The 57,048-nt window shown below is 61.6% G+C and carries 52 protein-coding genes and 2 pseudogenes (1 of these 54 cut by a window edge); 35 read left to right on the forward strand and 19 right to left on the reverse strand.

The window, feature by feature from the left end; all coding sequences use genetic code 11:
- Positions 1-30 precede the first annotated feature (30 nt).
- The gene (locus M2397_RS08695) at positions 31-438 is read left to right on the forward strand and encodes a hypothetical protein (RefSeq protein ID WP_145337741.1); all 408 of its coding nucleotides are present in this window, start codon (positions 31-33) and stop codon (positions 436-438) included.
- Between the two features lie 21 nt (positions 439-459).
- Here M2397_RS08695 and M2397_RS08700 read toward each other — a convergent pair whose 3' ends face one another.
- The gene (locus tag M2397_RS08700; protein ID WP_065925236.1) at positions 460-1,098 is read right to left on the reverse strand and encodes a response regulator transcription factor; all 639 of its coding nucleotides are present in this window, start codon (positions 1,096-1,098) and stop codon (positions 460-462) included.
- 96 nt (positions 1,099-1,194) lie between these two features.
- Between M2397_RS08700 and M2397_RS08705 the strand changes: the two genes are divergently transcribed.
- Positions 1,195-2,811 (forward strand): hybrid sensor histidine kinase/response regulator, encoded by a 1,617-nt coding sequence (locus M2397_RS08705; RefSeq protein ID WP_405046414.1) that lies wholly within the window; start codon positions 1,195-1,197, stop codon positions 2,809-2,811.
- Positions 2,812-3,151: 340 nt separating this feature from the next.
- Positions 3,152-3,334 carry a hypothetical protein gene (locus M2397_RS08710; protein WP_184742402.1) on the forward strand — a complete coding sequence of 61 codons (183 nt, stop codon included), beginning with the start codon at positions 3,152-3,154 and terminating at the stop codon, positions 3,332-3,334.
- Positions 3,335-3,377: 43 nt separating this feature from the next.
- On the opposite strand, the gene M2397_RS08715 is transcribed toward M2397_RS08710, so the two are convergent.
- A complete protein-coding gene (locus tag M2397_RS08715; RefSeq protein ID WP_259242791.1) occupies positions 3,378-4,121 on the reverse strand; it encodes a class I SAM-dependent methyltransferase in 744 nt (247 codons plus the stop codon).
- A gap of 103 nt (positions 4,122-4,224) precedes the next feature.
- Here M2397_RS08715 and M2397_RS08720 point away from each other — a divergent pair, with 103 nt between their 5' ends.
- Entirely contained in the window at positions 4,225-4,581 is a 357-nt protein-coding gene (locus tag M2397_RS08720) for a VOC family protein (RefSeq protein WP_184742403.1), read from the forward strand.
- Between the two features lie 63 nt (positions 4,582-4,644).
- On the opposite strand, the gene M2397_RS08725 is transcribed toward M2397_RS08720, so the two are convergent.
- Together M2397_RS08725 and M2397_RS08730 are read right to left on the reverse strand one after the other, a co-directional pair.
- A complete protein-coding gene (locus M2397_RS08725) occupies positions 4,645-5,514 on the reverse strand; it encodes a GyrI-like domain-containing protein (RefSeq protein WP_259242652.1) in 870 nt (289 codons plus the stop codon).
- Positions 5,515-5,624: 110 nt separating this feature from the next.
- Positions 5,625-6,035 carry a RidA family protein gene (locus M2397_RS08730; RefSeq protein ID WP_145337737.1) on the reverse strand — a complete coding sequence of 137 codons (411 nt, stop codon included), beginning with the start codon at positions 6,033-6,035 and terminating at the stop codon, positions 5,625-5,627.
- Positions 6,036-6,172: 137 nt separating this feature from the next.
- Here M2397_RS08730 and M2397_RS08735 point away from each other — a divergent pair, with 137 nt between their 5' ends.
- From M2397_RS08735 to M2397_RS08760, 6 genes and pseudogenes are all read left to right on the forward strand, one after another.
- The gene (locus M2397_RS08735; protein ID WP_259242653.1) at positions 6,173-7,126 is read left to right on the forward strand and encodes a LysR family transcriptional regulator; all 954 of its coding nucleotides are present in this window, start codon (positions 6,173-6,175) and stop codon (positions 7,124-7,126) included.
- Positions 7,123-7,278 carry a hypothetical protein gene (locus M2397_RS08740; protein WP_259242654.1) on the forward strand — a complete coding sequence of 52 codons (156 nt, stop codon included), beginning with the start codon at positions 7,123-7,125 and terminating at the stop codon, positions 7,276-7,278. The genes M2397_RS08735 and M2397_RS08740 overlap by 4 nt, the downstream gene beginning before the upstream one ends.
- A 74-nt stretch (positions 7,279-7,352) precedes the next feature.
- Entirely contained in the window at positions 7,353-7,937 is a 585-nt protein-coding gene (locus tag M2397_RS08745; RefSeq protein ID WP_259242655.1) for a hypothetical protein, read from the forward strand.
- A gap of 126 nt (positions 7,938-8,063) precedes the next feature.
- Positions 8,064-8,141, forward strand: a pseudogene (locus M2397_RS08750) (hypothetical protein); the annotation flags it as partial.
- Between the two features lie 108 nt (positions 8,142-8,249).
- On the forward strand, positions 8,250-8,687 hold the full coding sequence (locus tag M2397_RS08755) for a DUF3592 domain-containing protein (RefSeq protein WP_167656736.1): 438 nt from the start codon (positions 8,250-8,252) through the stop codon (positions 8,685-8,687).
- Positions 8,688-8,697: 10 nt separating this feature from the next.
- A complete protein-coding gene (locus M2397_RS08760) occupies positions 8,698-9,276 on the forward strand; it encodes a hypothetical protein (RefSeq protein WP_053129475.1) in 579 nt (192 codons plus the stop codon).
- A gap of 208 nt (positions 9,277-9,484) precedes the next feature.
- Here the strand turns inward: M2397_RS08760 and M2397_RS08765 are convergent, their stop codons facing one another.
- The gene (locus M2397_RS08765; RefSeq protein ID WP_259242656.1) at positions 9,485-10,366 is read right to left on the reverse strand and encodes a LysR family transcriptional regulator; all 882 of its coding nucleotides are present in this window, start codon (positions 10,364-10,366) and stop codon (positions 9,485-9,487) included.
- Between the two features lie 110 nt (positions 10,367-10,476).
- Here M2397_RS08765 and M2397_RS08770 point away from each other — a divergent pair, with 110 nt between their 5' ends.
- The 7 genes from M2397_RS08770 to dapA all read left to right on the forward strand — a co-directional run bounded on the left by M2397_RS08770 (position 10,477) and on the right by dapA (position 15,803).
- Complete coding sequence (locus tag M2397_RS08770) at positions 10,477-10,968, forward strand: heme-binding protein (RefSeq protein ID WP_184742416.1); 492 nt, start codon at positions 10,477-10,479, stop codon at positions 10,966-10,968.
- 100 nt (positions 10,969-11,068) lie between these two features.
- Complete coding sequence (locus M2397_RS08775; protein WP_259242657.1) at positions 11,069-11,752, forward strand: HAD hydrolase-like protein; 684 nt, start codon at positions 11,069-11,071, stop codon at positions 11,750-11,752.
- 303 nt (positions 11,753-12,055) lie between these two features.
- Positions 12,056-12,676, forward strand: coding sequence for a LysE family translocator (locus M2397_RS08780; protein ID WP_131696126.1), 621 nt, complete (start codon positions 12,056-12,058; stop codon positions 12,674-12,676).
- A 9-nt stretch (positions 12,677-12,685) separates the two neighbouring features.
- Entirely contained in the window at positions 12,686-13,078 is a 393-nt protein-coding gene (locus M2397_RS08785) for an ester cyclase (protein ID WP_259242658.1), read from the forward strand.
- Between the two features lie 34 nt (positions 13,079-13,112).
- A complete protein-coding gene (locus tag M2397_RS08790) occupies positions 13,113-13,592 on the forward strand; it encodes a VOC family protein (protein ID WP_131696124.1) in 480 nt (159 codons plus the stop codon).
- An 89-nt stretch (positions 13,593-13,681) separates the two neighbouring features.
- Complete coding sequence (locus tag M2397_RS08795) at positions 13,682-14,659, forward strand: alpha/beta hydrolase (protein WP_259242659.1); 978 nt, start codon at positions 13,682-13,684, stop codon at positions 14,657-14,659.
- Positions 14,660-14,939: 280 nt separating this feature from the next.
- A complete protein-coding gene (gene dapA / locus M2397_RS08800) occupies positions 14,940-15,803 on the forward strand; it encodes a 4-hydroxy-tetrahydrodipicolinate synthase (RefSeq protein WP_259242661.1) in 864 nt (287 codons plus the stop codon).
- A 61-nt stretch (positions 15,804-15,864) separates the two neighbouring features.
- Here dapA and M2397_RS08805 read toward each other — a convergent pair whose 3' ends face one another.
- Both M2397_RS08805 and atzF read right to left on the reverse strand, forming a co-directional pair.
- Complete coding sequence (locus tag M2397_RS08805; RefSeq protein ID WP_259242662.1) at positions 15,865-16,557, reverse strand: GntR family transcriptional regulator; 693 nt, start codon at positions 16,555-16,557, stop codon at positions 15,865-15,867.
- A gap of 2 nt (positions 16,558-16,559) precedes the next feature.
- Positions 16,560-18,356, reverse strand: coding sequence for an allophanate hydrolase (gene atzF / locus M2397_RS08810; RefSeq protein ID WP_259242663.1), 1,797 nt, complete (start codon positions 18,354-18,356; stop codon positions 16,560-16,562).
- A gap of 247 nt (positions 18,357-18,603) precedes the next feature.
- Between atzF and M2397_RS08815 the strand changes: the two genes are divergently transcribed.
- Positions 18,604-19,980, forward strand: a complete 1,377-nt coding sequence (locus M2397_RS08815; RefSeq protein ID WP_167656729.1) for a cystathionine beta-synthase — start codon at positions 18,604-18,606, stop codon at positions 19,978-19,980.
- Positions 19,977-21,143, forward strand: coding sequence for a cystathionine gamma-synthase (locus M2397_RS08820; protein ID WP_259242664.1), 1,167 nt, complete (start codon positions 19,977-19,979; stop codon positions 21,141-21,143). Before M2397_RS08815 ends, M2397_RS08820 begins: the two co-directional genes overlap by 4 nt.
- Before the next feature lie 124 nt (positions 21,144-21,267).
- On the opposite strand, the gene M2397_RS08825 is transcribed toward M2397_RS08820, so the two are convergent.
- Complete coding sequence (locus M2397_RS08825) at positions 21,268-23,466, reverse strand: OsmC domain/YcaO domain-containing protein (protein WP_131696117.1); 2,199 nt, start codon at positions 23,464-23,466, stop codon at positions 21,268-21,270.
- 163 nt (positions 23,467-23,629) lie between these two features.
- On the opposite strand from M2397_RS08825, the gene M2397_RS08830 reads away from it, so the two are divergent.
- The 4 genes from M2397_RS08830 to M2397_RS08845 all read left to right on the forward strand — a co-directional run bounded on the left by M2397_RS08830 (position 23,630) and on the right by M2397_RS08845 (position 28,454).
- Positions 23,630-25,195, forward strand: coding sequence for a PAS domain-containing methyl-accepting chemotaxis protein (locus M2397_RS08830; RefSeq protein WP_131696116.1), 1,566 nt, complete (start codon positions 23,630-23,632; stop codon positions 25,193-25,195).
- A 208-nt stretch (positions 25,196-25,403) separates the two neighbouring features.
- Positions 25,404-26,339: an EamA family transporter gene (locus M2397_RS08835; protein ID WP_145337724.1), complete on the forward strand. Its 936-nt coding sequence runs from the start codon at positions 25,404-25,406 to the stop codon at positions 26,337-26,339.
- A gap of 150 nt (positions 26,340-26,489) precedes the next feature.
- Positions 26,490-27,827: an MFS transporter gene (locus M2397_RS08840; RefSeq protein WP_131696114.1), complete on the forward strand. Its 1,338-nt coding sequence runs from the start codon at positions 26,490-26,492 to the stop codon at positions 27,825-27,827.
- Positions 27,828-28,001: 174 nt separating this feature from the next.
- Positions 28,002-28,454 carry a thiol-disulfide oxidoreductase DCC family protein gene (locus tag M2397_RS08845; protein ID WP_259242665.1) on the forward strand — a complete coding sequence of 151 codons (453 nt, stop codon included), beginning with the start codon at positions 28,002-28,004 and terminating at the stop codon, positions 28,452-28,454.
- A gap of 55 nt (positions 28,455-28,509) precedes the next feature.
- Here M2397_RS08845 and M2397_RS08850 read toward each other — a convergent pair whose 3' ends face one another.
- From M2397_RS08850 to M2397_RS08860, 3 genes are all read right to left on the reverse strand, one after another.
- Complete coding sequence (locus tag M2397_RS08850) at positions 28,510-29,007, reverse strand: DUF2269 domain-containing protein (RefSeq protein ID WP_131696112.1); 498 nt, start codon at positions 29,005-29,007, stop codon at positions 28,510-28,512.
- Between the two features lie 3 nt (positions 29,008-29,010).
- Positions 29,011-30,138 carry a saccharopine dehydrogenase NADP-binding domain-containing protein gene (locus M2397_RS08855; protein ID WP_259242666.1) on the reverse strand — a complete coding sequence of 376 codons (1,128 nt, stop codon included), beginning with the start codon at positions 30,136-30,138 and terminating at the stop codon, positions 29,011-29,013.
- Between the two features lie 130 nt (positions 30,139-30,268).
- Entirely contained in the window at positions 30,269-31,675 is a 1,407-nt protein-coding gene (locus M2397_RS08860; protein ID WP_259242667.1) for an XAC2610-related protein, read from the reverse strand.
- 128 nt (positions 31,676-31,803) lie between these two features.
- Between M2397_RS08860 and M2397_RS08865 the strand changes: the two genes are divergently transcribed.
- Positions 31,804-32,367, forward strand: a complete 564-nt coding sequence (locus M2397_RS08865; protein WP_259242668.1) for a cysteine hydrolase family protein — start codon at positions 31,804-31,806, stop codon at positions 32,365-32,367.
- On the opposite strand, the gene M2397_RS08870 is transcribed toward M2397_RS08865, so the two are convergent.
- Positions 32,351-32,812: an NUDIX hydrolase gene (locus M2397_RS08870; protein ID WP_131696108.1), complete on the reverse strand. Its 462-nt coding sequence runs from the start codon at positions 32,810-32,812 to the stop codon at positions 32,351-32,353. The two genes, M2397_RS08865 and M2397_RS08870, sit on opposite strands and share 17 nt — an antisense overlap.
- A 30-nt stretch (positions 32,813-32,842) precedes the next feature.
- Here M2397_RS08870 and M2397_RS08875 point away from each other — a divergent pair, with 30 nt between their 5' ends.
- Positions 32,843-33,037 carry a hypothetical protein gene (locus M2397_RS08875; protein WP_259242797.1) on the forward strand — a complete coding sequence of 65 codons (195 nt, stop codon included), beginning with the start codon at positions 32,843-32,845 and terminating at the stop codon, positions 33,035-33,037.
- Between the two features lie 490 nt (positions 33,038-33,527).
- Here M2397_RS08875 and nirD read toward each other — a convergent pair whose 3' ends face one another.
- Positions 33,528-33,890 carry a nitrite reductase small subunit NirD gene (gene nirD, locus M2397_RS08880; protein WP_259242669.1) on the reverse strand — a complete coding sequence of 121 codons (363 nt, stop codon included), beginning with the start codon at positions 33,888-33,890 and terminating at the stop codon, positions 33,528-33,530.
- Positions 33,890-36,433, reverse strand: a complete 2,544-nt coding sequence (nirB, locus tag M2397_RS08885) for a nitrite reductase large subunit NirB (protein ID WP_259242670.1) — start codon at positions 36,431-36,433, stop codon at positions 33,890-33,892. The genes nirD and nirB overlap by 1 nt, the downstream gene beginning before the upstream one ends.
- Positions 36,434-37,071: 638 nt before the next feature.
- Between nirB and M2397_RS08890 the strand changes: the two genes are divergently transcribed.
- The 3 genes and pseudogenes from M2397_RS08890 to M2397_RS30485 all read left to right on the forward strand — a co-directional run bounded on the left by M2397_RS08890 (position 37,072) and on the right by M2397_RS30485 (position 43,169).
- On the forward strand, positions 37,072-41,079 hold the full coding sequence (locus M2397_RS08890; protein ID WP_259242671.1) for a bifunctional nitrate reductase/sulfite reductase flavoprotein subunit alpha: 4,008 nt from the start codon (positions 37,072-37,074) through the stop codon (positions 41,077-41,079).
- Positions 41,080-41,309: 230 nt separating this feature from the next.
- Positions 41,310-42,314 (forward strand): annotated as a pseudogene (locus M2397_RS30480) (cache domain-containing protein); the annotation flags it as partial.
- A gap of 87 nt (positions 42,315-42,401) precedes the next feature.
- Complete coding sequence (locus M2397_RS30485) at positions 42,402-43,169, forward strand: methyl-accepting chemotaxis protein (RefSeq protein ID WP_370737674.1); 768 nt, start codon at positions 42,402-42,404, stop codon at positions 43,167-43,169.
- A gap of 72 nt (positions 43,170-43,241) precedes the next feature.
- Here M2397_RS30485 and M2397_RS08900 read toward each other — a convergent pair whose 3' ends face one another.
- Positions 43,242-43,721 carry an ATP-binding protein gene (locus tag M2397_RS08900; RefSeq protein WP_259242672.1) on the reverse strand — a complete coding sequence of 160 codons (480 nt, stop codon included), beginning with the start codon at positions 43,719-43,721 and terminating at the stop codon, positions 43,242-43,244.
- 157 nt (positions 43,722-43,878) lie between these two features.
- On the opposite strand from M2397_RS08900, the gene M2397_RS08905 reads away from it, so the two are divergent.
- Positions 43,879-44,292: a DUF2231 domain-containing protein gene (locus M2397_RS08905; protein ID WP_053138898.1), complete on the forward strand. Its 414-nt coding sequence runs from the start codon at positions 43,879-43,881 to the stop codon at positions 44,290-44,292.
- Complete coding sequence (locus M2397_RS08910) at positions 44,289-45,581, forward strand: sorbosone dehydrogenase family protein (protein WP_145337594.1); 1,293 nt, start codon at positions 44,289-44,291, stop codon at positions 45,579-45,581. The genes M2397_RS08905 and M2397_RS08910 overlap by 4 nt, the downstream gene beginning before the upstream one ends.
- A gap of 30 nt (positions 45,582-45,611) precedes the next feature.
- Here the strand turns inward: M2397_RS08910 and M2397_RS08915 are convergent, their stop codons facing one another.
- Positions 45,612-46,520, reverse strand: coding sequence for a LysR substrate-binding domain-containing protein (locus M2397_RS08915; RefSeq protein WP_184742455.1), 909 nt, complete (start codon positions 46,518-46,520; stop codon positions 45,612-45,614).
- 93 nt (positions 46,521-46,613) lie between these two features.
- On the opposite strand from M2397_RS08915, the gene M2397_RS08920 reads away from it, so the two are divergent.
- Positions 46,614-47,591, forward strand: a complete 978-nt coding sequence (locus tag M2397_RS08920; RefSeq protein WP_259242673.1) for a DMT family transporter — start codon at positions 46,614-46,616, stop codon at positions 47,589-47,591.
- 282 nt (positions 47,592-47,873) lie between these two features.
- Here the strand turns inward: M2397_RS08920 and M2397_RS08925 are convergent, their stop codons facing one another.
- Together M2397_RS08925 and M2397_RS08930 are read right to left on the reverse strand one after the other, a co-directional pair.
- A complete protein-coding gene (locus M2397_RS08925) occupies positions 47,874-49,277 on the reverse strand; it encodes an MFS transporter (protein ID WP_145337591.1) in 1,404 nt (467 codons plus the stop codon).
- Between the two features lie 154 nt (positions 49,278-49,431).
- Complete coding sequence (locus M2397_RS08930) at positions 49,432-49,953, reverse strand: GNAT family N-acetyltransferase (protein WP_145337590.1); 522 nt, start codon at positions 49,951-49,953, stop codon at positions 49,432-49,434.
- A 209-nt stretch (positions 49,954-50,162) separates the two neighbouring features.
- Here M2397_RS08930 and proP point away from each other — a divergent pair, with 209 nt between their 5' ends.
- Together proP and M2397_RS08940 are read left to right on the forward strand one after the other, a co-directional pair.
- Positions 50,163-51,665 carry a glycine betaine/L-proline transporter ProP gene (gene proP / locus M2397_RS08935; RefSeq protein WP_131696096.1) on the forward strand — a complete coding sequence of 501 codons (1,503 nt, stop codon included), beginning with the start codon at positions 50,163-50,165 and terminating at the stop codon, positions 51,663-51,665.
- Positions 51,666-51,717: 52 nt separating this feature from the next.
- Positions 51,718-52,224, forward strand: a complete 507-nt coding sequence (locus M2397_RS08940) for a GAF domain-containing protein (protein WP_145337588.1) — start codon at positions 51,718-51,720, stop codon at positions 52,222-52,224.
- Here the strand turns inward: M2397_RS08940 and M2397_RS08945 are convergent.
- Positions 52,199-53,122, reverse strand: a complete 924-nt coding sequence (locus M2397_RS08945) for an AraC family transcriptional regulator (protein WP_259242676.1) — start codon at positions 53,120-53,122, stop codon at positions 52,199-52,201. The genes M2397_RS08940 and M2397_RS08945 overlap by 26 nt on opposite strands.
- Positions 53,123-53,287: 165 nt before the next feature.
- On the opposite strand from M2397_RS08945, the gene M2397_RS08950 reads away from it, so the two are divergent.
- Positions 53,288-54,310 (forward strand): alpha/beta hydrolase, encoded by a 1,023-nt coding sequence (locus M2397_RS08950; RefSeq protein WP_259242677.1) that lies wholly within the window; start codon positions 53,288-53,290, stop codon positions 54,308-54,310.
- 363 nt (positions 54,311-54,673) lie between these two features.
- A protein-coding gene (locus M2397_RS08955; protein WP_259242678.1) for an EAL domain-containing protein crosses the window boundary here: on the forward strand, positions 54,674-57,048 show its 5' portion. The gene runs 235 nt beyond the window's last position; 2,375 of the gene's 2,610 nt are visible here — the first part of the coding sequence; the start codon lies at positions 54,674-54,676; its stop codon lies off the right edge, out of view.

Below are 57,048 nucleotides of genomic sequence, written 5' to 3' on the forward strand. Positions count from 1 at the left end.
TTATTGAATCCGCCTGAATGGAGTCGAAATATGAAATCATGGACCACCGTCTTATCCATTCTGATGCTGTCCGGGTGTGCGGGTTCTCCCTTGAGTAATCTGGTTATGAACCAGCGTTATCAAACGACATCGGACATTACTGCTTCATGGGTAGGTGCATCCGAAGATGAGTTGGTGACGTCATGGGGGGCGCCAAAAAACAGCCACGGCCTCAGTGATGGCAACTCGAGAATCATCGGCTACGACTACGTATGGCTTACAAACGGCAGTCGTTCGATGGAATGGGGTTATGTGCCTGATTACGCCCGTTGCGAACAGCGGTTCATGATTGAAAAGGGCGTGGTGACCCGCTGGTATTCATCTGGCGACTGTCCAAAAAGGCCTAAAGGCGCCAAGTTGATCCCCGGTAACACCCCCGTGCCCCAACCCACGCTCTAATGTTCATTGCACCGTCTTGATTCAAGTATCGAGCTTGCCCGGCCACCCACTGGCACCGGGAAAGTTACTGAATTGAGCCGCCGCCGCCGCACGGGTGGGCACCCCCAGGGACTTAAGCAGAGTGGAAACATGGATGCGTACGGTGAACGGGGAGATACCCAGTTGCTTGGCTATTTCCTTATTGGTCTTGCCCGCTGCAACCAGGCCGAGCACTTGCCGTTGGCGGGCGGTGAGTGAGGCAAGGCTTGGGTCCAGAAGGGGGTTTTCGGGGTTGTACTTCACCACGACTTCCCCTTCCCGAATCGCCAGGATGGCTTCGGCAATGCCTGCCGGATCAACGTTTTTGCCGATAAAGCCATCAGCGCCTTGGGCGATGACCTGGGAAATAATGTCCAGGTCATCGACCATCGACACCACAATGATCGAGGTGCGCTTGAACTCGTTGCGCAGCTGGCCTATGACCTGCATAGACGTGATACCGGGAAAGCGCAGGTCCAGAATCAACGAATCAACTTCTGCGCCCGTACGCGCCAGCGCCAGTACTTCATCCAGATTGCCCGCCTGCTCTATCATCGCTGTCGGCATAAGCCGTTCTATGGTTCTCAGCATACCTTCGCGAAACAGAGGATGGTCATCTGCCACTATGATTCTGTGCGTCATGTCAAGGTCCATCTCACCTCAGGTCCGGCGCATCGTAACGCAAACTGTAACGCCAGGTTTCAACTTTTAAGCGACTTCTTACCCTGGAGAATCGCAATGAACATGACGGAAAAGAACAGTGAACTGGACCAGGCCACGTTGCGGTTGACGGTCAGCACCTGTGCTTCGCTGTACATCCTTGTGGTGGCCCTCCTTCCTTCAAGTGACTTCGCCACCTATGTACCGATCATGTGGTACATGGCGTTTTTCATCAGCGTGGCAGTCCCCCTGCGCATGGCGATCAAGCGCTGGCCAGGGCACTTCTTCTGGCGCCGATTGTTCGCCATGGCCCATGACTATACCGGCATCGCTTTCGCCATGATCGTGGGTGGAGAGGGGGCGTTGCCGGTTTATGCCGCGCTGCTCTGGGTCACATTGGGCAATGGCATGCGCTTTGGCTCGCGCTACTTGACCGCCGCGACACTCATCGCGCTGAGCATGCTGGTCATGATCTTCATGCTTACCCCTTTCTGGCGCGCACAGCCCTACATGTTCCTGATGCTGATCGTGACCACCATCGTCGTGCCGGCCTATGCGCACATTCTGCTCAAACGCACGCGTATCGCATCGGAAGAGGCAATCGCCGCCAATCAGGAAAAATCACGCTTTCTGGCCCAGGCCAGCCACGACCTGCGCCAGCCCATCCACTCCATCGGCCTGTTCACCGCATGCCTGCGTGACGCGAATCTGGGCGGCGAAGAACTGCGACTGGTGGACAACATCGACCGCTCGCTGCATACCGTCTCTCAACTGTTCCGTTCGATCCTGGATATCTACACCCTCGACAACGGAAAGCTGGAACCGCAAGCGGAACCGGTGAACCTGGGGGCGCTGCTGCGGGATGTCGTCAAACAGAACACCGAGGCCGCGCGCTGGGCCGGGGTTCAACTGCGCCTGCGCCCTTGCGAGCACTGGGTGAATGTCAATGCGGGGCTGTTGACCACCATGGTGCAGAATCTGGTGTCAAATACGCTCAAGTATGCGTCCGGCCAACCTGTCTTGATCGGTGTGCGTCCCAGAGGCAAGGGCTTGGCCATTGTCATCTACGACAAGGGACGCGGCATCGCCGCTGAACATTTACCGGACGTATTCAAGGAGTTTTACCGGGTACGCCACGCACGCGACAAGGATGTCGAGGGCCTGGGGTTGGGCTTGTCCATCGTCAAGCGCATCAGCCAGTTGCTCAATCTGGATATCCAGTTGGACTCCCGACTCGGCCAAGGCACCCGCGCCACTATCCAACGCCTGGAAAGCGTCGCGCCAGGCACCGAGACACAACGGCCAGCGGCCACGCAAAGCCGTCTGCAGGGACTGCGGGTATGCCTGGTGGAAGACGATTCCAACGTACTGATGGCGACCACGGCCTTGCTGGAAAAATGGGGATGCGAGGTAGAAAGTCATAGCGATGGACTGAACGTGACCACGGAATGCGACATCATCATTGCCGACTTCGACCTGGGCCCTAGGATTTCAGGCTCCGAGTGTATCGCTGCGATTCGCGAACAGCGTGGTTGGGAAGTACCGGCCATGATCATGACCGGTCATGAAATCGAGCGTATCCGCAGCACATTGATCCACATGAATATCTCCATCCTGTCCAAGCCCGTGCGTCCGCCTGAATTGCGAACGACCTTGCTCGAACTGACCAAGCATTTCGCCAGGGAAATGGGTTAGCTGGAGGATGTCCATGCCCGGACATAACCGGGTGCGACGGTGTGTGGAATGCACGCCTATCATTAGCGCGGCCTGCCATTCGCCTGTCGGTTTGCGGCGAGGTCATAGGTCACTTGTCGTATTGATGTCGCTCGCTACCCGCTATCCAATGCACCTGGGGAACGTGCCTCGCTGAATCAACGTTGTTTCAGCGCTGACCGGTCCTCCGCTGCCTTAATTTGGATGCAGTTCAATTAAGCGTAAGGAGTGTCCCAGCCGAAGGACGGGCGGTTAGTTTTGACAACCGTGCCACCTTGACCGACTCGGGCCACACAGCGACCAAGTGATAGAGGGAGTTTCCATGAAAGACAATATGAAGAAAGTACGTTCGACCATCGCAATAGCATTGGCTCTCTCAGCAGGTCTTGCGTTCAGCGGTACGGCCAGCGCCTTTACTTTTGAACATGGATGGAGTTGCCAGAATAAGTGGTACCAAATGGGGCTTATTGAACTGATTGCTTGCGGAGGAGGAGGCGATGGTTGATCTGCCTGGGTCTTTTTCAGGCATATGAAGGAGCGATAGTTCATTAACGCTTCACACACACAAACAACGCATTCCCGGTCACGCCCTCCCAGGGCGTGATCCGCTCATAGTCATGCTCGAACACCTGCACCTCGAAGTGCGGCTGTAACAGTGCCTGCAACTCAGTAAAACTCAGCGCAACCATGGCATGCTCATCCTGCCAAGCCTCCGCCACCCCCGCCGTGGTCTTCTCGATGCTCAGGCGCAGCGCCTGCTGCTGCCCTTCTCCGCTGTAATACCAGCCGGACCCGAAGGTGAAGTGGCTGCCTTCAAACTCGACGCTATGGCGTACGAGCAAGCGGTTGTCGATATGCAGCTTGTCCACCGCGTTGAAGCAGAACACGCCGTTGTCTGCGAGTGCGCCGTGCACGCTGGCGAAGCAGGCGCGCAGTTGGGCCAGCCCGGGGTTGTAATGGGTCGAGTACAGGAAGCAGGTGATCAGGTCTTGCGGTTCGTCCACCTGGAAACCGGCCATGTCCTGGCGGCTGAACTGTGCTTCGGGGCAGCGCAGTTGGGCGAGGTCCAGCATCGGTTGGCTGATGTCCAGGCCGGCGCTGCGGTAGCCGAAGTCGAGGAAGTGGCGCACATGGGGCCCGGTGCCACAGGCAAGGTCCAGATGGCGGCGCCCGTCATTGCCGAACAATTGGTGCAGGCGGCGCACGCTGTGGCTTTGCGCGCGGTAGTCAATGTCGGCGCACATCAGGTCGTAGTAGATGGACAGGTCGGTGTACAGCGCGTTGGAGGACATAAGTAGCCAGAGGGTTCGGCGGGAATTTCGCGGCGGCATGGTAACCCAGTCCTGGGCGTAAACCGCTACACTCGCACCTCAACCATCCGCCAAGGAGGCAACCATGAGCGTTCGCGGTCAAGACCGACAGATCGACAATATCGAGTTCAACGTGGGTGACATCGCCCGCAGCAAAGCCTTTTACGGCGCGGTTTTCGGCTGGGAATTCGTCGATTACGGCCCCACCTACACCGAGTTCAGCGATGGGCGACTGACCGGCGGCTTCACTACCGGGGAGCCCGTTCGACCGGGTGGCCCGTTGGTGATCCTGTACGCGGATGATCTTGAAGGCACGCAGCAGCGGCTCAAATCCATCGGCGCCGTGATCAGCCGGGAAACCTTTTCGTTCCCTGGCGGGAGCAGGTTTCACTTCATTGATCCGGATGGTTATGAACTGGCGGTGTGGACCGCTCAACCGTAGCGGCGCTGGCTGCAACGCCAGGCGTGGAAGCGCAATTGCGCTCCCGCAGGCTGGCGAGCGCCGCTACTGCAACGGCACATAAATATCGGTCTGCCATTGATCCTGCGGTGTCTCGGGGGAGATGCTCAGGTACTCGAAAAACAAGGGCTGGTCTCGAAGTTCCTCGCCGCTGCCAGGGAGCCAGTCGCGATAGATCGGATAGATCGACTCTGCGATGTGATCCGGCGAACCCACATGACGCACCACTACACAGCGCCCGCCCGGGATGACGCGTTCAGTGATGCCGAACTCATTCGCTGCCAGCACCTCGTCAATCTCGCCGCAAATGGCAAACCGGAACTCGTCGGCCGGGGTCGTATCAGGATTGCCGAAAGGAATACCAAAGCTGCGACTCGAAGCCACCGGCGACTGTCCGCTCTGCATGCGCCACGCGATGAATGTCTGCACGCTTTCATCCACGAGCCCCGGGTCGCCGCGGTGCTCGAAGGCTGCAACCCTGACTGAATGAAACTCCACAATTCGTACCTGCATGATGATGCTCCTGGAAAAATGAGGGACGCTGAACACCGCACGCCAGACCTGCCAATTCGGTCGTTTTCTGAATGCACTCGGCGCCATGCCGAACGCCCGCCTGAACGCCCTGGAAAAGGCCTCGGGACTTTCGAAACCCGCACCCAACGCCGCCTCCAGCACCGAATAATCAGCGCCGGAAGACAAGCCATGCGCCGCACGTCGCAGACGCATCAGTTGCACATAGCGTGCAACCGGCATGCCCACGAACGCGGTGAATTGCCGATGGAAGTGAAACTCCGAAAAGTGCGCCACCTGGCTCAGCGTTTTCACCGACAAGTCACCTTCAAGATTCGCGTCGATATAGGCGAGTACAGCGTCGAAGCGCTTTGTGTAGGCGGCGTTGCCTGGCAAGTCAGACACTGTTGGTAGCTCCGGGATATGCGCTGGACCATAGGATCAACTATACCGACATGCCTGCGCCTAGCCGTACTTGCTGAGGTGTGTGTGCCAGTGCGGACCTCGTCGGCCCCTTAAGTGCTCGCGGGGCCCGGGTCTGGAAGCTTGGCAATCACCTTGATCTCAAACTGGTACCCATACAGCCACGTAACCCCTACGCCAGTCAGCGTCGGGTGTGGCGCTTCGCCCCAGAACTCCGGCACCACCTTCCAGATCGTCTCAAACCTGGATTCGGGATCGACGATAAACACCGTCACGTCAATCACATCGTCAAAGGTGCAACCGGCAGCGCCCAGGATCGCATTCAGGTTGTTGAACGCCAGACGGACCTGATCCTCCAGGTCGGGTTCGGGCGAGCCGTCCTCATGGCTGCCGACCTGGCCCGAGACGAATAAAAAGCCATTGGACTTGATGGCCGGTGAATAGCGATTGCGCTCATACAGCGCCTGGCGTCCAGGCGGAAAAACCACATTACGCTGCGTCATGGATGCCTCCATCAAAGGGTCGAAATTGACCCGCAATTAACGATGGGCAGACTCTAGGGGCTTGTGCCAGGGCGATAAACCAGCAACCTTAGCCAGCACTGTTTGTGAAACCCAAACAATCGATCGCCGAGGCCGTTATGGACCGTTTTGATGCAATGCAGGCATTTGCTCGCGTGGTGGAAGCCGGCAGCTTCACCAAGGCCGCCGAGACCCTGCACATGAGCAAGACTACCGTGACGCAACTGGTGCAGCAGTTGGAGGCGCGCCTGCGGGTCAAATTGCTTAACCGCACCACGCGCAAAGTCAACGTCACGGCCGACGGCGCCGTGTACTACGAACGCGTGCTGCAACTGCTGGCTGACATGGACGACGCCGAGACCAGCCTGTCCGGCGCGGCGACCCTACCCAGGGGCCGCCTGCGCGTGGATGTGCCAAGCCCGCTGGCGAGCATGATCCTCGTGCCCGCATTGCCTGCATTTTACGCCCGGTACCCGGATATCCAGATCGATATGGGCGTCAGCGACCGCATCGTCGACATGATCGATGAGAACGTCGATTGTGTGGTGCGCGGCGGCGAACTCACCGATCAATCCCTGATGGCGCGCCGGGTAGGCGACCTTCCCCTCGGCGTTTTTGCGGCGCCGAGCTACCTGGCACGCGTAGGTACGCCCGCTCACCCACAGGAACTGGAAGACTCCAACCACCGTATCGTCGGTTTCCTGTGGGCCCGCACCGGCAAGCCCTTGCCCTATGCGATGCGCAAGCACCTTGAAACTCTCCAGATCAAGGGCCGCTACGCCCTGGCGGTCGACGACGGCAACGCCTACCTCGCCGCCGGCCTGGCCGGTCTTGGGGTGTTGTGGCTGCCCACGTACATGTCAAAAGCCTTCGCGGACCGGGGTGAATTAGTGCCCTTGTTCGAAGACTGGACCCTCGATCCGATGCCGCTTTACGTGGCCTTTCCGCCAAACCGGCATATCAGCCTCAAGCTGCGCGTGTTTATCGAATGGGTGGCTGAGTTGATGGCCGTGCATGCGCCTGTCAGTGGGCGAGTACATCCCCTTCATAGTATGGTTGCGGCCACCAAATGAAGCTTCAAGTGATAAAACTCAGTACGTTCAAGGCCGGCTGCGTGATTGCCGTCCGCCAACTTTCCACCCAGGCCGACATCACCGTTGAAACGCCGCTGTGTGCCAAAACCCCACCGGGCTGGTACACCGTGACCCCAGCGCCCTTGACTTGATCGTCCCTGGACAGTTGTTGAACGACAGTTGCACGTAACTCAATGGTTTTCCTCACACTCATACAGGGACAGACATGGGCATTTTGGATCGGTTGTTTGGTGGACGCTTTACCATGCCTCCTCCCGAGGAAACCAACCTCAGCGCTTCAGCAATCATGAAAGAGCTGCGACCCGAGCGCAGCGACCCTAACCAGAAAAAAGCCCTCGAAGCCTTCGCCCAGGCGCTGGTGGCGACCACTGCGGAAAAAGAAGGCGCCAGACTTGTCCGCCGCGTTATGCGCAGATACGCGATGGGAGATGACCCCTGCAGTGCCCTCACGGAAGGCTTCCTGAATGACTCAAGGGGACAAAAACTTGAAAACCTCGTTCTCCTTAGCCTGGATTGGAAGGGCTATGACGTGTTTGAGTATCAAGCCCCCTTTTTGGTCAGCGCCAGTGGCTTGAAGGCGCCCTACGCCTATGTAAGGGAAGACGCTTCATCCATGCCACAGGTTCTAGATAACTTTGATCAGTGGCTGGCCCAGTTCGGTAAACGGTTTCTTCACCTGGACTCCGGAGGTGAAAATTACGACGGCTTCATTGTTGACGCGGATCGGCTCGAAGACGTTATCGAGCTGGCTGGACGAGCGGGAATCCACGTGCGTCTTGAGAGCTTCTGACTCTGCGGCGGGGTGAGGGGCTTCTGCAAAACCTGTCCAATCAACCCCTCCCCCGATTAATGTCCCTGCCCCGGCCGCTATCCGATCAGATTTTTCCTTTCCCGGTTTTGGAGGCATACCTTGAAAATTGCCCACAACAATCGGGTTACTGCCAACGGCAAGATCGGCTATCTGTTTGTAGAGCCCGGTGCAGCGGCTTTACCGCACATGAACGCTGGACGGGGTCAGGCGCAGTTCTTGCCCGGCCGATTGACAGCGTCCCACCGGTTGATTGTAATAGCCGCCGTTTATGCATGACGCAAGGGACCTGCCATGACCAAGAGACCCTCTCCCGGGCGCGGCGATCTGCCCCGCGCACTGATATTCATCCCGCTGGGCCTGTGCCTGCTCTACCTCACCCTATGGCTGGTCGAAGACCGGCTGAGCTTTCTGGCCCAGGCGCAACGCGCCGAAGGGCATGTCAGCGCCCTGAACGCGGGCGGCAGCCACCCACAAATTGATTTTACCGACGCCGTAGGCAAGGCGGTCAGCTACCCCGAGAGCGGGTTTATATTCGGCTACGCGGTGGGCGACTCAGTGACGGTGTTTTACCGCGCCGATGCCCCCTCCAGTACCGCAATCATTGAAGACCGTGGTGCGCTATGGGGCGCGAGCCTACTGACGGGTCTGTTCGCAATCGTGTTTATCGCAGGCGGCGGCTACCATGTGGCCGCGTGGATTCGTCGGCGCCAGATAGCGCGGCACCTATAAGGATATTCAAATGCAAATCCCATTACCCGTCACTGTCAGTGACTGGCGCTACAAGACAGCCAGCAGCGGCGGCTTGACCGTAGTATTCGCGGCCGCCGCTGGCGGTGCATTGACACTGACCGACCCCAAGGGAGTCGACCAGCAGTTTCGTTATGGCTCGGTCGGGGTCGGCATGGGCATCGGCGCGCGCCTGCCACGTTTCGGCAAGGTCAACTTGCACGTGCGCGGCAAGAGCGTCGGGGCCGCTGGCGCAAGCGAAGACTTTCCGGCGTTTGGCCAAGTGCTGGTTGCAGACTCGATCGCTGCCCGCGGTCTGACCCGGGAGGACTTCCAAGGCGCTTGTGTGTTCATTGAAGCGGGCGTGGGCCTGGTCGGCGGGGCCAGCGGCTCGGCCATGCTGTTCGGTCTGGACCCCAAGCTGCTGGCCATGGCCGCCGCCACACTGACGCCTATGGGCAACCTGCTCCTGCCCCACGACAGCACGACGCGCCTGCTGCGCTCAGCCAAAGGCGTGATCGTCGCCGCGGGCCTTAACGTTGGACTGCAGGCTGGGGGCGGCGCGACGATTTCCTTGGGCGGGCTGTTCTGATCATCAGCCCTCGCGGGCGTGCGACTCGCCAGGTTAGAGCAAGGCTGCGGATGGGCAGTAAACGGCCCGAAACTGCCGCAGCATTCGCTGATGTCAGTCACCATCTCGTGGTCGGAGCACTGAAAAGGTCTATTGCTCGCCATACAGGTCACGGTGAAACTTCCCTCACAGCATTTCTTTGCGTGCAGTCCGCAGATGGATCGCCTATTTACAAGCGTTCATCGGTCTCAAGTATCTGGCTAATGAGGTTGCACACAATCGGCAGCCTCTCATGGCGGCGAAACAAAGCCCCCACCTCTGAAAAAATGGGAGGCCCAGCTATCGCCCTAAAGACAACATTCGGCAGTTGGATAGTTTGAATCAGAACGTTGGGAATGACCGCTATACCCACGCCCAGTCCCACCTGTGTCAGTACTGCGACCAGACTTCCGGGAACCGAACCAATATATGGATCGAATCTCCCGCGCTTGGCCACCTCACGCAACCCTGACGCTTGTTCAGGTAGCACAAACAACTCGCTCGCAAGCGCGCTCGGGCGAATGTCATCATCTGTCTTTGCCAGGATATGGTCAGCTGGCAACGCCAGGCAGAAGCGGTCTCGCGCCAAAATACGGCTGGAGATTGCATCAGGTAGCTGTACGGGCATGCGGACAAAGGCTACATCAATCCGCCCATCCTCAAGAAGTGCCGTGAGCTGTTCGGTAGGGAGTTCCTTGGTGTTCACCATGACGTCTGGCCACTGACTGCGAAAGCGCTGGACTTGGTCTTGGAGTACCCCGAAAAAGGCGGCTGAACCCACGTAGCCGATTTCCACTCGACCAACCTGGCCTCGGCCTGCACGTTGGCCCACATTAATAGCCCTCTCAAATTGTTCAAGGGTTGAGCGGGCTTCTGTCAGAAACGCTTCCCCAGCCGGCGTCAAAGCGACAGACCTCTTTGTTCTATTAAAAAGCCTGGCTTCTAACAAGCTCTCGACTTCCTGGATCTGCGCAGTGAGCGTTGGGGCAGACACGCCCAGTTGCTCAGCTGAGCGTGAAAAATGTAGATTTTCCGCAACTGTGACGAAGGAGCGAAGATGACGAATGTCCATGTCACTTGACTCCCATATTCAGTTTTTCTGAATTATATGACTAATAGGCTTTATTGTTCTGAATTGTCTCCCCTGTTTCAATCATGGACTCACTTTCCTAGGAGTTCACCATGTTCCGTCTCCCCCACATCGCAGTCGCTGTTGGCCTTGCTGGATCCCTCACACTTGTTTCCTTGCCAGCAGCCGCAGCATTAGATTTGCCCAACCAGCCAGTTCTGACGCTTGCCGCCGCTCAACAGATCCTCACGGCAGCGCAAACGAAGGCGCAAACGGCTGGGTGGCCATGCGTGATCTCAGTTGTCGATAGTGCTGGTCTGCCCATTCTCCTGGCTCGCATGGACAACGCCGCTGTGCCAGCAGGCGTTGAACTGGCCCCCGGGAAAGCACGCACAGCCGCTCTATTCCGCCGTCCCAGCGGTGCGTTAGAAGACGCTATCAACGGCACCCGACCTGCCGCCATCACCGCCCAGGGCTTTGTGCTGATGCGTGGCGGTTTTCCGATCGTCGTCAACGGGCACACCGTTGGGGCCGTAGGCGTATCCGCGGACACACCCCAGCACGATGAAGAGATCGCTCAGGCCGGGCTAGCTGCATTCAAATAAACGCTTTCTGATCTCGCTACTCGCATCCGCTGCGGTGTATGTGCTGATGCGTAGCAAAAAAAGCCATAGCCAGAGCCCTGCAAAACATGAGTAAAAATATATGTCGATAAATGACCTGAAAATTACTCAGCCGATTGGGACTGACGCAATCATTTTTGACCTTGATGGCACTCTCGTCGACTCTGCGGGCGACATGACAGCGCAACTGAACACTATTCTTATCGAGCGGAATCTTGAGCCAGTTTTAGTCGCAACAACTTCATTATTCCTCGGCGACGGAATGCGTTCATTTGCCAGGCGGGCGTTCTGCTTGCGGGGCGTGAATGATATGGAAGAAGCGATCGATACCTTCATCTCGCGCTACGAACATACTGACCACCTCATGACAAAACCCTATGAGGGGGTAATTGAAACCCTCAGCGCGTTGCGAGACGCGGGATGGAAAATATCGGTTTGTACGAATAAAAACGAATTGATTGCCATCGATATTCTCAAGCAAACCGACCTGTTGAGATTTATGGATGTGGTTTGTGGTGGGGATAGCGTGTCCTTTAAGAAGCCTGACCCTAGACACCTAAGTACAGTGGTGGCGTTGGCCGATTATGAAAAGCTTTCCAAGATAATGATCGGAGACAACTGGAACGATTTTGAAGCTGCCCGTGCGTATGGAATTCCGTTTGCCTTTGCCAGTTGGGGCTATGGATCTCTGCCCGACGATTGCAAAGCCGTTAACCTCATAAAATTCAGTGACATTCTCGTCGTCGTTGGCTTGCCTGTGCATTGAACGTCGCCTGCTAATTGCAGGCAGCGCAGTCAAAACTCTTTAAAGGTTCGTAGTGAGGTCCTCTACGTTGGGGACGGTGCAGTCGCGCCACAGAACGTATAAAAATCCAAGGCCTTTGGGTCGAAGTGTGTTTTTAACGGTCCCAGTGATGATCTGGCTGGGGATTCCACTTCAGTCGTCGATCGCCACAGCGCGCCTGGCCTCGGTAGGCACCATGGTTGCCGGACTGCGGACGCGCATTGTCCAGCCACCCCCACTCCCCTTATCCTCGACGCTCCCCGTCCGTCCAAAATCGGAGTCGCCATGGACCTCGCCACCCTAGCCCTCTTCCTCCCCGCCTGCTTCGCCCTGAACATGGCGCCCGGCCCCAACAACCTGCTATCCGTGAGCAACTCCACCCGCTATGGCTATCGCACTTCATGCCTGGCCGGCATCGGCCGCCTGCTGGCCTTCGCCGGCATGATCGCCCTCGCCTCTGCGGGGTTGGCGGTGGTGTTGCAAACCTCGGAACTGCTGTTCTACGCGATCAAGATCCTGGGCGCGGCGTATCTGTTGTATCTGGCGTTTCAGCTGTGGCGCGCGAATCCCCAGGCGGAAGCGGAATCGGTAACCGCCAAGGTAAGCCTGTGGGCACTGGCGCGGCAGGAGTTTCTGGTGGCGGCAGGCAACCCGAAGGCGATTCTAATCTTCACCGCGTTCCTTCCGCAGTTCGTGGTGCCAGGCCAACCCATCACCCCGCAATTCGCCCTGCTGGGCGCGATGTTCCTGGTGTTGGAATGGATCGCCATCAGCGCCTATGCCTATATGGGTCTGCACATGCGTCGCTGGTTTGCCGAGCCGCGTGGCAAACGCCTATTCAATCGCTGCTGCGCGGGATTGTTGTCGGCGGCGGCGACGGTGTTGTTGACCGCGCGCAGGGCTTGAGGAAAAAACATGACCCGCAACGAACTCTCCGACCTGTACCTCGGCTACATCGACTGCCTCAACCAACAGGATTGGAACCGACTAGGCGACTTCGTCCACCCGGACGTGAGCTACAACGCCAAGGTGGTCGGCCTGGAGGGCTATCGCGCCATGCTGGAGCGCGACTTTCGCGAGATCCCCGACCTGCGGTTCCACATCCAGTTGCTGATCGCCGACCCGCCCACCGTCGCCAGCCGGCTGAACTTCAATGTCACGCCCAGGGGCGAGTTTTTCGGGTTGCCTATCAATGGTCGCCAGGTGGCGTTCTCGGAGAACATTTTCTACACGTTCGTCGACGGGAAAATCGCGCAGGTCTGGTCGGTCATCGACAAGGCGGCGATCGAACAGCAGTTGGCCGTCTAGACTCCACGCACCCATTCTCACGTGGAGCCCGATCATGAAAAGCAAAACCACCCTCTGCCTCTGGTACAACGGCACCGCCGAGGAGGCTGCCAACTTCTACGCCAAGACCTTCCCCGACAGTGCGGTGAACGCCGTGCACCTGGCACCGGGGGATTATCCTTCGGGTAAAAAGGGCGACGTATTGACCGTCGAGTTCAGCGTCTTGGGCATCCCGTGTATCGGCCTCAATGGCGGCCCGATATTCCCCCACAGCGAAGCGTTTTCCTTCCAGGTGGCCACCGACGACCAGGCCGAAACCGATCGCTACTGGAACGCCATTATCGACAACGGCGGCCAGGCCAGTGCCTGCGGTTGGTGCAAGGATAAGTGGGGGTTATCGTGGCAGATCACGCCTCGGGTGTTGACGGATGCGGTGGCACACGCTGATCCGGCCATTGCCAAGCGTGCATTCGACGCGATGATGACCATGACCAAAATCGACATTGCGGCGATAGAAGCCGCGATAAAGGGCTGACCGCCTACGCCTACGTCTACGAAGCGAGCACAGACAAGAATGACGTTTTCCACTTCGATACACACATCGACACCCTCGAGTAACCGACCATGAGCGACGGCGTGCGTATCAGCCCACGGACCATTCCGGTGCCCTCTTCGATCAGCCCCGAAGCCCAGGCGATGCTCAAGCGCATGGTGGGTGAGGATGGCGTACCGTTGAACGCTCTGCACGTCATGCCGGCGCCCGACGACCACGACGGCTGGCGCCGCATGCAGGCCACCGTTGCCGAGCACTTCGCCGCAACCACCGCCGGCCAGGCGGCCTCACTGCACGCGAGCCTGCATACCCTGCGCGTAGAAAACGCGACCGTGCACGTGGCGACGCCGTCGGATCACACGGGCGGCGCCTACATCGACCTGCATGGCGGTGCCCTGGTATTCGGCGGTGGCGAAAACTGCCGCGTCGCGGCCGGGAGGCAGGCCGACCTGCACAACATGGTCTGCTACGGCGTGGACTACCGCATGCCACCCGATCATCCCTACCCGGCGGCACTGGATGACTGCATGGCCACCTACCGCCATGTGCTCAAGCATCACGCCCCGGACCGTATCGTGATCGGTGGCCGCTCGGCCGGCGGCAACCTCGCAGCGGCCCTGGTATTGCGTGCCCGCGACGAAGGGTTGCCCCTGCCGGCGGCGCTGGTGTTGTTGTCGCCGGAGGTGGACCTGACCGAATCGGGCGACAGTTTTCATGTCAACCGCACGGTAGACGTGGTGCTGCCCAACCCGCTGATGGGCACCAACCTGCTGTATGCCGCCGACGCGGACCTGGCCCACCCGTACCTGTCGCCGCTGTTCGGCGATTTCAGCCGGGGCTTCCCGCCCACCTTCCTGCAAAGCGGCACGCGGGATCTGTTCCTGTCCAACACCGTGCGCCTGCACCGGGCCTTGCGCCAGGCACGGGTGCCGGCGCAGTTGCACGTGTTCGAAGCGATGCCCCATGGCGGTTTCATGGGCGCGCCGGAAGATGCAGAGCTTGCACAGGAAATCCGCGCATTTGTGCGTGAACACCTGCAACGCCCTTGACACATTTACTGACCCCCCCTGAAGATGGAGGCCTCATTCAGGGTGTGTCAGTTTATGTCCGCAACCTCAGTCGTTAACCTTTCCGTCATTGGCTTGATTGCCAAGGCGCAAGGTTGCGTTGCGCACGCCCTCAAATCGAAGAAACAGTCGCTCATGTGACCGGGGCGCGCTGTCCCGTCAGATGAGCTGACAGGACATTGAGCGCGGACTCCCTCCCCCTTGCACAATTGCCCATGCCCTTCTGACGGTGACTCAAGCGGTCAATCATCAGGAGAAGTGCATGTCATCGTTTCAAGGTATCTGGGTTCCCGTGGTCACGCCGTTCCAGGATGGCGCCATCGACTTTGTCGGTCTGCACCGCCTGGTCAGCCACCTGCTGGACAAGCGCGTGGCCGGGATCATGGTGTGCACCACCACCGGCGAAGCCGCATCGCTCAGCCGCCAGGAACAGCTGGCTGTGCTGGATGCGGTATTGCAACAAGTGCCGTCCCACCGTGTGGTGATGGGCCTGGCGGGCAACAACCAGATTGAGCTGCTGCAATTCCAGGCCGAGATCCTCAAGCGCCCGCTGGCGGGTTTGCTGGTGCCGGCGCCGAGTTACATCCGCCCTTCCCAGGCCGGTCTTGAAGCGTTCTTTCGCACGGTGGCCGATGCGTCCAGCGTGCCGATCATTCTCTACGACATTCCCTACCGCACCGGCGTGACCTTCGAGCAGGCCACCTTGCTGAACATCGTTGCGCACCCGCGGATCGTGGCGATCAAGGACTGCGGCGGCAACCTGGGCAATACCCTGGCGCTGTTGGCCAGCGGTGAGGCGGATGTGTTGTGTGGCGAGGATCTGCAGATCTTCAATGCGCTGTGCCTGGGCGCCAGCGGCGCGATTGCCGCGTCGGCCCATGTGTGCACCGAACAGTTTGTGGCGCTGTGGCAACAGGTACGGGATAACCAGTTGGCTGAGGCGCGGGCGACGTTCCTTGGCCTGGCGCCGTTGATCAACACGCTGTTCATGCAGCCCAACCCCGCGCCAGTGAAAGCCGCGCTGGCGCTGGAGGGGTTGATCGACAGTGAGTTGCGGGCGCCGATGCAGCGGGCAACCGAGGCGGTCATCGCAAAACTGCAACGGCTTTCACGCCACGCCCAGTAACCTGTGGTGAGCGAGCTTGCCTCGCGCGGGGCAAGCCCGCTCACCACAGAAGCTCAGGGCATCAGGAAGTCTGCCCCCCCACTTGCCGGGCCATATGCAACCTGTGCAACGTGATCTCGCGCACCGCCTGCTTGCTCAGTTCGATATGCCGCTTCAGCAGGTGCTGCGCCTGTTCACCCTGCCGTTGCACGATGGCCGCGAGTATTTGCCCATGCTCTTCGTACGTCGCCGCAATACGGGGCGCCTGGGTAAAGTCGAGCCGCCGGATGATGCGGATCTGCTCCGTGAGCGCGTAGTGCATGCGCGCCATTTCACGGTTACCGGTGGCTTCCACCAACGCGCAATGAAAACGCTCATCCAGCGCCGATACGACCTGGGCGTCCCGCAGGCGCTCGTCCTCCTGCACATGCCAGGTGGCCTGCAACGCGTGCAGCATCGGGTTCGGTTCGTCCATCGCACATAACCGGCTGACGGCGGCCAGTTCCAACACGATGCGCACGTCGTAGAGTTCTTCGAAGTAGGCGAAATCGAACGGTTTCACCTGCCAGCCACTGCGGAAATACACCTCCAGATACCCTTCCCGCTCCAAGCGATACAGTGCCTGACGCACCGGCGTGCGGCTGGCGTGCATGCGTTCGGCCACCTCGCCTTCGCTGAAGCGATCACCTGGCAGCAGGCGGAAGTCGAAGATATCCGCCTTGAGCTGTGCGTAGATCTGCTCGGCCAGGCTGTCGGGGCGTGTCTTGGCCCGCATCCTTAACCGCGACTCGCAATAAAGGCGCGCCAGCCACCGAACTCGGTGATATCGAGGGCATCGGCCAGCGCCCATGGCTCGCAGATGAAGCCTTTGACGCTGCGCCCATCCGCCAGCAGCAGGTTGCCGATTCCCAGCGGCGCGGGGATCTCGGCGACGAACTCGCCGAAGCGTGCGAGGGGTATGTCCCACAGCTCGACGATGATCGCCCGACCGCTGTCCGCCTTGGCCAGCCCGGGCTTGGGCGGCACGGTGCCCGGCAGCGCGTACAGACGGTATGTGTCGGCCGTCAGGGTTTGCTCCACCAGCACCGCGTTGCGGCGGGTGAGCTGCACGTTGAGCGGCATGCCGGTGAGGTGCGCGCCCACCACCGCCACGCGCACGCAGCCGGGCGATTGGGCGGGTGCGGACGGTGCCGGCAGAGAGCGCTGGGTGGCGCCCAAAGGCAGCTCCAGGCTGGCTTGCCAGCGCTTGCCCAAGTGCGCCAGCGCCGTGTCATGCCAGGCCGGTGCGAGCAGGGTGATGCCGCTGGGCAAGCCATCGGCGCGCAAACCGGCCGGCAGCGCCAGGGCCGAGAGGTCGGCCAGGTTGGTGAAGTTGGTGTAGTAGCCGAACTGCGAGTTGTAGCGCACCGGTTCTTCAGCCATCTCGGCCAGGGTGCGCAGGGTTGGCGAAGTCGGCACCAGCAAGGCATCGAAACCAGCCAGGCTGTCATTGATGCGCCGGCTCAGTTCGGCCCGCAGGTATTCGGCTTTGTAGGCATCGCAGGCGCTGTACTGGCGGCCATTTTCGACAATGCCGCGCACCACCGGGTTGATTGCCTCGGGCTGGTTTTCCAGCATGCTTTCCAGGGCCACGGTACGTTCAGCGACCCAAGGGCCAAAGTACAACTGGTCCGCCAGTTCCTTGAACGCAGTGAAATCCACCGGGGTGATCACCGCGCCCAGCGCCTTGAAGTGTTCGACCGCGTGTTCGAACACGGCCTGGTTCTGGGTATCGCCGAAAAACTCCAGGGCCTGCGGGATGGCCAGCTTGATCGAAGCGCCCACCGCCACCGGCGCCGTGTTGGGATTGGCGCGGGAATAGGCATCGCTGGGGTCATATCCCGCCGCGACGTGCGCCACGGTCTCGGCGTCTTCCACGGTCAGCGCAAACACCGAGACACAATCCACCGTACGGCAAGCCGGCACCAGGCCGGTATTGGACAACCGTCCCTTGGTCGGTTTCAAGCCGACGATATTGTTGAACCCCGCCGGTACACGCCCGGAGCCCGCCGTGTCGGTGCCCAGGGAAAACGCCACCAGCCCACGGGCGACCACCGACGCAGAGCCGGAGCTGGAGCCGCCGCTGACGTAATCCCCATCAAAACTGTTGCCCACCGCACCATACGGGGAGCGCGTGCCCACCAGGCCGGTGGCGAACTGATCGAGGTTGGTCTTGCCCATCAGGATCGCGCCGGCTGCGCGCAGCTTCTGCACGACCGAGGCATCCTGCGTCGCCCGGTAGGCAAATTCGGGGCAGGCGGCAGTGGTGTCCCAGCCGGCCGCATCGATGTTGTCCTTGATCGCAAACGGCACGCCATACAACGGCAGCTTGGTCATATCGCCGCCCAGCGCTGCCAGCCGTTCGCTCAACTGTGCCAGTTGCCCGGCCAATGCCTGCGGTTGAGCGCGGGCGATCCAGGCGGTGTCCTCGGCGGGGTATTGGGTGGCCACCGTGAGCAGAATATCCGGGGTGATCGCGCCGCTGCGGTAAGCGGCCTGCCATTCACCGAGGGTCCAGCCAAAAACGTTGTGCATGGGAAACTCCATCTTGTATCCAAGTTTGGATTTCTCTAAAGCAAAGCCCACGCCAGGTCACTCTGCCAATGATTACGCGGGTATCGCCGCAAAACGTGCGCGTAGATGGCGCACCCGGGCATCGCCCATGCGCCAAAAAAAGACATTCAATGGCCCCCTCGGTTGCGACCGACCCGATACCGACCTACTGTTCCAGACCATGCTGTGCCATTTGCTGTCCCCCCACCCTAAGCCCCCAGGTGACGACATGCCCACACTACCCCGCCCTGCCGTACTCGAACTGATCGGCAACACGCCGCTGGTGCGGGTCAGCCGTTTCGATACCGGCCCCTGCACGCTGTTCCTCAAGCTTGAATCCCAGAACCCCGGCGGCTCCATCAAGGATCGCATCGGCCTGGCCATGATCGACGCCGCCGAACGCGACGGCCGCCTGCGCCCCGGCGGCACTATCATTGAAGCCACCGCCGGCAACACCGGCCTGGGCCTGGCGCTGGTGGGCCGGGCGAAAGGTTATCGGGTGGTGCTGGTGGTGCCCGACAAGATGTCCACGGAAAAAGTGCTGCACCTCAAGGCCATGGGCGCCGAGGTGCATATCACCCGCTCCGATGTCGGCAAGGGCCATCCCGAGTATTACCAGGACATGGCCGCGCGGCTGGCAAAGGATATTGACGGTTCGTTCTTCGCCGACCAATTCAACAACCCGGCCAACCCCCTGGCCCACGAAACCAGCACCGCGCCGGAAATCTGGGCGCAAACCCAACACGATGTGGACGCAATCGTGGTGGGCGTCGGCTCGGCCGGCACCCTCACCGGCCTGACGCGCTTCTTCAAACGGGTGCAGCCCGAGCTGGAAATGGTCCTCGCCGACCCGGTGGGTTCGGTGATGGCCGAATACAGCCGCAGCGGCAAACTGGAAACACCCGGTTCCTGGGCGGTGGAAGGCATCGGCGAAGACTTCATCCCGTCGATTGCCGACCTGTCCAGCGTGCGCCACGCCTACTCCATCAGCGATGAAGACAGCTTCGACCACGCCCGCCAACTGCTCAAGGCCGAGGGCATTCTCGGCGGTTCATCCACCGGCACCCTGTTCGCGGCGGCGCTGCGTTATTGCCGCGAACAGAGCGTGCCCAAGCGCGTGGTCACCTTTGTCTGCGACACCGGCACCCGCTACCTGTCGAAGGTCTACAACGACCAATGGATGACCGATGCCGGCTTGCTGCACTACAAGCACTACGGCGACCTGCGCGACCTGATCGCGCGGCGCTTCGAAGATGGCCGCGTGATCAGCGTGAGCCCCGACGACACCCTGCTCACCGCCTTCCAGCGCATGCGCCTGGCGGACGTGTCGCAACTGCCGGTGCTGGTGGGCGGCCGCGAACTGGTAGGGGTGATCGATGAGTCCGACATCCTGCTGGGTCTGCATCATGATGCGGCGGACTTTTCCATGATTGTCGCCAGCGCCATGAGCGACAAATTGCAAACCCTGGACCCCGGCGCCAGCCTGGCCGAACTGCAGGCCGAACTGGACCGTGGCCTGGTCGCCATCATTGCCGACGCGACGGGCTTTCACGGCCTGATCACCCGCGTCGACCTGCTCAACCACCTGCGGAGATCCCTTGCATGAGCCAGCCCGATAAAAGCGCGTTTGCCACCCGTGTGATCCACGCCGGGCAATCACCCGACCCGACCACGGGCGCGCTGATGCCGCCGATCTACGCCAACTCCACCTACCTGCAGGACAGCCCCGGCGTGCACAAGGGCTTCGACTACGGCCGCTCCCACAACCCCACGCGGTTTGCCCTGGAGCGCTGCGTGGCCGACCTCGAAGGCGGCAGCCAGGCGTTTGCCTTCGCTTCCGGGCTGGCGGCGATCTCAACGGTGCTGGAGTTGCTGGATGCCGGCGCCCATATCGTGTCCGGCAACGACCTGTACGGCGGCACCTTCCGCCTGTTCGACAAGGTGCGCCAGCGCAGCGCCGGGCACCGTTTCAGCTTTGTCGACCTGAGTGATGTGGCGGCGTTCGAAGCGTCCTTGCAGGACGACACACGCATGGTCTGGGTCGAGACCCCGAGCAACCCGCTGCTGAGCCTTACCGACCTCAGTGCCATCGCCCGGATCTGCCGCAGCCGCGGCATTCTCTGCGTGGCCGACAATACCTTCGCCAGCCCGTGGATCCAGCGTCCGCTGGAATTGGGTGTCGACATCGTGGTGCATTCCACCACCAAGTACCTCAATGGCCACTCCGATGTGATCGGCGGCATCGCCATCGTCGGCGACAACCCCGAACTGGCAGAGCGCGTAGGCTTTTTGCAAAACTCGGTCGGCGCCATCGCCGGCCCGTTCGACGCCTTTCTCACCCTGCGCGGCTTGAAAACCCTGGCCCTGCGCATGGAGCGCCATTGCAGCAACGCCCTCGACCTGGCCACCTGGCTGGAACAGCAACCGCAAGTATCACGAGTCTATTACCCAGGCCTGGCGTCCCACCCGCAGCACGAACTGGCACGCAGGCAGATGCGCGGGTTTGGCGGGATGATTTCAGTCGACTTGAACAGCGACCTGGCCGGCGCCACGCGCTTCCTGGAAACCGTCAAGCTCTTCGCCCTGGCCGAAAGCCTGGGCGGCGTGGAAAGCCTGATCGAACACCCGGCAATCATGACCCACGCCAGCATTCCGGCAGCGACCCGCGCGCAGCTGGGGATTGGCGCCGGGCTGGTGCGGTTGTCGGTGGGGGTTGAAGATGTAGAGGATCTACGAGCGGACCTGGCGCAGGCCCTGGCACGGATATAAATCCCCCAGCCAACAAAGATCAACTGTGGGAGGGGGCTTGCTCCCGATAGCGGCGTGTCAGGCACTGAATATTTGTCTGAACCACCACCATCGGGAGCAAGCCCCCTCCTACATTGAGTAGGCGTCACGCCTGGATTATGTTGGCACGCGCCGAATGCAGCTTCTTGTAGCTCTCGATCAAGCGCAAATGCCGGTCCAGCCCTTCCAGCTTCATGCTGGTCGGTGTCAGCCCATGGAAGCGCACACTGCCGTTGACCGAGCCGATCACCGCGTCCATCCGCTCATTGCCGAACATGCGGCGGAAGTTGGCTTCGTAGTCCGCCAGTTCCAGGTCGTCGTCCAGTTCCATCTCCAGCACCGCATTCATCGCCTGGTAGAACAGGCCACGCTCCGCGGTGTTGTCGTTGTACTGCAGGAACATCTCCACACACTCCTTGGCCTCTTCGTACTGCTGCAAGGCGAGGAAGATCAGCAGCTTCAATTCGAGGATGGTCAGTTGGCCCCAGGCCGTGTTGTCGTCGAACTCGATGCCGATCAGGGTGGTGATGTCGGTGTAGTCGTCCAGCTCGCTTTCGATCAGGCGCTCGACCAGCGCCTGCAGTTCGGCTTCGTCCAGGCGGTGCAGGTTGAGGATGTCCTCGCGGAAAAACAGCGCCTTGTTGGTGTTGTCCCAGATCAGGTCGTCCACCGGGTAGATTTCCGAGTAGTCCGGCACCAGGATGCGGCAGGCGGTTGCGCCGAGGTGTTCGTACACCGCCATATAGGACTCTTTGCCCATGCCTTCCAGAATGCCGAACAAGGTCGCGGCCTCTTGAGCGTTGGAATCTTCCCCCTGGCCGGAGAAGTCCCACTCGACAAACTCGTAGTCCGATTGGGCGCTGAAAAAGCGCCACGACACCACACCGCTGGAGTCGATAAAGTGCTCGACGAAGTTGTTCGGCTCGGTCACCGCCTGGGCTTCGAAGGTCGGCTGCGGCAGGTCATTCAAGCCTTCGAAGCTGCGGCCCTGCAGCAGTTCGGTGAGGCTGCGTTCCAGCGCCACTTCCAGGCTTGGGTGCGCACCGAACGAGGCGAACACGCCGCCGGTGCGCGGGTTCATCAAGGTCACGCACATCACCGGGAACTCGCCGCCCAGGGACGCGTCCTTGACCAGCACCGGGAACCCCTGGGCTTCCAGGCCTGCAATACCGGCCAGGATGCTCGGGTACTTCGCGAGCACGTCAGCCGGTACGTCCGGCAGGGCAAATTCACCCTCGATGATTTCGCGCTTCACCGCCCGTTCGAAAATCTCCGACAGGCACTGCACCTGGGCCTCGGCCAAGGTGTTGCCCGCGCTCATGCCGTTGCTGAGGTAGAGGTTCTCGATCAGGTTGGACGGGAAATACACCACCTCGCCATCCGACTGGCGCACGAACGGCAGCGAAACGATGCCGCGCGCTTCATTGCCGGAGTTGGTGTCGAACAGGTGCGAGCCGCGCAGCTCGCCGTCGCGGTTGTAGACCTTCAGGCAGTAGGCGTCGAGGATTTCGCTGGGCAGTTCATCATTCGGGCCCGGCTGGAACCAGCGTTCGTCCGGGTAATGCACGAACGGCGCATTGGCCAGTTCCTCACCCCAGAACTGGTCGTTGTAGAAGAAGTTGCAGTTGAGCCGCTCGATGAACTCGCCCAACGCCGACGCCAGGGCGCCCTCCTTGGTCGCGCCCTTGCCATTGGTAAAGCACATCGGTGAATGCGCGTCGCGGATATGCAGCGACCACACGTTCGGCACGATATTGCGCCACGAGGCGATCTCAATCTTCATACCCAGGCCGGCGAGAATCCCGGACATGTTGGCGATGGTCTGCTCCAGCGGCAGGTCCTTGCCGGCAATATAAGTGCCCGCCTCGCTGCCCGCGCTCGGCATCAACAAGGCCTGGGCATCGGCGTCGAGGTTGTCGACTTCTTCGATCACGAACTCCGGCCCGGCCTGCACCACTTTTTTCACGGTGCAACGGTCGATGGAACGCAGGATGCCCTGGCGATCTTTATCGGAAATATCAGCCGGCAACTCCACCTGGATCTTGAAGATCTGGTTATAGCGGTTTTCCGGATCGACAATATTATTTTGCGACAGGCGAATATTGTCCGTGGGGATGTTGCGCGTGCTGCAGTACAACTTGACGAAGTACGCCGCACACAACGCCGACGAAGCCAGGAAGTAATCGAACGGCCCCGGTGCCGAGCCATCGCCTTTATAGCGAATAGGCTGGTCGGCAATCACCGTGAAGTCATCGAACTTGGCTTCAAGCCGGAGGTTGTCGAGAAAGTTGACCTTGATTTCCATGGGGGCACACCAGAATAACGGGCTAAACAAAAATGGCCGCTATTATGAGGTTTTTCATTGGGAAGTTTCAGGCTTTTGACCAGTGGCTGACGAAATCGTCAATGTGCATTAATCTTCTGCACGTTCGCGCCGATGGACTGTTTGGAACCAGGGAGTAATCGGAATGCGCAACAATCAGCCCGTTACACAGCGCGAGGTTTCACTCGCGCCTTCGCAAAAACTCATCTCCGCCACCGATGTTCAAGGGATGATCACCTATTGCAACGACGCCTTCGTCGATATCAGCGGCTTTGAACGCGTCGACCTGATCGGCGCCCCCCAGAACATCGTGCGTCACCCCGATGTTCCGCCGGCCGTTTTTGCGCACATGTGGAGTGCGCTCAAGCAAGGCTTGCCGTGGATGGGCATCGTCAAGAATCGCTCGAAGAATGGCGATCATTATTGGGTCAATGCCTATGTCACGCCAATCTTCGACGGCAGCCGGGTGGTTGGTTTTGAGTCTGTGCGGGTCAAGCCCACAGCCGATGAAATCCGCCGCGCCCAGGCCCTCTACCGGCGTCTCAGCCAAGGCCAGCCGGGCGTGCCCCGCCAGGATGCCTGGCTGCCGGCGGCCTTGAGCTGCGTGCCTTATGTTGCAACCGCCATTGCTGGCAGTGTCGCCGGGTTGTTTCTCAGCGCACCGGTGGCTGTCGCAGTGGCTGCGGCTGTCGCGCTGCCGGTAGGCCTGTTGTGCTCACGCGGGCGCCAGAGCAGTACCTTGCGGCTGCTGGAGGGGGTTGAGCCCTCGACGTCGGATGCCTTGATCGCGCAGATGTACAGTGATGCACGTGGCCCGCAGTCACGCTTGGAAACCGCGTTTATCAGCCAGGCCGCACGCCTCAAGACCTGCCTCACCCGCCTGCAGGACAGCGCCGAGCAACTGAGTACCCTGGCCGGGCAATCCGATCAGCTGGCCAGCGCCAGCGCCAGAGGCCTGGACCGCCAGCGCCAGGAGACCGAACAGGTCTCGGCGGCCGTCAACCAGATGGCCGCGACCACCCAGGAAGTCGCCAGCCATGTGCAGCGCACTGCGGATGCCACTCAGCAGGCCAATGTCCTGACCGGCCGCGGCCGCGAAGTCGCGCGCGATACCCGCGAAGCCATCGAGCGCCTGTCCGTCGTCGTCGGGGAGACCGGCGTGACCGTGGCGCAACTGGCCAGGGACAGTGACGAAATCGGCAGTATGGTGGATGTGATCAAAGGCATCGCCGACCAGACCAACCTGCTCGCCCTCAACGCTGCGATTGAAGCGGCGCGGGCCGGCGAGCAAGGCCGAGGGTTTGCCGTGGTAGCCGACGAAGTGCGCCAACTGGCCCAGCGAACTTCGCAATCGACCACCCAGATCCATGGCCTGATCACCAAGCTCCAGGCGTCCTCCAACAACGCGGTGCAAAGCATGCAAAACGGCCATCGCCAAGCCCAGGAAGGCGTGGCCTGGGTGCTTGAGGCGGACCAGGCCCTGGTGGGCATCAGCGAAGCGGTGTCGCATATCACCGAGATGACCACCCAGATCGCCGCCGCCACCGAAGAACAAAGCGCCGTCGCCGAGGAGATCAGCCGCAACATCACCACCATCGCCGAACTGGCCGACCAGACCTCGATACAAGCCCATCAATCCACGGACCTGAGCAAGGAATTGACGAATACCGCGTCCACCCAATACGCGTTGGTGGAGCGCTTCAATCGCTGAAGGCAGACAAGCCTCTCTGATAGTCATCCCGCTTACTGTGGTGAGCGGGCTTGCCACAACAAGCCCGCTCGCCACACGATAACCACTCAAACGAAATACCTCCTTGCCCCTTCGACACAAACACGCTACAAATCCCACCACGAAGTTGTACGACAACCTAAAAACAAATCCCCATCCCCGACGATGGTGCCTACTGCCCGAGCCCTTCATGACTGCCCCCGTCTCCCTGCAAAGCACCCCTGCCCTGTTCTCCCGCCCCATTGCCGTGTTGATTCTGCTCTGCATGGGCTGTGCCTTCGCCGGCAATCACATCGCCGCTCGCGTCGCCTTCGATGATGGCGCCGGTGTGCTGTTGGCCATTCTGCTGCGCTCGGGTGGCACCTTGCTGGTGCTGGCCGCTTTGGTGCTGTGGCAACGCCAAAGCCTGCGCCTGCCGGCAGGTGCATGGCGCTGGCAAGTGCTGCTGGGCCTGCTTATCGCCACCCAGAGCCTGTGCCTCTACTCCGCCGTCGCCCGCGTGCCGGTAGCGCTCGCGCTACTGGTGGGTAACGTATTCCCGATTTTGCTCGCCCTGCTCACCTGGGTATTAGGCGGCCCACGCCCAACGACGCGCACCGCCTTGCTGATGGGCTTGATCCTGCTGGGCCTGGTGTTTGTGCTGGACGTACCCGGCCGCCTCTCAACCAGCGCCGATATCGGCCCGCAATGGCTGCTCGGCGTCAGCCTGGCCTTCTGCGCCGCCTTCGTGTTCGCCTGCGCGCTATGGATCACCGACCATAAGTTGTCCCAGGTTCGCGGTTCAGTGCGCAGCCTGCTGACGATCTTCGTCGTGTTCAGCAGCGTCAACCTCGCCGGCCTCAGCGGCGCCCTTCCCGGCGGCCTGAACCTGCCGGCCACCAGTACCGGCTGGCTGGCACTCGCGACGTTGGTGGTGCTGTATGGCACCGGTTTTATCGTGCTGTTCATTTCGGTCCCGCGCCTGGACATGCCGCGCAATGCGCCGGTCATGAACATTGAGCCGCTGGCGACGTTGCTGATGGGCTGGATCGTGCTCGATCAAATGCTCAGCGCCGGGCAGATGCTCGGCGGCGTCATCGTGGTGACCGGGATTGTGCTGCTGACGTATCGCAAGTCTGCGCGGTAACGATAGATCCCCGCCTGACCTGGCCCAATTCCTGCCTCCTCCACTCCCAACCAGTCGCTACTGACTATGCGGACGACTCTTTTGAGCCCGGCCGCCTATCCCCCTTCCCCGGATAATCCAGCATCCCCGACCCCTTCCGAGGCCTTCCCCATGACGAGCCCCTCCACCGAACAGGTAAGCCCCCAGACCCTGCGCAAGGTCATCATCGCCGCCGGCATCGGTAACTTTGTCGAGTGGTTCGACTTCGCCGTCTACGGTTTCCTCGCCACCACCATCGCCCAACAATTCTTCCCCAGTGGCGACGCCAGCGCGGCCTTGCTCAAAACCTTCGCGGTATTCGCCGTGGCATTTGCCTTCCGGCCCCTGGGCGGGATTTTCTTCGGCATGCTCGGCGACCGTATCGGGCGCAAACGCACCCTGGCCATGACTATCCTGCTGATGGCCGGCGCCACCACCTTGATCGGCCTGCTGCCCACCTACGCCGCCATCGGCGTCGCGGCGCCGATTCTGTTGTCACTGATCCGCTGCGCCCAGGGCTTCTCCGCCGGCGGCGAATACGCCGGTGCCTGTGCCTATCTGATGGAGCATGCACCCAGCGACAAGCGCGCCTGGTACGGCAGCTTCGTGCCGGTGTCGACATTCTCCGCCTTCGCCGCCGCCGCCGTGGTGGCATACGCCCTTGAAGCGTCGTTGTCCGCCGAGGCGATGGGCAGCTGGGGCTGGCGCCTGCCGTTCCTGATCGCCGCGCCGCTGGGCCTGGTGGGCCTTTACCTGCGCTGGAAGCTGGATGAGACGCCTGCCTTCCAGGCCGTGAAGCAGGAGCACGCGGTCGCCCACTCTCCGCTCAAGGAAACCTTGCGCAACCATGGTGCGGCGATCTGCTGCCTGGGCGCTTTTGTGTCACTGACGGCGCTGTCGTTTTATATGTTCACCACCTACTTTGCGACGTACCTGCAAGTGGCCGGTGGGCTGAGTCGGGCGATGGCGTTGCTGGTGTCGCTGATCGCGCTGATCTTCGCCGCGGCGATTTGCCCGCTGGCGGGGCTGTATTCGGATCGCGTGGGGCGTCGGGTCACGGTGATGACGGCGTGCGTGTTGTTGATGGTGGTGGTGTATCCGTCGTTCCTGATGGCCAGTTCCGGCTCCTTCGCGGCATCTATCGTCGGGGTGATGTTGCTGGCGGTGGGCGCGGTGTTGTGCGGGGTGGTCACGGCGGCGTTGCTGTCGGAGACCTTTCCGACCCGCACGCGCTATACCGCCTCGGCGATCACCTACAACATGGCGTATACGATCTTCGGCGGTACCGCGCCGCTGATGGCCACGTGGTTGATCAGCACCACAGGCAGCAACCTGTCACCGGCGTTCTACCTGATTGCCGTGGCGTTGCTGGCGTTGGCGGGTGGCCTGGCGTTGCCGGAGACGTCGAGGATTTCGCTGCATGACGTGGGCGATGAGGACAAAAGCCCGGCGCCGCTGCTCTCGCGTTAAGCACTCACACCATCCAAACCGTAGCAGCGGCCGACGCAGCCTCGCTGAAGCTCGTCAGCTGCTACACGGGATGCCCTTTGCTTATCGGGTCCTCACGCTTCAATTGAACAACAGCGCCACACGCCACTGAGCGGGTATGATCCAGGATGCCCCCGGCCGATTGGACCCACGCATATGCCCACCTCCCAAACCCGCCCTGCTCCCGCGCCCTTGCTCAAGCCCGGCGAAACCGTGGTGTTGTTCGACGGCGTGTGCAAACTGTGCAACGGCTGGGCAAGGTTCCTGATTCGCCATGACCGTCAACGACGCGTGCGGCTGGCAGCGGTGCAATCCCCCGAAGGGCAGGCACTGCTGGCCTGGGCCGGGTTGCCGCTGGATCAGTTCGACACCCTGGCGGTGATTCGCGACAGGCACTATTGGGTGCGTTCGGATGCAGTGTTGGAAATCATCGCGCAACTGCCTCGCGCCTGGCGTCCCTTGCGGCTGTTGCGCGGTATCCCGCGCGTACTGCGGGATTGGGCCTACGATCGCATCGCGCGTAATCGCTATCGGCTCTTCGGCAAATACGACACTTGCCTGTTGCCGGATCCGGATCATGAGCAGCGCTTTTTGAAGGGGCCGTTATGAACAAAGCGGTATGCATCGTTGCACCGGCTTGGGATGCCAAGTCTTGAGCGGGCACTCAGCCCCCCACAAACAGCCCAACCAACTGCCACGGCGTCATCTTCGTCACCATGATCATCACGATCACAAACATCCCCAAGAACCCAAAGACGCCCAGCCAGAACCATTGCCGGTACACACCACGGTATCCATCATCCAGCACCGTGTCGGTCTCGACCGCCCGAGAGGCCATCTGCTGCAAGCGCTTCTGCAGTACCAGCACCGGCAGCCACAGCGAGCCCACGCAGAGGAAGATGATCAACGCGGTCAGTACCCATTCAGTGGTCACAGACAGCCCGGCAAGCTGGATCAGCAGCAAGCCCGTGATGATCTGAATAACGCCCGCCGGCGTGGTAATCCAGGTATCAAACCGTACGACCATGCGCGCCACATGGGCGATCACTTGCGGGTTGGCCGTGCGACTGGCGGCGATCAGGTAGAGGTACGAGCCCATGCCGAAGCCGAACAGGAAAATCGCCGCGATGATGTGCAGGTACTTCAGGCATAGGTAGAGCATCCGTCAGGCCTGCCCGTCAGAGAAGCGCACCATCAGGCTCAGCTTCGTCGGTTCGTTGATGGCGGCCATGTATTCGTCGACGCTGATTTCGCCTACGCACGGGCGGGCACCGGGTTCGGGCACGTAACCGTGGGCCATTTTGGTGGCAAGGGCGACGGCTGCGCAGCTGGGGATTTCCGGGCCCTTGTCTTCCAGGGCCGTGAGTTGCACCGCCAGGGACAGCGGCTGACCGTGCATGCCAAGGCCTTGCACATCGATGTACATCGCGCTTTTGCCATCACCCAATCGTTCGAACCAGGTGCCCAGGCGATGCAGTCTGGCGGCCCATGCAAGGTGGTCGCGCACGATACCCATGCGTAGCGCTTGCGCCAGCAGATAATTGGCGACACCGCCCAGCTTGAGCCCCGCACCGGCCTTGAAGCGCAGGGTATGGGCGCCATAACGGCCAGCGAATATATCCATGTCAGGCACGTCCACATTGGCCAGCACCCGCGTGCCGAGCTGGGGCATCCTGCGCAGGGTCAGGTCCTGCCAGCCCAGCACTTCGTGCACTTGGCCCTGCTTGAGTTGCTTGATCGGTTTGCCCGCGTAGGCAAGCACACCTTCGATGGTCGACAGCCCCGGCATCTTCGCCGAAGAGGAAATGCCATGCTCGATGGTGTCGATGCGCATAAAGCGATAGCGGTACCGGTCGATGATGGCGGACGACAACGTCGGCACAGAGCTGCAACCGCTGAGGACGGCCACGCCCGCCTGCCGGGCTTTCGCATCCAGCACGCCGACGCCATTGACGAAGGTCCGGCAGTCCGACAGGTCGCAGTAGTTCACGCCCGCGTCGATGCAGTGCTGGGCGACGGCATAGGATTGCCCCTGGAACGGGCCGCCGGTGTGGATCACCAACTGGATGTCCATCGACTGCAAGACGCCAGCGAACCCGGCCGCCATGGCATCGCCGCACCAGCTTTCGCACAAGCGGCCGGAGGACGTTTTCAACGCATCGACTTTGCCCTGCAACTTCTGTGGGTGGCGGCCCGAGACCACCAGTTCAATGCCCGGCGCGCCCGCCAGGTGCCGGCAAATGATGCTGCCAAAGTTGCCGTAGCCGCCGATCACCATCACCCTGAGTGCCATTGCATGTTTCCCTGATCAATCAATTGTGCGCAGGGCCTGAGGCAGGCCGGCGGCTGAAACGGCTAAAGATACCCGATTTGCTTAACCGCCTGAGCCAGGAACAACACTCAGGCAGCACTGCTCCCAAGCCTCAGGGCTGCTTACGATAAAGCCCGGTCAGATAGTCCTGGCTGTCCGGCGCCGAGTTGTGCTCGATCACGGCAAAGCCCTTCACCAGTTGGATGTGATACGGCCCGGCCCGAGGCGGCGCCTGGGGTGTGCGCACGATGATCAGGTTTGCGGTTTCCATCGGCACGCGTTGGTGCGTAGTGATGATGATCTTGTCGGTGCCGGTGTCTTTGAGCGTCACGCTAAGTTCCGCCACCTCCCGGCCCTGGGCATCGCGGTCGGGAAGGATTTTCAGGTCGAGGTCACCGTCGCGGCCGAGAAAGTCGTCGCGCATCTGGTAATGGCCATCGCGCTGGTCACGGGCCACGTCGCCGAGTTTGTCGTACTCAGGCTCCCGGTCCTGCCTGTGCAGTTGAATCTGCAGTTCAGGCTGGTCGCCCTTGGCGCCGCTGACCCAGGTGCCCGCGTAGGCATAGGGTTCGACGGTTTCCCGCGTGATGCGCCAGATGCCGGTTTGACGGCCGTCATCGGCATATTCGTGCAGGTAGATAAACGACTGGTCGCCGTATTCACCCTGATTGCCCACCAGCTTGATCGGCTTGCCGCTGCCGCTTTTGGTGTAGCGCAACTCACCGATCAGCACCGCGCCCTGTTGCTGGTACCAGAGTTGTACCGGGATCTTGCCGTTGAGCGTGCCGGCCAGGAACTCGGGGTCTTCGTTTACCGGCCCTTCCAGCCTTGGCGTTTCCAGCCATTGACCGTCCTTCCACTCGCCGGTGGTGCGCAGCATGTAGCCGCTGGGCATGCTGTTGTTGGCGTCATCGTCGGTCGCGGGCACTTCTGCCTGGGTGTACGAGCTGAGTTTTACCAGTTCACCGTCGCGCATCTGATAGCGGCTGGCGCGGGTCCAGCAGCAACCACGGTCGGTCTGCGAATGGATAGTGCCGTCCTTGGGATTGATCGAAAACATCCCGCCGGAGGTCTCGTTGGCCAGCTCGGTCAAGGGACCATTCAACACCCAGTGGGGCTTCTGCGGGTCTTGCAGATACACGTCGTAACTCGACTGAAAGTCTTTATCCGCGCCGTTGCCATTGCGGATCGCCAGGTCCTGGCGGCCATCCTGGTTGATATCGGCGAAGTACACCACGCCGTTCTCCCCCATCAGGCGCCAGTCCACGGTTTTACCTTGCTGGTCCAACGGCACATGGGCATCCGGGGTCTGCAATTGCTGAAGGATTTCGAGTGAGCTTTTATCGCGCAGGGTGATGAGCGCCGGCGCCAGGTGCTGCAAGTCCTGCGGCAACTCCGGGAACAACACCTCGACCAGGTAGTGACCGCTGGGGTCATTGACCGAGAACGAACGGGGCTCGGCCATGACGGGAGCGGCCAGGGCCAGGGACAGGAGTACACCGCTGAGTCGCGTACGCATCCAACGCATCCTTGCTGAAATTCGGGGGCGGCAGTGTAAAGGCAAATGGCGAAGGCTTCGAACAAATCGCTGTTTAGGCGCACTCAATGACTGCTATGTTTTGTGCCTCACGAGCCAAAGGATGTGCCATGGAACCGTTAGCCACCAACGCTGCACTGGTGATCATCGACATGCAGCAGGGCATGAATGATCCGAAGCTCGGGCGCCGCAATAATCCGCAGGCCGAGCAGCAGTTGCAGCAGTTGCTCGACGCCTGGCGGCAGTCGGGGCGGCCTGTGGTACACGTCAGGCACATCTCCCGTACCCCCGGCTCGGTATTCTGGCCGGGCCAGCCGGGCTGCGAATTTCAGCCTGCGCTGCAACCGCTGGCCCACGAACACGTAGTGGAAAAGAACGTACCTTGTGCCTTCACCGCCACGGGGCTGGAACGCTGGCTGCATGCGCGTTCGATCAAGCAACTGGTGATCGCCGGGGTGATCACCAACAACTCCGTCGAAGCAACGACGCGCACAGGCGGCAATCTTGGCTTTGACGTGATCATCGCCGCCGACGCCTGCTACACCTTCGATCAAACCGATTTGTCCGGGCGCCTGTGGCCGGCCGAGGACGTGCACGCGCTGTCACTGAGCAACCTGGCAATGGACTACGCCAGGGTGGTCGAGACGGCTGGAATTCTCAGCGCTCTGCGCTGAACACGCCTGCCTGCGCCAGCATTTCAACCAGCGCTTCGGGCCACACCGTTTCCTCGGTGGCGCGCAACGCCTGAGCCGACCACCAATGATGGTCCGCCATTACCTGGGTCTCTTCCAGCGTCCATTCGGCCTTGGACAGTTCGCTGCTGGCGGCGCGGACCACAAAGTAGTGCTCGACGGCCGACACCGTTTCACCGCTGGGCAGCATCAGCGCAAATCGGCGCTCAGCGATGGACGCAGTAACGGCCTGCACCTGGATACCGGTTTCCTCGCGCAGCTCACGGATGGCAGCCGCCTCGAAAGTCTCCCCGGCTTCAACGCCGCCGCCGGGAGTGGCCCAGTAATTTTTACCGGCCAACGCGCCGTTTTTATGGACGAACCTGAACAACAGCACCTCGTGCGCGGGGTTGATCACCAGCAGTCGTGCTGCTTTTCGTTCACGCATGGGTGTATTCCTTGGGTAGTTTTCCAGTAATTGCGCAATGGTCTTGGCAGCTCCCTTGCTTTAGCCGAGTGCGGGGACGCCGGCAAGGGCAACCTGGCCGACCCCAAGCGTTTCGGCACCGTGGATTACAACCTGGGCGTGGTCAACGGCATTCTCAACGTCGACGCGCTGCGCCTGGCCCAGGAAAAAGGCATCACGCCGCGGGATTGCAGCCAAGAGCAGTAAAACGACCCAACTGTGGAAGGGGGCTTGCTCCCGATAGCGGAGTGTCAGTCAACTGATTTATTAGCTGATCCACCGTCATCGGGAGCAAGCCCCCTCCCACATTCAGACTGAGGCGTGTCAGCCCACGCCTACTTCAACCGCGCGACTTTTGGCAGTCGCCCATGCGACCGAAATCTGCCGGATGTAAACAGCTCAACTGTGGGAGGGGGCTTGCTCCCGATAGCGGAGTTTCAGTCAACAGATTTATTAGCTGATCCACCGTCATCGGGAGCAAGCCCCCTCCCACATTCAGACCGAGGCGTGTCAGCCCACGCCTACTTCAACCACGCGACTTTTGGCAGTCGCCCATGCGACCGAAATCTGCCGGATGTAAACAGCTCAACTGTGGGAGGGGGCTTGCTCCCGATAGCGGAGTGTCAGTCAACTGATTTATTTAGCTGATCCACCGTCATCGGGAGCAAGCCCCCTCCCACATTCAGACCGAGGCGTGTCAGCCCAGACCTATTTCCACCATTCCAGCATTCAACCGCACCGGCCACACCCGCAAACGCTGGTGCGGTACCTCCAGGCACTGGCCGTCGTGCAAACGGTAATGCTGCTTGTAGATCGGTGCAGCCACCACCAGGTCGCCCTTGATGCTGCCGACCAGCCCACGACCAATCACATTCGCACCGGATTCCGGGTCGTGGTTGTCGATGGCGTACAGCGTCTGGTCCTGGGCGCCGGGCAGGTAGAACAGCGCGACTTGGGCGCCGTCCAGCCACACCACCACGCCGGAATTACTCACCAGGTCGGTCTCGTTGCACACGCTTTTCCAGGTAGCAAGGTTGCGCTGCGTGTTGGACTGGCTCATCAGGCAAGCTCCTCGGTGACGGGAATCAGGTTGAGTTCGGCGGCCATGATCGGCCGACGCTGGCCGCGTTCCTGGACAAAGTGGATGTCCGGGTCGGGGCGTTTGTCGTTGACGAAGGTGCGGAAGCGCTTGAGTTTTTCCGGATCTTTCAGCGCGTTGGCCCACTCGCATTCATAGCGGTCGACCACCAGTTGCATCTGCGCTTCAAGCTCGGCGCCCAGGCCCAGGCTGTCGTGCAGGATCACGTCCTTGAGGAAATCCAGGCCGCCTTCCAGGCTTTCGCGCCAGACCGAGGTGCGTTGCAACTTGTCGGCGGTGCGGATGTAGAACATCAGGAAGCGGTCGATGTACTGGATCAGCGTGGCGTCATCCAGGTCGGTGGCGAACAGTTCGGCGTGGCGTGGGCGCATGCCGCCGTTGCCGGCGATGTAGAGATTCCAGCCCTTCTCGGTGGCGATCACGCCCACGTCCTTGCTCTGCGCCTCGGCGCATTCGCGGGTGCAGCCGGACACCGCGAACTTGAGCTTGTGTGGCGAACGCAGGCCCTTGTAGCGGTCCTCGATCAGCAGCGCCATTTTCACGCTGTCCTGCACACCGTAGCGGCACCAGGTGCTGCCCACGCAGGACTTCACCGTGCGCGTGGACTTGCCGTAGGCGTGGCCGGTTTCAAACCCGGCCGCGATCAGCTCGGCCCAGATGTCCGGCAGCTCGTGCAGTTGCGCACCGAACAGGTCAATACGCTGGCCGCCGGTGATCTTGGTGTAGAGGTCGTACTTCTTCGCCACTTCGCCAATCACGATCAGTTTGTCGGCAGTGATCTCGCCGCCCGGAATACGCGGCACCACCGAGTAGGTGCCGTTCTTCTGCATGTTGGCCATGAAGGTATCGTTGGTGTCCTGCAACGGCACCAGGGACGCGTCCATGATCGGCTGGTTCCAGCACGAGGCCAGGATCGACCCCACCGCCGGTTTGCACACATCGCAGCCGGTGTGGCCGCGGCCATGCTTGGCCAGCAGTTCTTCAAACGTGAGCACCCCTTCCACACGCACCAGGGCATACAACTCCTGGCGGGTATAGGCGAAGTGTTCGCACAGGCTCTTGTCGACGCTGACGCCACGGGCAATCAGCTCGTGCTCGAACACCTGCTTGAGCAACCCGGCGCAGCCACCGCAACCGGTGCAGGCCTTGGTCTGCGATTTGAGCAGGCCGAGGTCGCTGCAACCGGCGTCGATGGCCGAGCAGATCGCACCCTTGTTGACGTTGTGGCACGAGCACACCGTGGCCGATTCCGGCAAGGCGCCTGGGCCGAGGGTCGGTGCGCCGCTGGACGATGGCAGGATCAGGCTGGCCGGTTCGGCCGGCAGCGCGATGCTGTTCTGCATGTATTGCAGCAAGGTGTCGTAGTAGCTGTTGTCGCCGACCAGCACCGCGCCGATCACGTGTTTGCCGCTCGCATCCACCACCAGGCGCCGATAGCTGGCGCTCGCCTCGTCGATGAACTGGTAGCTGCGCGCACCCGGTGTATGGGCGTGGGCGTCGCCGATGGAGCCCACGTCCACGCCCAGCAACTTGAGCTTGGTGGACATGTCGGCGCCGACAAACGGCTCAGCGGTGTGCTCGCACAACAACGCGGCGACGCCACGAGCCATCTGGTAACCCGGCGCAACCAGGCCGAACAGGCTGCCGTTCCAGGAGGCACATTCGCCAATCGCGTAGATATGCGGGTCGCAGCTCAAGCACTCGTCGTTGATCACCACGCCGCCGCGCGGGCCAATGTCCAGGCCGGCCTGGCGGGCCAGGGCATCCTGGGCGCGGATACCGGCGGAGAACACGATCAGGTCCGTTTCAAGGAATTCGTCATTGGCAAAGTTCATTCGGTAGCGGTACTGCTCGCCGGCACTGATCGATTGAGTGGCGCGGGACAGATGCACACCGACGCCCAGCCGCTCGATCTGGGCCTTGAGCGCCAGACCGCCAAAATCATCCAGCTGTACCGGCATCAAGCGCGGCGCGAACTCCACCACGTGGGCTTCCAGGCCCAGGCTTTTCAGGGCGTTGGCGGCTTCCAGGCCGAGCAGGCCACCGCCCACCACCACACCACGGCGCGCATTGGCGGCAGCGGTGCGAATGGCGTCGAGGTCTTCGAGGGTGCGATACACCAGCCGTGAGTCGCCTTCAGCGCCCTCGATCGGCGGCACGAACGGATAAGAGCCGGTGGCGAGTACCAACTTGTCATACGCCACGCAGCCCTGGGCGGTAATCACCTCACGGCGCTCGCGGTCAATCTCCAGCACCGGCACCCCCAGGTGCAAGGTGACGCCCGGGACCTGGTACAGCGAGGCGTCGGACAGTGCCAGCGACTCGGCATCGCGGCCGGTGAAATACTCGGACAGATGCACGCGGTCATAGGCACGCATCGGCTCTTCGCTGAACACGTGCAGCCGGTAGTGATCCAACGCGCCGCGTTCGATCAGTTGCTCCACGCAATGGTGGCCGACCATGCCATTGCCGACGACGATCAGGGTTTTCATCTGTTTGTTCATATCAAGCACCCGACAACGTTCATCACGGTTTAAAAAGCAAAAAAAAACGCCTGAAACCTTACGGTTCCAGGCGTCTTTGCCTGTTCTTATGCGGGATCGGATCGGCGACTGCGCCGGATCTACCGCTTTATGCCCCTGTTGTCGATCGTCGTTGACCGAGGTGGGTTGAGGGGGAGCTTGCAGGGTCTGTGCCAATTGGCCGCAAGCGAGCACTCACGGCGGCGACAGGCAATCAACTGCACAAAGCACACCCAATTTCGCCTCCAACTGGTGCGCCTTGCTTCAAAAAAGCGCACGTTCAAAGGATCACAAATGCTTCTATGGTGAGGGGGACTGTTGTGGCGAGCGGGCTTGCCCCGCGTTGGGTGGCGAAGCCGCCCCATTACTGCCACTGCTTGCTTCCTGTAAGGACTGAGGTGCCTGGGTTTGGGGCTGCTGCGCAGCCCAACGCGGGGCAAGCCCGCTCGCCACAATTAACCTGTGCTTAAGAAATTGGCGCGTGACTTGCTAGGAACACACACAGAGCAGTCAACGCTGATTGCCCATTCACGACAAAGGCGCCGTGCAATCCCCGTTTCCAACGGAGGGTTGCAGGGCGCTTTTTTGTTGGCGGGCAGAAAAAGTTTCGAGGGTTACGGATGGCAAACCAAAGCGTACGCAGTGTGTGTCCCTATTGTGGTGTGGGCTGCGGCATCGTCATGCAGGTGGAAAATAATAAGGTGGTCAAGGTCATCGGCGACAAGGCCCACCCCACCAACTTCGGCCGCCTGTGCACCAAAGGCACCACCTGCGGGCAGGCCATCGCCGAGTCCGGGCGGATGGAGAACGCCTACCTGCGCGAGAAGCGTGACCACGACCCGGTGCGCATCGCCATGGACACCGCCATCAGCGAAACCGCCGGGCGCCTGCGCGGCATCCTCGACAGCCACGGGCCGGATGCCTTGTCCTTTTATGTGTCCGGGCAAATGTCCCTGGAAGCCCAGTACCTGATCAACAAATTGGCCAAAGGCTTTGTGCGCACCAACAACGTCGAGTCCAACTCGCGGCTGTGCATGGCCAGCGCCGGCAGCGGCTACAAGCTGTCCCTCGGTTCCGACGGGCCGCCGGGCTCCTATGAAGACTTCGACCGCGCCGACCTGTTCTTCGTGATCGGCGCCAATATGGCCGACTGTCACCCGATCCTGTTCCTGCGCATGATGGACCGGGTCAAGGCCGGGGCGAAGCTGATCGTGGTCGACCCACGGCGCAGCGCCACGGCGGACAAGGCCGGCCTGTACCTGCCGATCAAACCCGGCACCGACCTCGCCCTGCTCAATGGCCTGTTGCACCTGCTGGTCAAGAACGGCCACACCGACCCGGCCTTTATTGCCGCGTTCACCGAGGGCTGGGAGGCCATGCCCGGCTTCCTCGAGGACTACCCGCCGCACACGGTCGCCGACATCACCGGCCTGGCCGAAGCGGATATCCGCCAGGCCGCCGACTGGATCGGCCAAGCCGCCGAGTGGATGAGCTGCTGGACCATGGGCCTCAACCAAAGCACCCACGGCACCTGGAACACCAACGCCCTGTGCAACCTGCACCTGGCCACCGGCGCCATCTGCCGCCCCGGCAGCGGGCCGTTTTCCCTCACCGGCCAACCCAATGCCATGGGCGGCCGTGAGATGGGCTACATGGGCCCTGGCCTGCCGGGGCAACGCTCGGTGCTGGTGGAGGCCGACCGCGCATTTATCGAAGACCTCTGGCAGATCCCCGCAGGCAGCCTGCCGCGCCAGGTTGGCAGCGGCACCGTGGCGCTGTTCGAGCAGATGAGTGCCGGGCAGATCAAGGCCTGCTGGATCATCTGCACCAACCCGGTGGCCAGCGCGCCCAATCGCCGCAAGGTCATCGAAGGCCTGCAAGCCGCCGAACTGGTGATCACCCAGGATGCCTTCCTCGACACCGAGACCAACCGCTACGCCGACATTCTGCTGCCCGGCGCGCTGTGGGCCGAGGCCGAAGGGGTGATGATCAACTCCGAACGCAACCTGACCCTGATGCAAAAAGCCGTCGAACCACCGGGCGAGACCTTGCCCGACTGGCAAATCATCGCCAGGGTGGCCTGCGAGATGGGCTTTGCCGAAGCCTTCACCTATGCCAGCGCCGCCGAGGTCTTCGACGAGATCAAGCGCGCCTGGAACCCCAAGACCGGCTATGACATTCGCGGCGCCAGCCATGAACGGCTGCGCGAGCAACCGCTGCAATGGCCCTGCTCTTCAGACGCGGGCGCGGACCGCAACCCGATCCGCTACCTGGATACAGGCACGCTCAGATTCGCCACCGAAAACGGCAAGGGCCAGTTCCTGGCACGCCCGCATAGGCCGCCGGCAGAGATGCCCGACGCAGCCTTCCCTTTCGTGCTCAACACCGGCCGTTTGCAGCACCAGTGGCACACCCTGACCAAGACCGGCAAGGTCGCCACGCTGAACAAACTCAACCCCGGCCCCTTCGTCGAACTGCACCCCGAAGACGCCGCCAGCCTGGGCATCAAGGACAAGGACCGCGTGGAGGTGCGCTCCCAACGCGGGCGTGCCGTACTGCCTGCGGTGGTCACCGACCGCGTGCGCCCGGGCAACTGTTTTGCGCCTTTCCACTGGAATGATGTATTTGGCGAAAACCTGGCGATCAACGCGGTGACCAACGACGCGGTCGATCCGATTTCCCTGCAACCCGAGTTCAAGTTCTGTGCCGTGGCCCTGGCCCGGGTCGAGTTGATCGATCACCAGTTTCTCGATAGACCGGCCACGAATGACCTTTCCCCCTTAGCAGAGGACCTCGCCATGTCGCGCCTCGACGCCTTCGCCGATATCGCCGGCCTCCGTAACGTGCCAGCGCCGCCACTGAGCGACAGCGAGCGTACTTACCTCGCAGGTTTCCTCAGCGGTCTGCGCTCCGACGCCAGGCGCCAGGCCGCCGGTGTACCGGTGATGCCAAGCAATGCGCCGCTGGCCAAGGACACCCGACTGTGGCTGGACGGTTTGCTCGGCGGGCTGTTCAGCCGCGCAGAAGCCAGCGCCGTCGCAGCACCGCCTTCCCCCACCGTCACCCTGTTATGGGCCTCACAGACCGGTAACGCTGAAGCCCTGGCCGAGCGATTCGCCAAGCGCCTGCGCGACGCAGGTATCAGCGTGGAACTCAGCGCCATGGCGGACTTCCCGCCCAGCAAACTGCTGAGCACGCAAAACCTGGCGCTGATCAGCAGCACCTTCGGCGACGGCGACCCGCCCGACAATGGCGAAGGTTTCTGGCACAGCCTCAGTACCGCCGAGATCCGCCTGGAGTCGCTGCGCTTTGCGGTACTGGCCCTGGGCGATCCGAATTACGACCAGTTCTGCAAACACGGCAAACGCCTTGACCAGCGCCTGCTGGAGCTGGGCGCGACCCGCCTGCTGGAGCGCGTGGATTGCGACACCGAATTCGAAGAGCGCGCCTATGCCTGGCTGGCACAGCTGCAACAGACCCTCAACCCGGCCAAGCCCGCGACGCTCGCCCCACCCGCCACCCCGGCGGGCAAAACCAAGCTGCATGGCTCACGGCTGCTGCTCAACCGGCACCTGAACCCGCAGAGCACCCACAAGGAAACCCGCCAGTTCGCCCTGGACCTGACCGACTCCGGGCTGAGCTATGAAGCCGGTGATGCCCTGGGAGTGATGCCGCGCAACTGCCCGGAACTGGTCAGCGAACTGCTCGACCTGACGCGCCTGGATGCCAGTGCCTGCGTGAACATCGACACCTTCGGCGATGTACCGCTGCACCAGGCATTGACCCAGCGTTTCGAAATCGCCCGGCCCAGCAGCGACACCTTGGCCTTTATCGCCGAGCGCAGTGCCAACCCAGGCCTTAAACGCCTGCTGAGCCCTGAGCACAAGGCCCAACTGCAGGATTGGCTGTGGGGCCGGCAACTGGTGGATGTGCTGCACGAGTACCCCATCGATTGCTCGGCGGACGAACTGCTCGGCACCCTCAAGCGCCTGCAACCACGTTTGTATTCAATCGCCTCCAGCGCCAAAGCCTACCCGCAGGAAGTGCACCTCACCGTGGCTGCCGTGCGCTATGGCAAGCGCAAGGGCGTGTCCTCGACCTTCCTCGCCGACCGCGCCGCAGACAGTGAGGTGCCGTTGTTCGTGCAGCCATCCAAACACTTCCGCACACCGGCCGACGGCGCTGTGCCGATGATCATGATCGGCCCCGGCACCGGTGTGGCGCCGTTCCGCGCGTTTTTGCAGGAACGTCGGGCTCTGGGGCATCAGGGCCGCAACTGGCTGTTCTTTGGCGAGCAGCACGCGGCCAGCGACTTCTACTACCAGGATGAACTGCAAGGCATGCAGCGCGACGGCCTGCTCACCCACCTGAGCCTGGCGTTCTCCCGCGACCAGGCGCAAAAGATCTACGTACAGGACCGCATCCGCGAACAAGGTGCCGAGCTGTGGCGCTGGCTGCAGGACGGCGCGCAGCTGTATATCTGCGGGGATGCCAGCCACATGGCCAAGGACGTCGACCAGGCGTTGCGCCAGGTCGCGCAAACCCACGGCGGGCTTGGCGTTGAGGGCGCGATGGAGTACTGGCGCCAGTTGAGCGAACAGAAGCGTTACCTGCGTGATGTCTACTGATTGGATACAGAACAATAAGCACTTTGTATTGTGTACAAAAAACCCTAAAGATTTACCAGCATGGGGCCGAAACAGCGGTGATAGCAAATCGCCGCGCTGTTTTTCCTGAGCCGACGATTTGACCACCCTCTGCGCTGATGGTCGTCTCGATGAAAATAAAAAATAAGCTGGTGCTGGCATTTGTCTCTGTAGCGTTTATTCCGGTAAGCCTGGTGGCCGTGATCTCCGTGATGAACACACGGACCCAGGCGGTGGATCAGTTTATCGACGGCAGCACCCGGGAAATCCGCCAGATCGATGGCAATATTCGCCAGTTCTTCGACGGCACGCTGCAGAACGTCGATCAAATGGCGACCGATCCTGTATACACCTCCGTGGACACGCTGAAGAACTACCAGCCCGCCGACGCGCCCAGCCAGCCGATGCCGGCGGCGGCGCAAGACGTGATCAACCGCTTTGCGCGCTTTGGCGCCACGCACCCGGCCGCCGCCATCCTGTCCATCGGCCTGGAAGACGGTACCTACGTCAAATGGCCGGATGATCCGCAACTGGCCAAGTACGACCCACGCACACGCCCCTGGTACAAGGCCGCGATGGCCAGCCCCGGCAAGACCGTGCGCACGCCGGCTTACTACTACGACAAAGACGATGTGGCGCTGGTGGGCACTGCCCGGGCGTTGCTGGATAGCGCCGGCAAAGCCAAGGGCGTGTTCGTGGTCAGCGTGTCGCTGAAGAACCTCACCGAACTGGTCAAGAGCATCAAGCTCGGCGAAAGCGGCTACGTAATGCTGATCGAAGACGGCGTGGTGCTGGTCGACCCGCGCGACGCCGCCCACAGCTTCAAGCCGCTCAAGGACCTGGGTGCCGCCTATGCACACTTGGCCGAGACCTCCCAAGGTTCTACCGAAGTGGAAATCAACGGCGTGCGCTACATGGCCAACGTGTGGACCTCCCCCGGCCTGGGCTGGCGCTATATCGGCCTGATCGAACACCGCGAAGTCATGGCCGAAGCCACGCGCATGACCTACCTCACCGCCATCATCGTCGGCGTGCTGGTGCTGATCTTCGGCGTGCTCGCCGCGGCGTTTTCCAAAGTGATCGTCAAGCCTATCGGCCAGGTCAGCAGCGGTTTGCAGTCGATTGCCGAGGGTGAAGGCGACCTGCGCCACGCACTGCAGGTGCAGGGCAAGGATGAAACCGCCGAACTCGCCGGCTGGTTCAACAAGTTCCTCGCCGCCATCCGCCAATTGATCCAGCACATCGGCGCGGCCTCGGCCAATTTGCACAACGCCTCCAAGGTCAACAGCGAAGTGGCGCACAACATGAACGAAGCCGCCGGGCGCCAGCGCGAGGCGGTGGAACTGGTGTCCACCGCATTCAACGAAATGGTCGCCACCGCCAACGAAGTCGCGCGCTCCTGCAGCAGCGCGGCAGAGTCGGCGGAGAACGGCCATCGCCGCGTGGCCGAGGGCAAACAACAGATCGAAGTCACCACCGATAACGTCAACCGCCTGGGCCGCCGCTTGACCGAGTCGTCCGACGCCATGGTTGAGCTGGAGGCCGGCAGCCGCAGCATCAACCAGATTATCGGCACCATCCGCGCGATTGCCGAACAGACCAACCTGCTGGCACTCAACGCCGCCATCGAGGCCGCCCGTGCCGGCGACCAGGGCCGTGGTTTTGCCGTGGTCGCCGACGAGGTGCGCGCGTTGGCCAAACGCACCTCCGACTCCACCGGCGAGATCGAGCACCTGCTCGGCACCCTGGAAAACAAGACCCAGGAAGTCACGCAAAAAATGGGCAGTTGCCTCGACCTGTCACGGGCCAGTGTGTCGTCCATCGAAAGCGCGCGCGACAGCTTTGAAGGCATCCAGCTGTCGGTCAACGAGATCCGCGACCAGAACCTGCAAATCTCCGCCGCCGCCGAGGAACAACACAGCGTGGCCGAAGAGATCAACCGGCATATCCAGCAGATCTACGACGAAGCGCGGCTGGTGGAAAGCCTGGCCAACTCGGCGCAGGACGATTCGGGGCGCCTGTCGAATCTGTCGGACGAGTTGAATGGCCTGGTGGGGCGCTTCAAGTCCTGATGAATCTCGCCGCACGGGGGGCGGCGACGGTGAGGATAAAGTCTTCAGCGTCGATGCCCGTAGAGGACGTATTCATGCGCGATGCACCTCGATCACCAGCCCTTCCGCCTCACTCGGCACGCAGAAATGCCTTGTGATTAGATCAAACTCGGCGTCCGTCGCCGCAAAATCGTGGTCGCCCCGGGCATTGCGCGCATGCAGCCTTGCGCGGCAGGTGGCGTCGTCCCGTTCGAGGTAATGCAGGCGGTGCGGCACCTCGGCGGCCTGCGCCAACCCCAGCAGCCATTCGCGATTGGCCAGGGTGTTGGCCGGAAAATCCAGCACCACGTTGACGCCGGATTCAAGCAGGTTAACCACCAGCGGCCCCAGCACCCCGCGAATCCGCTGGGCACAGCGCAGGTAGTCGGCGATCGAGAGGATTTCACCGGGGTACAGCCGCGCGAGCCAGGTGTCTTCGCTGAGCAGGATGGCTGCGTGTTCGGCCACCAGGGTCTTGGCCAGCGTTGACTTGCCCGAGGCGATCTTGCCGCACAGCAGGTGCAGGGTTGGCATGGGGACGGCTCCTTATGTCAGGCGTTGAGCATGCCAGCTTTCCGGCTGACGCTTAATATTTCGACACGAATTATGCTGAACTATCTGACACGTAAGGCGTTCATTTCCTATGCGCAGCCCCGACCAGGGGCGTTGTACAACAAGGAGCCGCCTTACCATGACAACCCTTCCCGCCTACCGATACACGCCGGGGCCGCTGCATGCGACCTTGCTGGCCGGCACCGTGCCGCTGTTTCTTGGTGCCTTGCTCAGCGACATTGCCTACACCCAGACCTACCAGATTCAATGGGCCAACTTTGCGTCCTGGTTGATTGCCGGTGCTCTGGTGTTCTGTGGGCTCGCGTTCCTGTTTGCGCTGGTCAACCTGCTTCGCGCCGAGCGCAAGGCGGGGCAACCCACGCGGTATGTCCTGCTGCTGTTAGCCACCTGGGTATTAGGGCTGGTCAATGCCTTTCAACATGCCAAGGATGCCTACGCCTCAATGCCTGCAGGGCTGATCATGTCGGCCATCGTCTTGCTGCTGACACTGGCGGCCACCTGGACCGGCCTGCGCTCAGGAGGTGCCAAATGAAAACGTCCCACACACTGAGCGTATTGAGCGCCGCGCTGTTGCTGAGTGCCTGCGGCGGCGAAGGTGACAAGACCCAGGCCCGCGGCCCCGACCCCAAGTTGCCGGAGCAGCAAAGCAGCCTGTTGCCGAGCATGAAGATCGCCGAGCCCACCCCGTGGGGCGATCAGAAACCCAAGGTGCCCGAAGGCTACAGCGTCACGGCCATCGCCACCGACCTCGCCATCCCGCGCCAGACCCTGGTGCTGCCCAACGGCGACATCCTCATCGCCGAAGGCCGTGGCGGCAGCGCAGCCAAGCTCAAGCCCAAGGATGTGATCGCCAGCCTGATCAAGGCCGAAGGCAACACCAAGGTCAAGGGCGGCAACCGCCTGACACTGCTGCGTGATGCCGACGGTGACGGCACCTACGAGTTGAAGACGGTGTTCGCCGACAACCTCAACGCGCCTTACGGCCTGGCGTTTGCCGACGGCAAGCTCTACGTGGCCAACCAGGATGCGCTGGTGCGTTTCGACTACACCGATGGCCAGACCAAGGCCAGCGGCGCGCCGGTCAAAGTCACCGACCTGCCGGCGCAGATTAACCATCACTGGACCAAATCCCTGGCGGTGAGTGCCGATGGGCGCCAGCTCTACGTGGGGATCGGTTCCAACAGCAACGTCACCGAACGTGGCATGGAAGTGGAAATCGACCGCGCGATGGTCTGGCAGATCGATGCAGCGACCGGCGCGCACAAACCTTACGCCACCGGCCTGCGCAACCCCACGGCGCTGACCATTCAACCCGACTCCGGGCAACTGTGGACGGTGGTCAACGAACGCGACGAACTCGGCCCCGACCTGGTGCCCGACTACCTGACCTCGGTGAAAGAAGGCGCGTTTTACGGCTGGCCCTACAGCTATTGGGGCCAGAACGTCGACCCACGCGCGCAACCGCAGAACCCGGCCAAAGTCGCCGCCGCGATCAAGCCGGATTACAGCCTCGGTTCCCACGTGGCCGCACTCGGCGTGGATTTCTCCATCCCGGCCATGGGCGAGCAATTTGCCGACGGCGTATTCGTCGGCGAGCACGGCAGCTGGAACCGCGACAATCCTGTGGGCTACAAGGTGATTTTCGTGCCGTTCAGCAATGGCAAGCCATCCGGTGAGCCGATTGATTTCGCCAGCGGTTTTCGCGGTGACGACGGCAAGACCCGTGGGCGCCCGGTGGGTGTGACGGTGGACCCGAAAGGCGCGCTGATCATCGCCGATGACCTGGCCAATACCGTGTGGCGGGTGACACGCAACCCATAGCGGCACATGACAGGGGCGATGGCGCCCCTGTCAGCCTTCACCCTGCAATTGCACCTCCAGCCAGTCGAGCAATGCCGTGATCTCGGCTCGACTGCCTCCTCCCTGCTGCCTATACACCGAAATGGCCTCCGGCAAATGCACGCTCTCGGTACAGGGCCTGACCAGCGCCCCCGTTTCAATCAACTTGGTCGCGGTACGACGCCAGCCCATGGCGACACCGTGCCCCTCCACCGCAGCCTGCAACATCAGCGGGTAACTGTCGAAGGTAACTCCACGCGTATCCCCGGCCACGGCCTGGCCGAATACCTGCAACCAGCGGTCCCACTCCATCAAGTGCGGAGGATGGGAGCTGTGGTGCAACAAGGTGCACGCCTGCAACCCCGCGAGCGACAGCGGTGGTTTCGTGCCCAGATAGCCGGGGCTGCACACCGGGAACACTTCGTCAGCTGCGGTGAACATCAGCGGATGGGCGCCACTTGCGCGCCCGGTACTTTGCAAGGCCACGTCGAAATGGTGGGTGAACTCGGTCAGGGGACGGGTGGAGGTCACCACCTGGATTTCGATATGCGGGTATTGCTGGTGGAACGTCGACAGGCGCGGCATCAGCCAATAAAACGCTTCGCACAACTGGCACAGCAGCACCACGCGATGACTGTGCGGTGACACCCGCAGGCTGGCGGCACTTTCACTGATGCTGCGCAGCGCCTCGCCGACCACCCTGCCCAGTTCCCGCCCCTCTTGGGTCAGGAACACCGCTCGGTTGCGCCGACTGAAAAGCTTCACGCCCAGGTTGTCTTCCAGCCCGCGAATCTGGCGGCTGATGGCGGCCTGGGTGATGTGCAGCTCATCGGCAGCCTTGGAGAAACTGCCCAGGCGTGCCGCCGCTTCAAACGGCAACAGACTGGCCAGGGGCGGTAGGGTCTTGCCGAGCGTATTCATAATCTGAGGTTATACATTCAGGGCCGAGAACTCGTTTGTAGCACACCCACCCGACTGGGCACCATGGATCCATTACCTGAATGGATGCCCCACATGAACGCTGCACAGACCTCCATTGCCGTCGGCGTGCTCCTCGCGGTTGTTGCGACATTGGGCTGGGCGTTGAACTTCATCACGCCCTACGTCACCGGCGACTACAGCCTCTATGACTTGATGGCCGTGCGATTTCTGATCGCCGGCACATTGGGTGTCATGGGCGTGATCCTATGCCGGGCACAGTTGCACATGCTCGGGCCCGGCCAGCGATGCCTCGCCGCAGCGCTCGGGGCGTTGGGGTGCCTGGGCTACGGCGTGTGCATCGCCGCAGGCGTGATGTTCGGCGGGCCGGTCATGACCCCGGCGTTTGTCGGCACAGTGCCGGTGTTGTTGGCCCTGGTGGGTAACGCCAGCACCAGGACCGTGCCGTGGCGCCGACTGGCAGCCCCCTTGTCATGCCTGACGGTGGGCCTCTTGCTGTCGAACATCAGCAGCGTTCATCAACCTTCATTGGATACAAACGCCTGGTGGGCGGGGCTCTTTTTTTCCCTGAGTGCAGTTGTTCTCTGGTTGTGGTTCAGCGTGATCAACCAACGGCAACTGACACACCTTGCGGCGCAGGCAACCGGCCTTTGGACCGCACTGATGATGGTGGGCAGCGGTGTCGCCACCCTGTGCCTGCTGCCGTTCATCCATGAGCTTGGCGTGTTCAAGCTGCCGACGCTCGGCTTCGGCCTTTCCCAGGCAGGCCCGCTCTATGCCTGGAGCCTGGTGATCGCGGTGATGTCCACCATGGTCGGCGCCTGGGCCTGGAACGCCGCGACCCGACGCCTGCCGATGGTACTGAGCGGCCAATTGATCGCCCTCGAATCACTCTTCGCCACCCTGCTCGGCCTGTGGTTTCACGGGCGGTGGCCCACGCTCATGGAAGCCGCGGGCCTGGGCGCGGTGCTGATCAGCGTGGTCATGGCGATTCGGATCATATTGACGAACCCTCGGGCGACGGCCTGCCCGAACCCCAACAGCAGCCACTGACCGACGGAAGAGGAGCCCACCTTGAGTTTCGGCCAGCAATTGGTCAGCCAGACCTGGGCACGCGCGTTGTAGAAAAGGCGCTTGAAGGAATGGGTCTCGACACAACGTTATGGGTGATTCGACGGACCTGTGGCGAGCGGGCTTGTCCCGCGTTGGGCTGCGCAGCAGCCCCAAAACCAGGCGCAGCGGAGTGTCTGATGCACCGCATTCGTCTTTATTAGGGGCGCTTCGCACCCCAACGCGGGACAAGCCCGCTCGCCACAGAGGTAGTGAGGTCTGGGTTTACAGGTCAGTGATTTCCTTGTGGCGCGGCACCAGCGTCTTCATCACGCTCCAGGCCACCAGGTACGCCAGCGCGCAGATCGCGAACATGATCATGTAGCCGGTGTGAATGTCATTGATGGACTTGTAGTAGTCGAACACCCAGCCGCCGATCTTGGTCATCACCACGCCGCCGATACCGCCGGCCATGCCGCCAATGCCGACCACCGAGGCCACGGTTTTCTGCGGGAACATGTCGGACACGGTGGTGAAGATGTTGCACGACCACGCCTGGTGCGCCGAGGCACCCACGCCGATCAGCAATACCGGCACCCAGAAGCTGATGTAGCCCAACGGTTGCGCCAGCAACACCACCAACGGGAAGAGCGCGATCACCAGCATGGCTTTCATGCGGCCGTCATAGGGTGCATCGCCACGGGCCATGAAGTAGCTGGGGAACCAGCCGCCGCCGATGCTGCCGACCATGGTCATGCTGTACAGCACGGCCAGGGGCATGACGATATCGGCGCCTTTCATGCCGTATTGCGCCGACAGGTAGGTGGGCAGCCAGAACAGGAAGAACCACCACACGCCGTCAGTCATGAACTTGCCAAAGGCAAACGCCCAGGTCTGGCGGTAGGTGAGCAACTTGAACCACGAGACTTTCTTCGCCGCCGCACCTGCGGGGGCCGCAGTCAACGGCTGCGCGCTCTGGTCGCTGCGGATATAGGCCAGCTCTTCGGCCGACAGGCGTTTTTGCTGCTCCGGCTTTTCATACACCGCCGCCCACACCGCCACCCACACAAAGCCCAGCATGCCGATGACCATAAAGGCCGCTTCCCAGCCCCACATCCCGGCGATCAGTGGCACACAGATCGGCGCTAGGATCGCGCCGACGTTGGCGCCGGAGTTGAAGATCCCGGTGGCCAGCGAGCGTTCTTTCTTGGGGAAATACTCGGCGGTGGCCTTGATCGCAATCGGGAAGTTACCCGCCTCGCCAATCGCCAGCACCGCACGGGACAGCATGAAGCCGGCGATGGACACCGGGATCACCGCCAGGCCGATCGCACCGCTGAGCGCGGCGATGCCCTCGCCCATCGGTACCGAGAACGCATGCATGATGGCGCCGGTAGACCAGATCGCAATCGCGATCACGTACGCCGCCTTGGTGCCGATCTTGTCGACGAACCGCCCGGCAAACAGCATGGAAATCGCATACACAAACTGGAACACCGCCGCGATATTGGCGTAATCGGTGTTGCTCCAGCCAAATTGCGTCGACAACTGCGGCGCGAGCAAGCTGAGCACCTGACGGTCGAGGTAGTTGACGGTGGTCGCGAAAAACAACATCGCGCAGATGGTCCAGCGATAGCTGCCTACCGCTTGGCCAACGCGCTGGGCGTTGATGGGCTCGATCAAGTTCATGGCATCACTTTTTATTTTTGTTAGGTAGGACATATGTAACGTCATATGTCGTCGTACAACTGTGGCTTTTATATCGGGCTACCTACCCGCTGTCAATGTGAAAAGTTACGGCTTTTGCAGGCTATCCGACGGATGTGAAAAGTGTCAGGTGCGGCTAGGTTGTAGGACGACAAACGCGCATGACCCGGCTCGGCGCTTTGCCGGGCACATCATCGAGTACACCGAACGGCTGCATGCCGACCTTCTCCAGCACGCGGATCGACGCCGCGTGGTCAGGGCGCACCAGGCCGAACACTTCCGGCAATCCGAGGGTGTCAAACGCCAGCGCCAGGGCATCGCGCGCCAACTCAGTGGCGTAGCCCTGCCCCCAGGCCTCCACCGCGAAGCGGTAGCCCAGGTTGATGCGCGGTTGCGTGAGGTAGTTGAGCGGCGCAATACCGCCGAAGCCGATGATGCAGTCCGGGGCTTGCTGATGGGCAATTGCCCACCAGCCATAGCCGTGGGTGGCCCACTGTGCGATCCACTGGTCGAGCAAGCGCTGGGCAGCGGACAGACTGGGCATGGGGCCCGAGGGATTGAAGAGGTTGGTCTGCGGGTCGCCGAAGATCGCGAACAATCGCTGTACGTCACTCGGGAGTGGCTGACGGTAGATAAGACGCGAGGTGGTAGCCGGCATCGGGATCATTCCTCTTTAGAACTGTGGCAAGCCCGCTCGCCACAGGGTAGGTGCTCACCCCGAAAACCCAGGCGATTGCTGGCAAATTGCGCCCCAAGCAAAAAAACGCAAATAGTGGTGAATTATTTCATGTCCGCTTGTATCTGAACTGACAGAGCGGTGCCATTGCAACGATGGCACCTCCCCTGTTCTGTTTTAGAGTGGTCCGCATGAAATTACGTAAGAAAGGCGTCAAGCCCATCGGTTTGAAAGACATCACCATTGTTGACGATGCCAAGATGCGCAAGGCGATCACCGCCGCCGCACTGGGTAACGCCATGGAATGGTTCGACTTTGGTGTCTACGGGTTTGTCGCCTATGTATTGGGCAAGGTGTTCTTCCCCGACGCCTCCCCCAGCGTACAAATGATCGCGGCACTGGGGACCTTCTCCGTGCCGTTCCTGATTCGTCCCCTGGGCGGCCTGTTCTTCGGCGCGCTGGGCGATAAATACGGACGCCAGAAAGTCCTCGCCGCGACCATTGTTATCATGTCGCTGAGCACCTTCGCCATCGGCCTGATTCCCGGATACGCCTCCATCGGCATCTGGGCGCCGATCCTGTTGCTGCTGTGCAAAATGGCCCAAGGCTTCTCGGTGGGCGGTGAATACACCGGCGCCTCGATCTTCGTCGCCGAATATGCGCCGGACCGCAAGCGCGGCTTCCTCGGCAGTTGGCTGGACTTCGGCTCCATCGCCGGTTTCGTGCTCGGTGCCGGTGTCGTGGTGCTGATCTCCAGCGTGCTGGGCGAAGCCGACTTCGAAGCCTGGGGCTGGCGCCTGCCGTTCTTCCTGGCCCTGCCCCTGGGCATGATCGGCCTCTACCTGCGCCATGCGCTGGAAGAAACCCCGGCGTTCCAACAGCATGTCGAAAAGCTCGAACAGGGAGACCGCGAAGGCCTGACCCATGGCCCGAAAGTGTCGTTCAAGGAGATCGCCACCAAGCACTGGCGCAGCCTGCTGACCTGCATCGGGATCGTCGCGGCCACCAACGTGACCTACTACATGCTGCTCACCTACATGCCCAGCTACCTGTCGCATAACCTGCACTACAAAGAAAACAGCGGCGTACTGATCATCATCGCGATCATGGTCGGCATGTTGTTCGTGCAGCCGTTCATCGGTTTTGTCAGCGACAAGATCGGCCGCAAGCCCTTCATCATCGCCGGCAGCATCGGCCTGCTGTTCCTGTCCATCCCGGCATTCATGCTGATCACCAGCGGCAAGATCGGCCTGATCTTCGCCGGCTTGCTGATCCTGGCCATCGTGCTTAACTTCTTCATCGGCGTCATGGCCTCCACACTGCCGGCGATGTTCCCCACGCACCTGCGCTACAGCGCGTTGGCCAGTGCGTTCAACGTTTCGGTACTGATCGCCGGTGTCACCCCCACCGTCGTGGCCTGGCTGGTGGAGAGCACCAACGACCTGTACATGCCCGCCTACTACCTGATGGTATTTGCGGTGGTCGGCCTGATCACCGGCCTGACCATGAAGGAAACCGCCAACAAACCCCTGCGCGGCGCAGCACCGGCGGCGTCGGATATGGCCGAAGCGAAGGAATTGCTGCAGGAGCATCACGACAACATCGAGCAGAAAATCGAAGACATCGACGCCGAAATTGCCGAACTGGAAGCCAAGCGCCAGAACCTGGTGCAGCAGCATCCGCGTATCAATTAAGACCTGACCAAGCGTGGCGGCAAGGGCCGCCACGCCAGTGGAGTGTTCAACCATGCTTCCAAGCTTCACCGCCGCACACGCGTTACTCAGCGCCGACGAACGCGCTGCCATCGCCGAAATCGAAGCAACCACCAGCATCCTGCAATTGGTCACCCGCCTGACGGGCATGCGCTTTGCTGGCATCGCCAAGTTCACAGACCTGGAATGGATCGTCTGCTCGGTGCACGACACTGCCGACATGGGTATTCACGTCGATGACGTGCTCGACCTGGAAACCACCCTGTGCAGCGAGTTCTGTATCAACCCCCAGACCTTGTTCATCCCGCATGTCAGCGACAATGGCCGCTTCGCCTCACGCCCGGTGGTCAAGCAATACGCCATCGAGAGCTACGCCGGCGCGCCGATCTTCCTGCCTGACGGCCGCCTGTTCGGCGCACTGTGTGCGCTGGATTCCCGGGCAATGCTGTTTGACGACCCCAACCTGCCGGAAACCCTCAGCCTGTTTGCGCGGCTGATCGGCTGCATCTTCTACGCTAACTTGACGCCCGCGGATCAGTGACAGGCGCCTTGCCGCGCAGCGCGGCCATATCGCGCTTGGGCGGCACGCCAAACAACCGGCTGTACTCGCGGCTGAACTGCGACGGGCTTTCATAGCCGACCTTGAACGCCGCGCTGGACACGTCCCGGTGCTCGTTCAACATCAAGCGCCGCGCCTCGTTGAGGCGCAGCCACTTCTGATACTGCAACGGGCTCATCGCCGTGAGTTGACGAAAGTGATGGTGAAAGGTCGCCGCGCTCATCTGCACGCGCGCGGCCAGTTCTTCCACGCGCAGAGGCGCGTCGTAATTGAGCTTGAGCCAATCGATCGCCCGCGCAATCCGATAACCCTGCCCGTCCACGGAACAGATCTGGCGCAATCGGCCGGCCTGGTCGCTCTGCAACAGCCGGAAGTGAATCTCGCGCTGGATCAAGGGCGCGAGCACCGGTATCGCTTCGGGCTCATCAAGCAATTCAACCAGGCGCGCAAATGACGCGAGCATGGCGCCGGTCACGACACCAATCCCCACGCCTTTCATCACCGCCCGCTCCCGCGTTGGCGGTAACGCCCCCTGGGCGATCAGTTCGGCGAGGATGCGCAGGTCCAGCTTGAAGGTCAGGCCAAGGCACGGGCGAGTCGGGCTGGCCACCAGCACTTCAGAATTGGCCGGTATATCCAGCGACGTGACCAGGAATCGTGCCGTGTCATACGGGTACCCCTCGCCGCCGACCCACAACCGCTTCTCACCCTGGGCAACCAGCACGATGCTCGGCTCGACCATGCACACCACGGGTGTCGCGGGCTGCTCACGCCGATAAAAGCCCAGGCCGGGGATGGGCATGGGGTAGTCGCCGGGTAAGCAGACCCTTGAGCCGATGGCGTGGACCAGCACGTCCAGGGGCGTTTGATTGATCTTCATAAAGGGCCCTTTTCTCTGATCGCTGGACTTTACCCCGACCGGCCCGCTTGCGTCCCCGGCAACCTGACAGACTCAGAGGATCAGGCAAGTAATCCAGTGGAACGCACTACAGAACCCTGGACCACGCCGGGAAAATGTGCCGACCCCCTTCTCAAGGATCCATCCATGAAAAGCCTCTTGCTCACCCTGAGTCTGCTGGTGATTTCGTTCTCTTCTCTGGGAGCCGACATGTCCAACGGTGCAAACAACTTCTACACAAGCGACAAGGTGACCGTCGAAAAAGTCACCTTCAACAATCAATACGGCATGCCGGTGGCGGGCAACCTGTTCGTGCCCAAACAGCTCGCCCCGGCCTCGAAAAATGCCGCGCTGATCGTCGGCCACCCGATGGGGGCCGTCAAAGAACAGAGCGCCAACCTCTACGCCACCAAAATGGCCGAACAGGGCTTTGTCACTTTGTCGCTGGACCTGTCGTTCTGGGGCGAAAGCGCAGGCCAGCCGCGCAATGCGGTGCTACCCGACCTCTACGCCGAAGACTTCAGCGCCGCCGTGGACTTCCTCGACACCCGGCCGCTGGTCGATCGTGAGCGCATCGGCGTGATCGGCATCTGCGGCAGCGGCAGCTTTGCCATCGCGGCGGCCAAGATCGACCCACGCCTCAAGGCCATCGCCACGGTCAGCATGTACGACATGGGCGCCGCCAACCGCAACGGCCTCAAGCACGGCATGACAGCGGAGCAACGCCGGCAGGTGCTGGTGCAGGCGGCCAACCAGCGTTACGTGGAATTCCAGGGCGGCGAGACCCTCTACACCAGCGGCACGCCGCTCAAGCTGACCGGCAACCCGATTGGCGATGAGTTTTTCGATTTCTACCGCACGCCGCGAGGCGAAGTCACACCGGCCGGCGCCTCGCCGCAGACCACCACCATGCCCACGCTGACCAGCAACGTGAAGTTCATGAACTTCTACCCGTTCAACGACATCGAGACGATTTCGCCTCGCCCGCTGTTGCTGATTGCCGGTGCCGATGCGCACTCCCGCGAGTTCAGCGAAGACGCCTACAACCGAGCCGCCGAGCCCAAGGAGCTGGTGATCATCCCGAATGCCGGCCACGTGGACCTCTACGACCGGGTCAACCTGATCCCCTTCGCCAAGCTCACCAGCTTCTTTAAAAGCAACTTGAAGTAATCTCGATAAATCCTCACGCGCCCCGCTGGGGCATAGGCTTTGGTTCAACGCTGAACGCCCAGCAGATAGGGCTGTTGTGGCGAGCGGGCTTGTCCCGCGTTGGGGTGCGAAGCGCCCCTGATGAAGACGAATGCGGTGTATCAGACACTTCTCTGCGCCTGGTTTTGGGGCTGCTACGCAGCCCAACGCGGGGCAAGCCCGCTCGCCACAGGAAGCAGATGCAGGAGTGGAGCGAGTACGGCGACAGCGTTCCGGTGAAGCCGTTCTCCAGCGCGAATAACGCCCGCTGACAACCTAATTATTCGGCCTAGACAGCCGATACCCAGGCATACCCCTTACTTGCAGCGACGTCCTGCGGGAAATATGCCGAACTCTCTCGCCCCCATTGTGCGCAAGCTCTCCAATCGCACCAGCCTGTCGCTGGCACGTACATCGCTGTTCAATTTCGTGGCGTTGCTGGCCCTGGTCTTTGCAGCCGCCGCCTACTCCCTGGTGTACCTTGCGCGCGAACTGGACCATTCCGAACAGGAGGAAAGCGCGTTCTATACCCGCAAAGCCATGCAGTCCCTGGAAAAATCCCTGCGGGTGACCGTCAAGGACTACGCCTTCTGGAGCGATGCCTACAAGCACCTGCACATGAACGTGGACACCGATTGGGCCTACGCGCGCGGCAATGTCGGGGCCACGTTGTATCAGGACTTCGGTTTTCAAGGCCTGTTTGTGGTCGACGACGACAATCGCACGGTTTACTCGGTGATCAAGGGCGAGCTGCAAAACATCGAACTCTCGCAGTGGCTCGACCAACCCCTGGCCGAGATCATCGAGCAGGCGCGCGCAGGGGCTGAAAACGAAACACCGGTCACGGCCTTCATCAACGTACACGGCAGTCCCGCGCTGGTGGCCGCCGCCGCGATCACCCCCGGCACCGACCCCACGGTCGAGCCCGATGGCCGGCCAGCCTCGGTATTGATCTTCGTCGACGTCCTCAACAGCGCCAAACTGACGGCGATCGGCGATGAGTTCGGCGTGGGCAAGCTGCACATCGCCACACCCGACGATATCGGCAATACCCTGGTTTTCCCCCTGGGCGATAACGGCGCCGCCGGCAGCCTGCACTGGGAACCTGCGCGACCCGGCCTGCGCTTGATGAGCGTAGGCTTGCCGCTGTTGGGGCTGGCCGCGCTGCTGGTGTGCCTGATGACCTGGATGATTCTGCGCCGCGCCACTGCCGCCGCCCTCGCCCTGGATGCCAGCCACACCTCACTGCTGGACAGCCAGAACGCCCTAGCCACCAGCGAAGCACGCTTTCGCGATGTGGTGGAGGCGAGTTCCGACTGGGTCTGGGAAATCGATGCCGGCTGGCGTTTTACCTACCTGTCGGAACGTTTCGAAAACGTCACCGGCCTGGCCCGGCAAGCCTGGCTCGGGGCCTCGATGAGCGACCTGCTGGACACCGAAGCCGACCTGCTGTCGCAATGGCTGAGCACCCCGGGTCGGCGCGTGGACGTCAGTGTGCAGTGCCGCTATATCGATGCCCAGGGACAGGAGCGCACCACCCGGCTGTCGGCGCGGGAAATGCCCTGCGGCGGGTTTCGCGGCACGGCCACCGACGTGACTGAAGAAGTCGAAGCACGTCGGCGCATCGAGTACCTGTCTCAACACGACGCCCTGACCGGGCTGCCCAACCGCACACGCCTGCAGGCGTTCCTGGAAGGCAAACTCAAGGCCCTGCCCAGCGCCGAGCAGCCGCTGGTGATGCTCAGCCTCGACCTGGACCGCTTCAAGCCGGTCAATGACCTGCTCGGCCACGCCGCCGGTGACCGGGTGCTCAATCAAGTGTCCGGCCGCCTGGCCGCCTGCGTGCGCCACGGTGACCTGGTGGCCCGTATCGGCGGCGATGAGTTTGTGCTGATCCTCAGCGATGCAGGCAGCCAGGAGGAAGTCGAAAGCCTGTGCCTGCGCTTGATCGAGTCCATCGAGCAGGCAATCAGAATCGACGAACAAGAGGTGTTTATCAGCGCCAGTATCGGCATTGCCATGGCGCCCACCGATGCCCGCGATGCCACCGAACTGCTGCGCTACGCCGATATCGCGCTGTATGAGGCCAAGGCGGCCGGGCGCAATACCTGGCGCTTTTACTCCGGGGAAATGAATACGCGGATCATCGAACGGCGGCGCCTGGAGAGCGATCTGCGCTTTGCGATCAAGCACGCTGAACTGCGCCTGCACTTCCAGCCGCGCTATCGCATCGCCGACGGGCAGATGGTCGGGGCCGAAGCACTGGTGCGCTGGCAGCATCCGGTACGCGGGCTGATCGCCCCGGACACCTTTATTCCGATTGCCGAAGAATCGGGGTTGATTCTGTCGCTGAGTGACTGGGTACTGGAAACCGCTTGCGCGTGCGCGGCGCAGTGGCCGGACACGCTGTTCGTCTCGGTGAACCTGTCACCCACCGAGTTCAAGCGCGGCAATCTGGTGGAGCGCGTGCGCCACGCCCTGGACGCCTCGGGTATCGACGCTGCGCGCCTTGAGGTGGAAATGACCGAAAGTGTCATGCTCGAGGACGCCGTCGGTGCGCTTGAGGTGATGCGCACGCTCAAGCAACTGGGCATCCGCATTGCCATGGATGACTTCGGTACCGGCTATTCGTCCCTCAGCTACCTGCGTGCGTTCCCGTTCGACGGCTTGAAAATCGACCGCAGCTTCCTGACCCGGCTGGAGGAAAGCGAGGATGACAA

The sequence above is a fragment of the Pseudomonas sp. BIGb0381 genome (genome assembly GCF_024809815.1).
In the GTDB taxonomy this organism is placed as follows: domain Bacteria; phylum Pseudomonadota; class Gammaproteobacteria; order Pseudomonadales; family Pseudomonadaceae; genus Aquipseudomonas.

Bases quoted from the DNA above. Each gene is read 5' to 3' on its own strand.
- M2397_RS08735 (WP_259242653.1), top strand. From the start codon at position 6,173: ATGGACCGTTTTGATGCAATGCAGGCATTTGCTCGCGTGGTGGAAGCC.
- M2397_RS08910 (WP_145337594.1), top strand. From the start codon at position 44,289: ATGAAAACGTCCCACACACTGAGCGTATTGAGCGCCGCGCTGTTGCTG.
- proP (WP_131696096.1), top strand. From the start codon at position 50,163: ATGAAATTACGTAAGAAAGGCGTCAAGCCCATCGGTTTGAAAGACATC.
- M2397_RS08840 (WP_131696114.1), top strand. From the start codon at position 26,490: ATGACGAGCCCCTCCACCGAACAGGTAAGCCCCCAGACCCTGCGCAAG.
- M2397_RS08730 (WP_145337737.1), bottom strand. From the start codon at position 6,035: ATGACGCAGCGTAATGTGGTTTTTCCGCCTGGACGCCAGGCGCTGTAT.
- M2397_RS08855 (WP_259242666.1), bottom strand. From the start codon at position 30,138: ATGGCACTCAGGGTGATGGTGATCGGCGGCTACGGCAACTTTGGCAGC.
- M2397_RS08790 (WP_131696124.1), top strand. From the start codon at position 13,113: ATGAAAAGCAAAACCACCCTCTGCCTCTGGTACAACGGCACCGCCGAG.
- M2397_RS08845 (WP_259242665.1), top strand. From the start codon at position 28,002: ATGCCCACCTCCCAAACCCGCCCTGCTCCCGCGCCCTTGCTCAAGCCC.
- nirB (WP_259242670.1), bottom strand. From the start codon at position 36,433: ATGAACAAACAGATGAAAACCCTGATCGTCGTCGGCAATGGCATGGTC.
- M2397_RS08760 (WP_053129475.1), top strand. From the start codon at position 8,698: ATGCAAATCCCATTACCCGTCACTGTCAGTGACTGGCGCTACAAGACA.
- M2397_RS08770 (WP_184742416.1), top strand. From the start codon at position 10,477: ATGTTCCGTCTCCCCCACATCGCAGTCGCTGTTGGCCTTGCTGGATCC.
- M2397_RS08700 (WP_065925236.1), bottom strand. From the start codon at position 1,098: ATGACGCACAGAATCATAGTGGCAGATGACCATCCTCTGTTTCGCGAA.
- M2397_RS08940 (WP_145337588.1), top strand. From the start codon at position 51,718: ATGCTTCCAAGCTTCACCGCCGCACACGCGTTACTCAGCGCCGACGAA.
- atzF (WP_259242663.1), bottom strand. From the start codon at position 18,356: ATGCACAACGTTTTTGGCTGGACCCTCGGTGAATGGCAGGCCGCTTAC.
- M2397_RS08860 (WP_259242667.1), bottom strand. From the start codon at position 31,675: ATGCGTACGCGACTCAGCGGTGTACTCCTGTCCCTGGCCCTGGCCGCT.
- nirD (WP_259242669.1), bottom strand. From the start codon at position 33,890: ATGAGCCAGTCCAACACGCAGCGCAACCTTGCTACCTGGAAAAGCGTG.
- M2397_RS08710 (WP_184742402.1), top strand. From the start codon at position 3,152: ATGAAAGACAATATGAAGAAAGTACGTTCGACCATCGCAATAGCATTG.
- M2397_RS08705 (WP_405046414.1), top strand. From the start codon at position 1,195: ATGAACATGACGGAAAAGAACAGTGAACTGGACCAGGCCACGTTGCGG.
- M2397_RS08715 (WP_259242791.1), bottom strand. From the start codon at position 4,121: ATGTCCTCCAACGCGCTGTACACCGACCTGTCCATCTACTACGACCTG.
- M2397_RS08780 (WP_131696126.1), top strand. From the start codon at position 12,056: ATGGACCTCGCCACCCTAGCCCTCTTCCTCCCCGCCTGCTTCGCCCTG.
- M2397_RS08820 (WP_259242664.1), top strand. From the start codon at position 19,977: ATGAGCCAGCCCGATAAAAGCGCGTTTGCCACCCGTGTGATCCACGCC.
- dapA (WP_259242661.1), top strand. From the start codon at position 14,940: ATGTCATCGTTTCAAGGTATCTGGGTTCCCGTGGTCACGCCGTTCCAG.
- M2397_RS30485 (WP_370737674.1), top strand. From the start codon at position 42,402: ATGAACGAAGCCGCCGGGCGCCAGCGCGAGGCGGTGGAACTGGTGTCC.
- M2397_RS08900 (WP_259242672.1), bottom strand. From the start codon at position 43,721: ATGCCAACCCTGCACCTGCTGTGCGGCAAGATCGCCTCGGGCAAGTCA.
- M2397_RS08805 (WP_259242662.1), bottom strand. From the start codon at position 16,557: ATGCGGGCCAAGACACGCCCCGACAGCCTGGCCGAGCAGATCTACGCA.
- M2397_RS08865 (WP_259242668.1), top strand. From the start codon at position 31,804: ATGGAACCGTTAGCCACCAACGCTGCACTGGTGATCATCGACATGCAG.
- M2397_RS08945 (WP_259242676.1), bottom strand. From the start codon at position 53,122: ATGAAGATCAATCAAACGCCCCTGGACGTGCTGGTCCACGCCATCGGC.
- M2397_RS08850 (WP_131696112.1), bottom strand. From the start codon at position 29,007: ATGCTCTACCTATGCCTGAAGTACCTGCACATCATCGCGGCGATTTTC.
- M2397_RS08920 (WP_259242673.1), top strand. From the start codon at position 46,614: ATGAACGCTGCACAGACCTCCATTGCCGTCGGCGTGCTCCTCGCGGTT.
- M2397_RS08870 (WP_131696108.1), bottom strand. From the start codon at position 32,812: ATGCGTGAACGAAAAGCAGCACGACTGCTGGTGATCAACCCCGCGCAC.
- M2397_RS08825 (WP_131696117.1), bottom strand. From the start codon at position 23,466: ATGGAAATCAAGGTCAACTTTCTCGACAACCTCCGGCTTGAAGCCAAG.
- M2397_RS08740 (WP_259242654.1), top strand. From the start codon at position 7,123: ATGAAGCTTCAAGTGATAAAACTCAGTACGTTCAAGGCCGGCTGCGTG.
- M2397_RS08915 (WP_184742455.1), bottom strand. From the start codon at position 46,520: ATGAATACGCTCGGCAAGACCCTACCGCCCCTGGCCAGTCTGTTGCCG.
- M2397_RS08795 (WP_259242659.1), top strand. From the start codon at position 13,682: ATGAGCGACGGCGTGCGTATCAGCCCACGGACCATTCCGGTGCCCTCT.
- M2397_RS08830 (WP_131696116.1), top strand. From the start codon at position 23,630: ATGCGCAACAATCAGCCCGTTACACAGCGCGAGGTTTCACTCGCGCCT.
- M2397_RS08755 (WP_167656736.1), top strand. From the start codon at position 8,250: ATGACCAAGAGACCCTCTCCCGGGCGCGGCGATCTGCCCCGCGCACTG.
- M2397_RS08815 (WP_167656729.1), top strand. From the start codon at position 18,604: ATGCCCACACTACCCCGCCCTGCCGTACTCGAACTGATCGGCAACACG.
- M2397_RS08835 (WP_145337724.1), top strand. From the start codon at position 25,404: ATGACTGCCCCCGTCTCCCTGCAAAGCACCCCTGCCCTGTTCTCCCGC.
- M2397_RS08905 (WP_053138898.1), top strand. From the start codon at position 43,879: ATGACAACCCTTCCCGCCTACCGATACACGCCGGGGCCGCTGCATGCG.
- M2397_RS08775 (WP_259242657.1), top strand. From the start codon at position 11,069: ATGTCGATAAATGACCTGAAAATTACTCAGCCGATTGGGACTGACGCA.
- M2397_RS08695 (WP_145337741.1), top strand. From the start codon at position 31: ATGAAATCATGGACCACCGTCTTATCCATTCTGATGCTGTCCGGGTGT.
- M2397_RS08765 (WP_259242656.1), bottom strand. From the start codon at position 10,366: ATGGACATTCGTCATCTTCGCTCCTTCGTCACAGTTGCGGAAAATCTA.
- M2397_RS08925 (WP_145337591.1), bottom strand. From the start codon at position 49,277: ATGAACTTGATCGAGCCCATCAACGCCCAGCGCGTTGGCCAAGCGGTA.
- M2397_RS08745 (WP_259242655.1), top strand. From the start codon at position 7,353: ATGGGCATTTTGGATCGGTTGTTTGGTGGACGCTTTACCATGCCTCCT.
- M2397_RS08950 (WP_259242677.1), top strand. From the start codon at position 53,288: ATGAAAAGCCTCTTGCTCACCCTGAGTCTGCTGGTGATTTCGTTCTCT.
- M2397_RS08785 (WP_259242658.1), top strand. From the start codon at position 12,686: ATGACCCGCAACGAACTCTCCGACCTGTACCTCGGCTACATCGACTGC.
- M2397_RS08890 (WP_259242671.1), top strand. From the start codon at position 37,072: ATGGCAAACCAAAGCGTACGCAGTGTGTGTCCCTATTGTGGTGTGGGC.
- M2397_RS08720 (WP_184742403.1), top strand. From the start codon at position 4,225: ATGAGCGTTCGCGGTCAAGACCGACAGATCGACAATATCGAGTTCAAC.
- M2397_RS08930 (WP_145337590.1), bottom strand. From the start codon at position 49,953: ATGCCGGCTACCACCTCGCGTCTTATCTACCGTCAGCCACTCCCGAGT.